General features: G+C 44.4%; 44 protein-coding genes and 1 pseudogene. 23 read left to right on the top strand and 22 right to left on the bottom strand.

Annotated elements, in window-relative coordinates; genetic code table 11:
• The first annotated feature begins 247 nt into the window (after positions 1-247).
• From rpmI to RTP55_RS01635, 5 genes are all read left to right on the top strand, one after another.
• Positions 248-442: a 50S ribosomal protein L35 gene (gene rpmI, locus RTP55_RS01615; protein ID WP_036604595.1), complete on the top strand. Its 195-nt coding sequence runs from the start codon at positions 248-250 to the stop codon at positions 440-442.
• 65 nt (positions 443-507) lie between these two features.
• On the top strand, positions 508-867 hold the full coding sequence (gene rplT, locus RTP55_RS01620; protein WP_101963999.1) for a 50S ribosomal protein L20: 360 nt from the start codon (positions 508-510) through the stop codon (positions 865-867).
• Between the two features lie 114 nt (positions 868-981).
• Positions 982-2,052: a phenylalanine--tRNA ligase subunit alpha gene (pheS, locus tag RTP55_RS01625; protein WP_312114591.1), complete on the top strand. Its 1,071-nt coding sequence runs from the start codon at positions 982-984 to the stop codon at positions 2,050-2,052.
• Between the two features lie 9 nt (positions 2,053-2,061).
• Complete coding sequence (gene pheT, locus RTP55_RS01630) at positions 2,062-4,476, top strand: phenylalanine--tRNA ligase subunit beta (RefSeq protein WP_312383716.1); 2,415 nt, start codon at positions 2,062-2,064, stop codon at positions 4,474-4,476.
• A 123-nt stretch (positions 4,477-4,599) separates the two neighbouring features.
• A complete protein-coding gene (locus RTP55_RS01635) occupies positions 4,600-4,917 on the top strand; it encodes an integration host factor subunit alpha (protein WP_007117206.1) in 318 nt (105 codons plus the stop codon).
• 147 nt (positions 4,918-5,064) lie between these two features.
• Here the strand turns inward: RTP55_RS01635 and RTP55_RS01640 are convergent, their stop codons facing one another.
• From RTP55_RS01640 to RTP55_RS01670, 7 genes are all read right to left on the bottom strand, one after another.
• On the bottom strand, positions 5,065-6,042 hold the full coding sequence (locus RTP55_RS01640) for a MetQ/NlpA family ABC transporter substrate-binding protein (RefSeq protein WP_065262707.1): 978 nt from the start codon (positions 6,040-6,042) through the stop codon (positions 5,065-5,067).
• A gap of 162 nt (positions 6,043-6,204) precedes the next feature.
• Positions 6,205-6,894, bottom strand: coding sequence for a methionine ABC transporter permease (locus RTP55_RS01645; RefSeq protein ID WP_007115396.1), 690 nt, complete (start codon positions 6,892-6,894; stop codon positions 6,205-6,207).
• A 67-nt stretch (positions 6,895-6,961) separates the two neighbouring features.
• Complete coding sequence (locus RTP55_RS01650; protein WP_312383720.1) at positions 6,962-7,699, bottom strand: methionine ABC transporter ATP-binding protein; 738 nt, start codon at positions 7,697-7,699, stop codon at positions 6,962-6,964.
• 169 nt (positions 7,700-7,868) lie between these two features.
• Complete coding sequence (locus tag RTP55_RS01655; RefSeq protein ID WP_312383722.1) at positions 7,869-9,503, bottom strand: sensor histidine kinase; 1,635 nt, start codon at positions 9,501-9,503, stop codon at positions 7,869-7,871.
• 169 nt (positions 9,504-9,672) lie between these two features.
• On the bottom strand, positions 9,673-10,410 hold the full coding sequence (locus RTP55_RS01660; protein ID WP_062332572.1) for a response regulator transcription factor: 738 nt from the start codon (positions 10,408-10,410) through the stop codon (positions 9,673-9,675).
• Between the two features lie 273 nt (positions 10,411-10,683).
• Complete coding sequence (locus RTP55_RS01665; protein ID WP_312383724.1) at positions 10,684-13,866, bottom strand: efflux RND transporter permease subunit; 3,183 nt, start codon at positions 13,864-13,866, stop codon at positions 10,684-10,686.
• Positions 13,867-13,945: 79 nt separating this feature from the next.
• Positions 13,946-15,181 (bottom strand): efflux RND transporter periplasmic adaptor subunit, encoded by a 1,236-nt coding sequence (locus tag RTP55_RS01670; RefSeq protein WP_312383727.1) that lies wholly within the window; start codon positions 15,179-15,181, stop codon positions 13,946-13,948.
• A 489-nt stretch (positions 15,182-15,670) separates the two neighbouring features.
• Between RTP55_RS01670 and pilG the strand changes: the two genes are divergently transcribed.
• The 9 genes and pseudogenes from pilG (at position 15,671) to RTP55_RS01715 (ending at position 28,916) form a co-directional block, all read left to right on the top strand.
• A complete protein-coding gene (gene pilG, locus RTP55_RS01675) occupies positions 15,671-16,057 on the top strand; it encodes a twitching motility response regulator PilG (RefSeq protein ID WP_050324978.1) in 387 nt (128 codons plus the stop codon).
• Positions 16,058-16,303: 246 nt separating this feature from the next.
• Positions 16,304-16,666, top strand: coding sequence for a response regulator (locus RTP55_RS01680; RefSeq protein WP_312383730.1), 363 nt, complete (start codon positions 16,304-16,306; stop codon positions 16,664-16,666).
• Positions 16,667-16,671: 5 nt separating this feature from the next.
• On the top strand, positions 16,672-17,208 hold the full coding sequence (locus RTP55_RS01685) for a chemotaxis protein CheW (RefSeq protein ID WP_309592892.1): 537 nt from the start codon (positions 16,672-16,674) through the stop codon (positions 17,206-17,208).
• 419 nt (positions 17,209-17,627) lie between these two features.
• Positions 17,628-18,662: pseudogene (locus tag RTP55_RS01690) on the top strand (methyl-accepting chemotaxis protein); the annotation flags it as partial.
• A 243-nt stretch (positions 18,663-18,905) separates the two neighbouring features.
• The gene (locus RTP55_RS01695; protein WP_312383731.1) at positions 18,906-19,769 is read left to right on the top strand and encodes a CheR family methyltransferase; all 864 of its coding nucleotides are present in this window, start codon (positions 18,906-18,908) and stop codon (positions 19,767-19,769) included.
• 171 nt (positions 19,770-19,940) lie between these two features.
• Positions 19,941-26,651, top strand: coding sequence for an Hpt domain-containing protein (locus RTP55_RS01700; protein WP_312383734.1), 6,711 nt, complete (start codon positions 19,941-19,943; stop codon positions 26,649-26,651).
• 28 nt (positions 26,652-26,679) lie between these two features.
• Complete coding sequence (locus tag RTP55_RS01705) at positions 26,680-27,633, top strand: chemotaxis protein CheB (RefSeq protein WP_312114615.1); 954 nt, start codon at positions 26,680-26,682, stop codon at positions 27,631-27,633.
• Between the two features lie 57 nt (positions 27,634-27,690).
• Complete coding sequence (locus RTP55_RS01710) at positions 27,691-28,254, top strand: hypothetical protein (protein ID WP_312383736.1); 564 nt, start codon at positions 27,691-27,693, stop codon at positions 28,252-28,254.
• A gap of 104 nt (positions 28,255-28,358) precedes the next feature.
• Positions 28,359-28,916, top strand: coding sequence for a cytochrome b (locus tag RTP55_RS01715; protein WP_101964012.1), 558 nt, complete (start codon positions 28,359-28,361; stop codon positions 28,914-28,916).
• 103 nt (positions 28,917-29,019) lie between these two features.
• On the opposite strand, the gene minE is transcribed toward RTP55_RS01715, so the two are convergent.
• The 5 genes from minE to RTP55_RS01740 form a co-directional block, all read right to left on the bottom strand.
• Positions 29,020-29,295 (bottom strand): cell division topological specificity factor MinE, encoded by a 276-nt coding sequence (gene minE / locus RTP55_RS01720; protein ID WP_007115412.1) that lies wholly within the window; start codon positions 29,293-29,295, stop codon positions 29,020-29,022.
• Between the two features lie 3 nt (positions 29,296-29,298).
• Positions 29,299-30,111, bottom strand: coding sequence for a septum site-determining protein MinD (minD, locus tag RTP55_RS01725; protein ID WP_062332529.1), 813 nt, complete (start codon positions 30,109-30,111; stop codon positions 29,299-29,301).
• Positions 30,112-30,366: 255 nt separating this feature from the next.
• On the bottom strand, positions 30,367-31,371 hold the full coding sequence (minC, locus tag RTP55_RS01730; protein WP_312383739.1) for a septum site-determining protein MinC: 1,005 nt from the start codon (positions 31,369-31,371) through the stop codon (positions 30,367-30,369).
• A gap of 179 nt (positions 31,372-31,550) precedes the next feature.
• Positions 31,551-32,612 (bottom strand): hypothetical protein, encoded by a 1,062-nt coding sequence (locus RTP55_RS01735; protein WP_312383741.1) that lies wholly within the window; start codon positions 32,610-32,612, stop codon positions 31,551-31,553.
• Between the two features lie 148 nt (positions 32,613-32,760).
• A complete protein-coding gene (locus tag RTP55_RS01740; protein WP_007115416.1) occupies positions 32,761-33,729 on the bottom strand; it encodes an acyltransferase in 969 nt (322 codons plus the stop codon).
• A gap of 554 nt (positions 33,730-34,283) precedes the next feature.
• Here RTP55_RS01740 and RTP55_RS01745 point away from each other — a divergent pair.
• On the top strand, positions 34,284-34,934 hold the full coding sequence (locus tag RTP55_RS01745) for an OmpA family protein (protein WP_007115417.1): 651 nt from the start codon (positions 34,284-34,286) through the stop codon (positions 34,932-34,934).
• Positions 34,935-35,043: 109 nt separating this feature from the next.
• On the opposite strand, the gene RTP55_RS01750 is transcribed toward RTP55_RS01745, so the two are convergent.
• From RTP55_RS01750 to RTP55_RS01760, 3 genes are all read right to left on the bottom strand, one after another.
• Complete coding sequence (locus RTP55_RS01750) at positions 35,044-35,544, bottom strand: YfbM family protein (RefSeq protein WP_312383743.1); 501 nt, start codon at positions 35,542-35,544, stop codon at positions 35,044-35,046.
• Between the two features lie 194 nt (positions 35,545-35,738).
• Entirely contained in the window at positions 35,739-36,446 is a 708-nt protein-coding gene (locus RTP55_RS01755) for a DUF1345 domain-containing protein (protein WP_312383744.1), read from the bottom strand.
• Positions 36,447-36,498: 52 nt separating this feature from the next.
• Positions 36,499-37,203 (bottom strand): pseudouridine synthase, encoded by a 705-nt coding sequence (locus RTP55_RS01760; RefSeq protein ID WP_312383746.1) that lies wholly within the window; start codon positions 37,201-37,203, stop codon positions 36,499-36,501.
• A gap of 263 nt (positions 37,204-37,466) precedes the next feature.
• Between RTP55_RS01760 and RTP55_RS01765 the strand changes: the two genes are divergently transcribed.
• The 3 genes from RTP55_RS01765 to glyA all read left to right on the top strand — a co-directional run bounded on the left by RTP55_RS01765 (position 37,467) and on the right by glyA (position 40,820).
• Positions 37,467-38,705, top strand: coding sequence for a GNAT family N-acetyltransferase (locus RTP55_RS01765; protein WP_312383748.1), 1,239 nt, complete (start codon positions 37,467-37,469; stop codon positions 38,703-38,705).
• Positions 38,705-39,310, top strand: a complete 606-nt coding sequence (locus RTP55_RS01770) for a chorismate--pyruvate lyase family protein (RefSeq protein ID WP_312383750.1) — start codon at positions 38,705-38,707, stop codon at positions 39,308-39,310. The genes RTP55_RS01765 and RTP55_RS01770 overlap by 1 nt, the downstream gene beginning before the upstream one ends.
• 250 nt (positions 39,311-39,560) lie before the next feature.
• Positions 39,561-40,820, top strand: coding sequence for a serine hydroxymethyltransferase (glyA, locus tag RTP55_RS01775; RefSeq protein WP_312383751.1), 1,260 nt, complete (start codon positions 39,561-39,563; stop codon positions 40,818-40,820).
• 136 nt (positions 40,821-40,956) lie between these two features.
• On the opposite strand, the gene RTP55_RS01780 is transcribed toward glyA, so the two are convergent.
• From RTP55_RS01780 to RTP55_RS01795, 4 genes are all read right to left on the bottom strand, one after another.
• Positions 40,957-41,886 carry a response regulator gene (locus tag RTP55_RS01780; RefSeq protein WP_312383753.1) on the bottom strand — a complete coding sequence of 310 codons (930 nt, stop codon included), beginning with the start codon at positions 41,884-41,886 and terminating at the stop codon, positions 40,957-40,959.
• A 142-nt stretch (positions 41,887-42,028) separates the two neighbouring features.
• Positions 42,029-44,434: a sensor histidine kinase gene (locus RTP55_RS01785; RefSeq protein WP_312383755.1), complete on the bottom strand. Its 2,406-nt coding sequence runs from the start codon at positions 44,432-44,434 to the stop codon at positions 42,029-42,031.
• Positions 44,435-45,186: 752 nt separating this feature from the next.
• Positions 45,187-45,777: a hypothetical protein gene (locus RTP55_RS01790; protein WP_312383757.1), complete on the bottom strand. Its 591-nt coding sequence runs from the start codon at positions 45,775-45,777 to the stop codon at positions 45,187-45,189.
• A 353-nt stretch (positions 45,778-46,130) separates the two neighbouring features.
• A complete protein-coding gene (locus tag RTP55_RS01795; RefSeq protein WP_312383759.1) occupies positions 46,131-46,835 on the bottom strand; it encodes a DUF4230 domain-containing protein in 705 nt (234 codons plus the stop codon).
• 344 nt (positions 46,836-47,179) lie between these two features.
• On the opposite strand from RTP55_RS01795, the gene RTP55_RS01800 reads away from it, so the two are divergent.
• Complete coding sequence (locus RTP55_RS01800; RefSeq protein WP_312383761.1) at positions 47,180-48,952, top strand: proline--tRNA ligase; 1,773 nt, start codon at positions 47,180-47,182, stop codon at positions 48,950-48,952.
• A gap of 151 nt (positions 48,953-49,103) precedes the next feature.
• The gene (locus RTP55_RS01805; RefSeq protein ID WP_312383763.1) at positions 49,104-51,287 is read left to right on the top strand and encodes a carboxy terminal-processing peptidase; all 2,184 of its coding nucleotides are present in this window, start codon (positions 49,104-49,106) and stop codon (positions 51,285-51,287) included.
• 329 nt (positions 51,288-51,616) lie between these two features.
• Here RTP55_RS01805 and RTP55_RS01810 read toward each other — a convergent pair whose 3' ends face one another.
• Complete coding sequence (locus tag RTP55_RS01810) at positions 51,617-51,826, bottom strand: CsbD family protein (RefSeq protein WP_060995603.1); 210 nt, start codon at positions 51,824-51,826, stop codon at positions 51,617-51,619.
• 308 nt (positions 51,827-52,134) lie between these two features.
• Positions 52,135-52,623: an FKBP-type peptidyl-prolyl cis-trans isomerase gene (locus RTP55_RS01815; RefSeq protein WP_065254139.1), complete on the bottom strand. Its 489-nt coding sequence runs from the start codon at positions 52,621-52,623 to the stop codon at positions 52,135-52,137.
• Between the two features lie 427 nt (positions 52,624-53,050).
• Between RTP55_RS01815 and RTP55_RS01820 the strand changes: the two genes are divergently transcribed.
• Positions 53,051-54,154: an RNA-guided endonuclease InsQ/TnpB family protein gene (locus RTP55_RS01820; protein WP_312114646.1), complete on the top strand. Its 1,104-nt coding sequence runs from the start codon at positions 53,051-53,053 to the stop codon at positions 54,152-54,154.
• Positions 54,155-54,167: 13 nt separating this feature from the next.
• Here RTP55_RS01820 and RTP55_RS01825 read toward each other — a convergent pair whose 3' ends face one another.
• The gene (locus RTP55_RS01825; RefSeq protein ID WP_172823606.1) at positions 54,168-55,316 is read right to left on the bottom strand and encodes an AI-2E family transporter; all 1,149 of its coding nucleotides are present in this window, start codon (positions 55,314-55,316) and stop codon (positions 54,168-54,170) included.
• A gap of 230 nt (positions 55,317-55,546) precedes the next feature.
• Between RTP55_RS01825 and RTP55_RS01830 the strand changes: the two genes are divergently transcribed.
• Together RTP55_RS01830 and RTP55_RS01835 are read left to right on the top strand one after the other, a co-directional pair.
• A complete protein-coding gene (locus tag RTP55_RS01830; RefSeq protein ID WP_050325426.1) occupies positions 55,547-57,127 on the top strand; it encodes a peptide chain release factor 3 in 1,581 nt (526 codons plus the stop codon).
• Positions 57,128-57,360: 233 nt separating this feature from the next.
• A complete protein-coding gene (locus tag RTP55_RS01835; RefSeq protein ID WP_312383766.1) occupies positions 57,361-57,624 on the top strand; it encodes a hypothetical protein in 264 nt (87 codons plus the stop codon).
• Positions 57,625-57,671 lie beyond the last annotated feature (47 nt).

A 57,671-nucleotide genomic window follows, 5' to 3' on the forward strand; every position in this document is an offset into this window, starting at 1 on the left:
TTAAAATTTTATAAAAACTGGCTGAATAAAAATTTATTATAGTAAAGAAATGTTAAAGTAGCATAAATAAAATGGATGTCAAAGAAAAAATTAGTTTTAACAATTGCGTGCATTCACCAATGATTTTTGATAAAATACCGCCTCCCACCTCAAGGCAAAAAATCCAGTGTAATAAGGATTTTTTGACAAACAGGTTAACTTCACTTGATAAAGATGTTTAATCCTTGTCAAAAACGAACAAGAGGCTATCATGAAATTAAAAACTCGCCGTGGTGCTGCCAAGCGTTTTAAAAAAACTGGTAACGGTATCAAACGCAAGCAAGCATTCAAACGCCACATTTTGACCAAAAAATCTCCTAAGCGTATCCGTCAATTGCGTGGATGCAAATTGGTACACGTGTCTGATGAGAAACGTGTTTACCGTATGTGTCCTTACCTATAATTTATGATAAACATAAGTTCACAGGTATTCAATCAACTGATATTACAAAACTTTAGGAGTAAATTATGGCTCGTGTAAAACGTGGTGTACAGGCAAATCGCCGTCATAAAAAAGTATTGGCTCGTGCAAAAGGTTATTACGGCGCGCGTTCTCGTGTGTTCCGTGTTGCTGTACAAGCAGTTACCAAAGCTGGTCAATATGCGTATCGTGACCGTCGTAACAAAAAACGTTCATTCCGTCGTTTATGGATTGCACGTATCAACGCGGGTGCGCGCTTAAATGGCTTAAGCTACAGCCGTATGATCAACGGTCTGAAAAAAGCCAGCATCGAAATCGACCGCCGTGTATTAGCAGACATCGCTATGCATGACGCGCAAAGTTTTACGGCGTTGGCAGAAAAAGCAAAACAAGCACTGGCTGCTTAATTTGTTTTAAAGCGATTTTTCAAAAAGCCATTAAGTGCAAGCTTAATGGCTTTTTTTATCGCCATATTTTAGTTAAAATGCCTATCACTATTGATAACCAAGATTGCAACGCTCATGACAGAAATAACGACTGACAAACTTACCCAATATTCTGAAAATTTAACCGATATCACCCAAGACCAATTTTCCCAATTTGTTCAAGATGCCAAAGCCTTAATTAGCACCGCACAAAACCCCCAAGACCTACAAAACATCCGCGTGACTTTAACCGGCAAAAAAAGCCATTTGACCACCTGGTCGAAACAGCTAGGCGGACTCGATGCGGACGGTAAAAAGACCATCGGTGGCATGCTGCATCAAGTACGTACCCAAATCAATGACAGCCTACAACAAGCGCAAAGCGATTTAGAAGCCAAAGCCTTGGCTGCCAAACTTGCCAGTGAATCCATTGACATCACCCTGCCAGCACGTGGACAACAAGCGGGTAATTTGCACCCTGTCACCATGACCGCTGAGCGTATGCAAGGGTTTTTCCGTCAAGCAGGCTTTGAAGTCGCAACAGGCCCTGAAGTTGAGAGCGACTACTATAACTTTGAAGCGCTAAATATTCCAAGCCATCACCCAGCGCGCGCCATGCACGATACCTTTTATTTTGAAAAACAGCATTTTAATGCCAATTATGTGCTACGTACCCATACCAGTTCGGTGCAAATTCGCACCATGGAAAAAGGCAACCTGCCGATTCGTATCATCTGTCCAGGACGCGTGTATCGCAACGACAGCGACCAAACCCACTCGCCTATGTTCCACCAGCTTGAAGGTTTATATGTCAGCGAATCGACCAATTTTGCTGAGCTAAAAGGCTTGATTCATGAGTTTTTGCAGGCGTTTTTTGGTCGCAAGCTCACGGTGCGTTTTCGCCCATCGTATTTTCCATTTACTGAGCCGTCTGCAGAAGTGGATATCCTTGCCGATACTTATGCAGGTGGGGGCAAATGGCTAGAAGTGATGGGCTGCGGTATGGTGCATCCAAAGGTATTGTCCGATAGCGGTATTGACCCGACCAAATACCAAGGTTTTGCATTTGGGATGGGGATTGAGCGCTTTGCCATGTTGTATTATGGGGTAAATGATTTGCGCTTGTTCTATCAAAATGATGTCAGATTTTTAAAGCAGTTTGCTTAGGGGAAAACAATGAAAATTAGCGAAAACTGGTTACGCCAATGGGCAAACCCAAACTTAAGCGCTGAGCAAATTGGCGAACAACTGACGATGGCAGGCTTAGAGCTTGATAGCTTGGATAAAGTTGCCAAAGACTTTAGTGGTGTGGTGGTCGGTGAAGTGATTGACGTCACCCAACACCCCGATGCTGATAAACTGCGCGTTGCCAAAGTGAATGTCGGTGAGCATAGCGAAGCACCCCTACAAATCGTTTGCGGTGCACCCAATGTCGCCGCTGGCGTGCGTGTACCTGTGGCACTGGTGGGCGCCAAACTGCCGCCCGCACAAGGGGATGAACCCTTTAACATTAAAAAAGGCAAACTGCGCGGCGTAGAATCGCACGGTATGCTGTGTGGTGGTAGTGAGATTGACTGTGATGATGGTGTTGATGGCTTGTTAATTTTGCCACAAGACGCCCCGATTGGCATGGATATCCGAGCGTATCTTGGCTTAGACAATCATGTGCTAGATATTTCAATTACCCCAAACCGGGGGGATTGTTTTAGTGTGCGCGGTATCGCGCGTGAGCTTGCCGTGCTCAATGATTTAACATTTCAGCTACCCTTTGACAATATCACCGCAGCTGTGACCGACAACGACAGCCAAGCGGTTAGGGTAGAGACCACCGACTGCCCACGTTATTACGCGCAACTGGTCAGTGGGCTGACAGGCACGACGCCATCACCTAATTGGATGAAACAAGCCCTGAATGCCTCAGGTGTTAAACCACGTAATTTACTGGTGGATGTTACTAATTATGTATTACTTGAGCTCGGTCAGCCGCTGCATGCGTTTGATGCCGATAAGTTGGTGGGCGCAATTACCGTGCGCCATGCCCAACAAGGCGAAACCCTTGAGCTTTTAAATGAGCAAACCATTACCTTACAAGGCGATGAACTGGTGATTGCCGATGAACAAGGTGTCATTGCGTTAGCGGGGATTATGGGTGGGCTTCGCACCGCAGTGACCGATAGCACGACCCGAGTGGTAATCGAGAGCGCATTTTTCAAACAGTTGGCGATTGCAGGTAAAGCACGCCGTTTTGGCTTGCATACCGATGCGTCACAGCGTTTTGAGCGGGGTGTTGATTTTGAATTGCCAAAATTGGCACTCGACCGCGCGGTCAATCTATTGGCGACATTTGGCAATAGCTCAAGTGAGGTTAGGGTCGGTCAAATCACGTTGGTTGAAAACACCGCTGAACTGCCAAAACGTACGCCAGTGACGCTGCCGATTGTCAGTATCAATAAATTGTTAGGCGCGGATATCGCCACCGACAAAGCCATTGAGATTTTAAATAGTCTACAAATCAGCACCGAGTTACAAGGCGAAAATCTGGTTGCCACGCCGCCGAGCCATCGTTTTGATATCAGCTTGCCCGAAGATTTGATTGAAGAAATCGCCCGTATTTATGGCTATAACAATATTGCCAACAAACTGCCGGCGTTTACCAGTAACTTGTTTGATAATAAACGCCAAAATGATCTGCATAACTTAAAAATGAGCTTGGTCAATCAAGGTTATTTTGAAGCGGTGAGTTTTAGTTTTAGTGATGCCAAAGTCGAAGCGTTGTTTGATGGGGCGCATTTTGCTGCACCACTCGCGCTTGCCAATCCAATCTCAAGTGACTTAGCGGTCATGCGTCGTACCCTGCTGTCTAGTTTATTGCCTTGTGTGCAATATAACTTAAACCGTCAACAAAACCGCGTGCGTCTGTTTGAGACGGGTCTGCGTTTTGATGGCAGTGATATCGCAAGCTTAAACCAAGTGGACACTTTGGCGATGGTGGCAGTGGGCAGCACTCATCCAGAACAGCATCATGACAGCCGTGTGATGGATTTTTACGACCTAAAAAATGACGTCGAATCGGTTTTCCCACGGTTTTCCCAGTCGGCTATCAGTTATCAACGTAGCCAGCAGCCGTTTTTACACCCCGGTCAAAGTGCCGATGTACACTATCAAGGTAAGGTGATTGGCTGGTTGGGTCAGTTGCACCCACAGATTGCCAAAGCCTTGGATTTGCCGACCAGTTGGGTGGCGCAGCTGAATTTACAGGCGGTGATTGACATGCACCAGCAGGCATTGACCATCATGACGCCAAGTAAATTCCCACAAGTACGCCGTGATATCGCCGTGGTGGTAGACAAGTCGATTGCTATGCAATCAATGAAGGATACTATCAAACAAGTCGGGGGCGAGCTATTAAAAGATGTGTGGTTGTTTGATGTTTATGCCGGTAGTAATGTGCCTGAAAGCCAACAATCGCTTGCTTTTGCACTGGTTTGGCAAGACATCGAAGCCACGCTTTCTGACGAGCGTATCAATGCGCAAATGGAAGCTGTCATCGCTGCGCTACATGAGCAGTATCACGCAACGCTACGTATGTAATCTTGGACTAGCAAATTATGCCAGTCGATACAATGTTTTTCTTTGATTTTAAAGTAAAAATAACTATCGACTGTATTTGCTAGAATCGCTAGAATAGGAACATTTAGTAGGGTGGGTATGATAATGAATATGCAAGTTGAAGGCAAAACCTTAACCAAATTAGAAATGATCAATCATTTGATGGAAAATTTGGGCATGACGCGTCAAGACAGCCGCGCATTTGTGGAGAATTTTTTTTCAGAGTTGTCGGAGACGTTGACCAAAGGTCACCAAGTCAAGCTATCGGGGTTTGGTAACTTTGAAATCAAGGATAAAAGCCAACGTCCAGGTCGCAACCCAAAGACTGGCGAGATGGTTCATGTCACAGCGCGCCGCGTTGTTACCTTTAAAGCGGGGCAAAAAATGCGTCGCAGTATTGAAGATAAACTATTCACAGAATAACGCGCTTTATTATTTTTTAGATTATTTCCAGTTAATTTAGGCGTTTTAAAATCAATTAACGCATTTTGACCATAAAACATTCTGTCTATAAATTTTAACCATAAAAAAAAGAAGCTTAATGCTTCTTTTTTTATGCCAATCATGCCACTATTTGGCAGCAGAGGCGGTTGCACTGGCAGCTGCTGGTGTCGCAGGGTTTTCACCCCAGATAGCTGGGTATTTGTAACCTGGGAAAGTTTTGTGGGCGTATTGTTTAAATTCTTCTGAATTATACGCATTGGTCACGTCTTTTACCCATTGTGTGTCTTTGTCTTTGGTGCGAATCGCTGACCAGTTGACATACGCATAGCTAGGTTCTTGGAACAGCGCTTCAGTCAATTTGATACCTGAGCTGGTCGCATAGTTACCGTTGATGACTGCAAAGTCAACGTCTGAGCGCGCACGTGGTAATTGTGCCGCTTCTAGCTCTACCAATTTGATATTTTTTGGGTTTTCTGCGATATCATTTTTTGATGCGGTCAGTGGGTTGATATTGGCTTTAAGTTTTACCCAGCCTAGTTCGTTGAGCATTACCAGCGCGCGTGCAAAGTTGCTTGGATCGTTCGGTGCAGCCACGGTGGTACCGTCTTTGACTTGTTTTAGGTCATTTAATTTACCTGGGTAGATGCCAAGCGGTGCGGTAGGCACTTGGAAGGCTTCAACGATATCTAAGTTGTTGTCTTTTTTGAAAGTATCAAGATAAGGTTTGTGTTGGAACACGTTGATATCAATATCGCCATCGGCTAAGGCTTTATTTGGGCGCACATAGTCAGAGAATTCAACCAATCTGACTTTATAGCCTTGTTTTTCTAACTGCGGTTTTACAGAGTTTTTGACCATGTCACCAAAGTCGCCCACAGTAGTACCAATCACAATTTCAGATTTATTCGGGTCGATACCTGTGCTTGCCGCTGCCGTGGTCGTGGTTGAGCTTGCGGTGGTCGTGGTTGTAGTTGTGGTGGTGCTGGCTTGTGCTGTGGTTTCGGTTTTGCTTTCTGGTTTGCTACAACCGACTAGGGCAATCCCTGCCACCCCTACAGTTGCTAATAGCTGCGCGATATGGCTTGATAAATGCGTTAATTTCATACATAACTCCAAAAAAGAAAAAATAAACGGATAAAATAATCAGCTTACCTTAACATACCTATAAAAAAAATGTTATTGAGAGTTAACCTATGGATATGAAATTTTTTCATAATTCCTAGAAAAACCATCAATAACAATTTTTTAAACAGCCATCAGCTAAAATTAACGTTTATCCAGACGGTGCGCCAAAATATTACCAACCGATTGGATAATAATCACCATCACCACCAATAGAATCACCATAAAAATCATTACATCATTTTGATAGCGGTTATAACCATAACGAATCGCCAAATCACCGAGTCCGCCACCCCCAATCATACCCGCTGCCGCACTGTAAGAGAGTAAACTAATCATCAAGGTAGTAATACTTAAAATCAAACTTGAGCGTGACTCGACCAATAGCACGTTACGAATAATTGTCCCTGTACTTGCACCCATCGATAACGCCGCTTCGATGATACCTTTTGGCACATCACGCAGATTTTGCTCAACGAGCCTAGCAAAGTAGAAGATACCGGCGACACTCAAAGCAAGCGATGCCGCGATTGGGCCAATGGTGGTACCGACAATGAGGCGAGTGACAGGAATAATCACAATCATCAAAATCACAAACGGAAAAGCACGCATAATGTTGGTAAAGTTGCCAAGTCCTGCATACAGCGATTTGTTGTCGGCGAGCTGATTTTTACTGGTCAAAAAGAGCGCAACGCCGAGCAATGTACCAAAGATGACTGACGCAACCGTTGAGATACCCACCATAATCAGCGTCTCCCAAAACGCTTGCCAAATTTCTGCCTTCATCCCCAAAAGATTATCAACCGCGCTTTGCCAAGTTAATGTGTTTGCCATGAAATTACCCAACGATTCAATTTAAAACTTAAAAAATTATCCAGCCATCGACGATGTTTGTGCGCCATTAATCATCACTAATCAGCAGCTGCCCAATCGGCGTGGTGGCATGAATTTGCCCCGAATGTACGTCAGCAACTTCCAACAATTTGCCTTTATCAAGCAGAGCGACGCGGTTACACAGCTTGCGAATCACAGACATTTCATGGGTCACAATCACGATAGTGACGTTAAACTTGTCATTAATATCCTTGAGACAGGCTAACACCGATTTTGTTGTCGCAGGGTCGAGCGCCGAGGTGGGCTCATCGGCGAGCATTACATGAGGCTTGGGTGCTAACGCCCGTGCGATACCTGCCCGCTGTTTTTGACCGCCAGAGAGCTGGGCGGGATAGTGGTTGGCGCGATTGACCAAATCGACAATTTCAAGGCATTCCATCACCCGCGGCATGATGGCTGCTTTTTCCCAACCGGCAATTTCTAGGGCAAAGGCAATATTTTGTGCCACCGTGCGATTTGCCATCAGATTAAACTGCTGAAAAATCATCCCGATGTTTTGACGGGCATGGCGCAAATCGTGGGTGGATAGCGAAGTCAGCTCCTTGCCATCGATGGTGACCGTGCCGCTATCTGGGCGTTCAAGTAAATTAATCAAGCGTAGCAAGGTGGATTTGCCCGCGCCCGAATAACCCATCAAGCCAAAAATCTCGCCTTGTTGGATTGTGAGCGATGTCGGCTCTACCGCGGTAAACCAGTTGCCATCTTGGGTTTGGAAGCGTTTGGTAACTTTATCAATGGTAATCATGATAATAAAAAATTTTGCAGTGGCTAAAAGAAGGTAATTTTAGCACAGCTCGTCGTCAGCGTTTAGTCGCTTTAACGAATAAATAAATGCCGAATGGTGGGTTTAATTAAATAATAAAGGAGAAAAGCAAAAAAAATTGTGACAAAACTATAGGCAGAGTTAAAAGCGGTTACGATTGGGTGATAGGTAATGTGACCAAAAAGCGGGTATGACCATGCACTGTGTCGGTGATGATACTACCGCCATGGGCTTTGACAATCTGCGCGACCAAAGATAGCCCGAGCCCTGAGCCTTTTTTCTCTTGTTGTAGCCGTACAAATGGACTGAAAATATCGGTGCGTTTGTCTTCAGGAATGCCTGTACCTTGGTCGATAACCGCAATACACACCTGATGAAATTCTGGCAGGTGCACAATGTCAGATTTTTTACGGGAAAAAATAGAGGATTTATTTTTTGGTTTGTTAGCCAGTTTGTTCGAAGTTGCTTCGCTATCTGCTGTGTCCGTTGCTGTGTTTGTTGCTAGAGGTATAGTGGTCGCGGATATCGTAGTATCAAAGGTGATGTCATTGCCGTTTTTAAGGGCACTGGTGGTATCTTTTATAGGGGCGGGCAACGCTATTTTATCTTTTTGAGCATCGATATGTTTTTGAGTATCGGTATCTTTGGTACTCTCTTGGATGGTAGGTAGAGCATCAATTGCCAGTTGATTACCCGCATCATCAATGGCGTACAGCTGTACGCTCACAGGTGGGACGCCATGGAGATGGGCATTGTCGAGCAAATTACGCACCAGGTGGGTGAGAAGTTTGGCTTGTCCTTGGATGATAATATGACCACCCGTAAAGCTAGCTTGGGGGTAGTGCTGAATCTCGTTTTTAATTAACTCATATAAATCGACGTCTTCTACTTTTTCTATCGCATGACCGGCATCCATACGACTGACGAGCAAAATACTTTCCACCAAATCATTAAGACCCGTTAAATCACGGTTGATGGCATCGGCACGTTTTTGTACTTTATCTTGTATTGTTTTGTCAAAATGACTTGCCAGCATGGTCATCATTTCAACTTGTAGACGAATACGGGTAATCGGTGTGCGAATCTCATGAGAAGCATGCGCTAACAGCAGTTTATTGGCATTCATCAAGGTTTCGATACGCTCGGCGGTTTGGTTAAAACCGCGTGCCAAAATGGTAATTTCATCGTTGCCCACGGGCGTGACACGGGCAGAGAAATCGCCATCACCCAGTTGGGTGATTTGCCGACTTAGCTGATTGATACGCCATGTCATGGTACGTGCAATCATCCATAACATGCCCGACATAATGAGCAGCAGTAGCAAGGTGCCTGTCAGTAAATTAATCGCGGGCGAAATCGCACGGCGGTTACTAAGTTTTGATTGGTATAACAGCACATAACCCGATTGGCTATTGACTTGAATTTCGGTCGGGTGTTTTGGATCATCTCTAGGAAACAAAGAGGAAAAAAATGGCGGGTTTGGGGGTAAAGTGGCAGGCAGCCCACGCATGATCATAATCGCTTCGCCACTTTTGCCATCGTATAGACCAAATTTGGCGTTGAGTGAATCGCTATAGATATTAAAACTACGACGTACGAGGGCAAGTAAATAACGGGTTTCGAGGTTTTTTTGTTGGTCTTGAGCGGTACGTAGCTCCACTAGTAGCGGGTCTAGCTGCTGGGTGACTTGGCTGGCAATGACTTGGTGGCGGGTGTTGGCCGAAGTATCGTGTACCAAATGGCTTAAAACTACCATTGCCCCAGCAAAAATGACCAATGCCAGCATAACGCTGGCAAATAACTTGCTAAATACACTGTTAAATTTTATGCCGCTTAATCGCACACAGAATCCAGAAATCGTGGGTCATCATTGGCTATTATAATAGCTTTGCTAGCATAAATAACCAAGGATGATGACCTTTTGCGTGTTAAATTTGTCAAGCTATCTTACACTCTTACACTTGGTCAGTGGCAAACTGATAGCCGACACCACGCACTGTGATAATGCGTTTTGGCTGGCGAGGATTGTCTTCAATCAGCGCGCGCAGACGTGAAATATGCACATCAATGGCACGGTCGATGTTATCACTGCTGTCATCGTTTGGCATCGCATGCCAGAGCTGTTCACGGCTCAGTACTTTACCTGAGTGGGTAGCAAAGTAATGCAATAACTGAAACTGGTGGGTGGTCAAACGCACCGGCTCATCATCAATCGTCACTTCATGGCTGTCCGGATAAACCTTTAAGCGACCAAATACTAAGTTATCTTCTTTTTGCTGATGAAGCGGCAGGTCATGACGGCGCATGACCGCACGGATACGCGCCAATAGTTCACGCGGTTCAAATGGTTTTGAGACATAATCATCCGCGCCCATTTCAAGACCCAACACACGGTCAGTGGTGTCACCTTTGGCGGTGAGCATGATAATCGCCGTTTGCGCCAGACGACTATCTTTGTGCTGACGAATACGTTGACACACTTGCATGCCATCCATATCCGGCAACATCAAATCTAAAATTACCAAGTCAATGGATTTGGCAGGGTTAAATAGCGTCTCTAGACCTTCTGTTGCGGTTGGGGCATGCTGAACCTCATAGTAGTTCATGCCCAAATATTCGCTAATCAACTCGGCTAAATCTGGATCATCCTCAATCAATAGTACGGTTTTAGTACCACTATTATTTTCTTCCATCACCAACTCCAAAAATTCTCTAAAATAAATCAGTTGTTATTATTGCTTTTGCTCATCAAAGCCAGGCTTCTATCATCAATCAAGAGCCTATTATCATATAGCAATAGACTGCCAATATGATAGTGTCTTACACAGATTTATAAAACTTCTTAGCTGCCAATCATACAGCTATCAATCACACAGCCCAATTAATGCATAGCCCAATTTAAAATTGTACTGGGCTACTCATTCTTAAGTTTCTTTACACTGTATAAAATTGTAATGAATTATTGCTTAAAGTGAGTCGTGGCGCTCTATTGCAAGGGTTTTTGCTTCCTTTTTAGCAAATAACCGAAAAAACCGCTGTTTGCCATCATCTAAATAGGTATAAATCACCGGCACCACAATCAAGGTCAATAAAGTTGAAGTAATCACCCCGCCAATAATAGCGTGTGCCATCGGTGCTTGCTGCTCCGACCCTTCACCGATGCCCAGTGCCAGCGGTATCATCCCCATCACCATGGCAGCGGTAGTCATCAAAATGGGGCGCAGGCGCGTTTGACCCGCGAGCATAATAGCTTCATTACGACTCAAACCGTTTGACAAAGATTCTTTAATAAAATCAATGAGCAAAATCGCATTCTTACACACCAATCCCATCAGCATGATAATGCCGATGATAGAAAACATATTAAGACTAGAGCCAAATAAAAATAACGCAAAGAACACCCCAATCAGCGATAACGGCAGCGATGCCATAATCGCCACAGGGTATAAAAAGCTATTAAACTGTGACCCTAACAACATATAGATAAATACAATTGCCAGTCCAAGCGCGGTTGTTGCGTAGCCGATGGATTCTGCCATGTCCTTGTTAGAGCCTTGTACCGCAAAGCTGTAACCGGGCGGCAGTTTCATCTCGTTTTGGATTTTTGTGATATCCGCGCCGATATCACCTGCCGGTCTGCCGTCCGTGTTGGCTTGGACTACCACCTCACGAAACAGCGAACGCCGGTTGATTTGCGGTGCACCTAAGGTTTCACTAAAATTCGCCACTTGCGATAGCGGCACTAGCACTGGTTGACCATTTTGATCCGTACGGCTTGATGACAAGTACATGGATTGTAGTTGCGAGATGGTCTGGCGGTTGTCGTCATTTAAGCGCACGTTGACATCGATATTGTTGCCGTTGTCATCTTTAAAGGTGCTCACATTGTCACCGGCCAGCAGCGGGCGTAATGCTTGTCCGATTTGCCCAATCGAAAGACCGGCGTCATTTGCTGCTTCTCGGTTAATGGTGACATTGACCATTGATTTGGGCTGTTTAAGCGTGCTTTCCAAATCTACCAAGCCATTGACGTTTGAGAGTTTTTGCATAAACTCATTGGATAAACGTTGCAGCTCATTTAAATCATTGCCTTTGATGGATATCATAATCGGCTTAAGACCACCGCTGACCGCCATGGCAGCGGCTGCCACAGAGGTGACTTTAATGCCGCCTACCTGCTGCAATTGCTCACGCATGGCACGGTTTAAGGCATCTAGTCCGCGCGTGCGCTCATCTTTGGGTACTAACGATACATTCACTTGTACCCGATTGTTACCGCTATAGGACATCGCATTAACCGTGGCATAAGTATTGGTAACCTCAGGAAAACTTTGTAATACCGCATTGACTTGTGCTGCTTTTTGCTGGGTGTAGTCAAGATTGGCATTAACAGGTGTTTCAAATTTGACTTTGATTTCATTCATATCCGCTTGCGGGACAAACTCTTTGCCCACCAACCCCACGGCAAAAAATGCGGCAACCAGTGAGCCAATTGCAATAAGCACCGTTATCAAACGATGGCGTAGACTCCACGCAAGAATATGGCTATATAGATTGGTCAACCGATCTAACAGGCGCTGAAAACCCGCTAATAGCCAAGCAATCGGTCGCTTGCGAAACGATACCCGCCCATTGAGTCGGTCATGTTGGTGCGCGGCATCTGGGTCTGGCCAAATCGAAGACAACATCGGGTCAAGTGTGAAACTAACAAATAACGACAGCAACACAGCGGTGGAAACGGTCACGCCAAACTGATAAAAAAAGCGTCCGATAATCCCGCCCATAAAAGCCACGGGTAAAAATACCGCCACAATCACCAGCGTCGTCGCTAGCACGGCAAGCCCGATTTCTTGGGTGCCATCAAGCGCCGCTTGGCGGTGATGTTTGCCCATACCCACATGGCGCACAATATTTTCCCGCACCACAATCGCATCATCAATCAGCAGTCCGATACATAATGCCAGCGCCAGTAGGGTCATCATGTTGATGGAAAAACCAAACGTCCAAATCGCCGCTAAAGTACCGAGCAGCGAAATGGGTAGCGTCAATCCTGTGATAATGGTCGAACGCCACGACCCTAAGAACAACCAAACAATAAACACCGCCAATATCGCCCCTTCAATCAAGGTGCGTACCACATTATTTAACGAGCCGCGAATACTTTTGGAGCTATCAGCCACCACCGTCATAGTGACACCTGAGGGTAGGGTCGCTTGGATTTCTGCCAGACGCTGCTGGGTTTTATCAACCACATCAATCACATTGGCATCCGACATTTTGATAATATCCATTGCCACCGCAGGTTGACCATTTTGTAGCGACGCTGACTCAGCCTCGGCTTGCCCATCAATGACTTCGGCAACTTGCGATAAGTACACAGGCACGATAGCACCCGTACTTGAGCGATTTTGGGCGACAATGATTTGGTTAAACTCATTGGGTGTTTTGACCAACCCGTTGACTTGAATCACCATTTCTTGGTTTTGATTGTTGATGGTACCGACAGGTAATTCGACGTTCTCTGAGCGTAGTGCATTGCTAATTTGATTGACTGAGACTTTATAGGCATTCATTTGGGTGGGATTGAGCAGCACACGGATTTGACGCTGCCGACCCCCCAATATATCAACACGACCCACACCTGTGACTGTTTGTAGCTGTTTTTTGACCGTGTTGTCTAAGTAAGTGGATAACTCCCGAAGCGACATTTTGTCAGAGCGAAACGTGACGGACACCACAGGCGCATCGGCAGGATTGTACTGCGCAACGATAGGCGTGGTGACTTCATCCCGAAAGGTGGGGGTCACCAGTGCCAATTTATCACGCACGTTTTGCGCGGCAACATCGGACGGGATATTTAAATCAAACTGCACGATGACTTGTGACAGGCCTTGTTGGGTGACGGAGGTCACTTCTTTGACACCGGCGATGGTATTGACTTGGTCTTCAATTTTTTTGGTAATGTCGGTTTCGATGACTTCAGGCGAAGCACCACTATAAACGGTATTGACCACCACAAAAGGGAATTCAATATTAGGAAATTCCTCAACTTTCATGCGAAATGTTGCCAGCAATCCAATGACCATCAGCGCGAGCATGATCATGGCAGCAAACACAGGATTGTTGATACTGACGCGGGTGAGCCACATAGCAAATTCCTAATACCAAAATTTTTAACAGTGAAATTTTTAACAATATTGAATGATTGAATGAAACACTATCAGTAGGTTATTTGAGCACGACTTTTTTACCCACATCATTGGCATTGAGATTTGCCACAATCACCGTGGTGTTAGCCTCGATGCCAGTAATTAAATACTGACTGGTATCGTCAAGGTGTTTGAGTACCTTGATAGGCTGTTTGGTAATCACATTGTCTTTACTGACTACCAAAATCGTGCCAGCTTCTAAGGTTGGATTTGTGGCGGATTGGTCGGTGGGTTTATTGGCTGCGCCTTTTGCTCCAGATTCGAGGGCTTTTGACTCAAGCACCACCGCTGACATAGGCACCAATACCCCAACTTGTGCAACCCCATAATTAAGCTTGCCTGTGGCATACATGCCCGGTCGAAGTCCACGATTACGCTGAGAAGGCTTAACCGCTATATAAATCGTCAGTTGGCGAGTGGCGGCATCGACTTGGGGAGAAATGCGGCTAATTTGTCCAATATACTGATTGGTTTGATTACTAATAGTAAAAGGCACTTGTTGACCAAGTTGTAGCTGTGTTTGTGCTTCGCTAGGCACATTGGCGGCAAACTCAAGTTTATTGGGGTCAATGATTTCCATCAAGGCTTGGTTTTGCGTGACTACCTGTCCGACATTGACGCTGCGGCTGCTGACAATCCCAGTGGTAGGGGCATAAATCGTGGTATCACCAAACATTTTTTGTGCACTACTTAATTGGGCTTGTTTGGCTTTGATGGATTCACGCTGCGCAATGCTGTCTGCCACACTACGCTCATACTCTATTTGTGAGACAAAGCCTTGCTCGAGCAAAATTTTGTTGCGCTCAGCAAGTTTATTGGCGACGATGGCCTGTGCTTGGGCGGCAGCAACATCGGCTTGCGCTTGAGCGAGTTGGTTTTTACTATCACTGATATCAAGTCGCACCAGTGGCTCACCTTTTGCCACGGTTTTACCCACATCAGCGAGCACTTGCTGCACTTGCGCATTCACGGTTGATTGCACCACTGTGTGGTCTGAAGGCTGCAGCGTCCCTGTCACGGTGACACTCGGTTCAAATCGGTCTGCTTTGGCGGTGATGACATCGGCCGCTAATAGCTGAATCTCGTTATTGGCGATTTGCGTGGTGGCTGACGCGGTGGTGATTTGGGTCTTTTGGGTTGACAACGGGCTTTTGCTATCGTTTTGCTGTTTTTGGCAACCGCTCAAACTAATAACAGCGCTAGCCACGGCTAGGCTTAATGGTAGAACTTTGGTGATAAACTTCGGTGTTATCATGAATGAGACGTCCTCAGCGCAAACAATCAACTTAAAAAAATATCAAACGATGTAGAAATAGCCAGTGCAATAAACTTTTCTAAGCTTATCTCAAGATGTGTCACTAGCATCATGGAATCCGTGCATATTAACATGGGTGTATGGGCAATCTACAAAGCAGTCAATAGATCAGACCTGAATCATCATAGGATGTTAAAAATGAACGGTAAGTGCATCGATTTAAGCATACTTTGCAGCAAAAAAGTATGGTAGTATTTTAAAAATATCACCATACAGTTGGTTTGTAACTATACTGTATGAAATATTTGTTATATCTTATAAAAATTATTTAGAATAGCTTTGTTTAATTGTCAAAAATTGTACCAGTTGCTTTTGAGGGTTGAGGCATCATTTGATAGTTGCCCCAACGCCTATAACTTAAAGTTTTGAGCAATCGCTATAGGACAATGGGTAGCAAAATCGTAGCGAAACAACCATTAGGAAAATATTATGGATGCAAATTTTGAAGGCCTAAAAGTCATGATTATTGACGATTCAAAAACCATTCGTCGTACCGCAGAGACGTTACTTGCCAAAGCAGGCTGTGAGGTGACTACTGCCGTTGATGGCTTTGATGCGTTGGCAAAAATTGCGGATACCAACCCAGATTTGATTTTTGTCGATATCATGATGCCACGCCTCGACGGTTATCAGACTTGTTCACTAATCAAAAACAACGCAGATTTTGCTGCCACGCCCGTGATTATGCTGTCATCAAAAGATGGCTTGTTTGATAAAGCGCGCGGTCGTATCGTCGGCTCAGATGAGTACTTGACCAAACCATTTAGTAAAGAAGAGCTATTTGATACCATTGAGCGTCATCGTCCTGCGTCTTAATGCGCTGTGCTTCTTCATGCGCTAGGTTGAAGCTAAACAGCATGCCATTGCTTGCAACTGTTGTTAACCCCTAAAGTCTGCAATCACTCGATATGACTGAAATATAAGCCCAGATTGCAACCTAGCTAGACGTAGATTTGGGATGCGTGTTTAGTTTAACCGTTGTGCTGTTGGGTTTTTATTCCCACCGACATACAAAACAGTAAAATATTAATGCAATCAATAATTAGGTAAAAGGGTAAGTGTATGGCCAAAATCTTAGTAGTTGATGATTCACCATCAGAAATGGCAAAATTTCGAGATATTTTGACTCGTCATCAGCACGAAGTCATTGAAGCGCATACAGGCGAGGATGGGATTCAAAAAGCCAATGAGTTTTTCCCAGATGTGATTTTGATGGATGTGGTCATGCCAGAGATGAACGGCTTTCAAGCGACCCGCAAACTTACCCGTGACCCAAAAACCAGTCATATCCCTGTTGTTATCATCAGTACTAAAAATCAAGAAACTGACCGTGTATGGGGCAAGCGCCAAGGTGCCCGGGATTATCTAAGTAAGCCGATTACAGAAGAAGCATTAATCACTGTAATCTGCGCCGTGATGGAGTAGGTTTCGTGTCCTCAAACGGCTTTATCGAGCTTTTAAGACTCGCTAACCGCGGTATCAAACGACAAAAAGGTACTCACTTTGACCAAAGAAATCAGTGGCTAGGGGTCGCGTTTTCGCTAGGTGGCCACCACTTGGTAGCCCCACTCGGTGATGTGGCTGAGGTACTATCTCTGCCTGCCTATACCTCGGTGCCTTTGTCAAAACCTTGGCTACTAGGGATTGCCAATGTTCGGGGACGGTTATTACCGATTACCAATTTGTCGAACTTCTTAGGTTTACATCCATCAGGCTTAAACTATCAATCAGGCAATCAAAAGATTTTGTTGATTGATCAACCAAAGCTCTTTAGTGGCTTACAAGTTGATGAGGTATTGGGTATCCAAACCTTTAGTCGTGGGCAATATCAGCCTATCGAGATGCCGAACGATTCGCCGCTCGCGCAGTATACGCATGGTCGTTTTAGACAAAACGAGCAGATTTGGTATGTGTTTATGCCAAGCTTATTGGCGCAAGACACGCGTTATTTAGAAGCAGCGTTATAACCTAATTTTCTAACTCATTAAAACAATTGAGGGTTTACCATATCATGGATACTAAAACTTCGACCCTAAGTACCAATACCAACTCCCCTGTCGCGGTCGGGCCTGGCAAGAGTAATTATCGTTTGAATAGAGGGGGCTCAACCAACTGGATTATTTGGGCAAGTATCTGTGGTGGTGTTGCTAGTTTGGCATTTATTTATCGACTCTACCAATTGCTGATTTTGGTACGTCAACAGAATAGTGTTGCCCATAATTTTTTGACGATTTGGTTGCCCTCTATTTTGATTGTATTAGGCGTCATTGGGGCGATTTACTTTTTGACCCGCCAGATTAGTGCCAAAACCCATCGCGAAATGGTAGAAGGTGAGCGTGAAACGCTGCGTCAGCGTCATGAGATGGAGGTTGAATCTGAACGTGCCCGCAGAATCCAAGAAGAAAACGAACGTAACCAAATGGCGATTTTGCGTTTGCTTGATGAGTTAGGTGACTTGGCGGAAGGTGACTTGACCGTGAACGCAACGGTATCAGAAGACTTTACAGGTGCGATTGCAGACTCGGTCAACTTTGCAATTGACCAATTGCGTCAACTGGTTTCTGCGATTAACGTCACCGCAGAGCGAGTCGCTCGCGCCTCTGACCAAACCCAGGCAACGGCAGTTGAACTAGCCCAAGCCTCTGAAAGCCAAGCGCAAGAGATTGCGGGAGCCTCTGCAGCGATTAATGAGATGGCGGTGTCTATTGACCAAGTATCTTCAAATGCCGCCGAATCTGCTGCGGTTGCGGACCGTTCGGTTGCGATTGCCTATAACGGGGCAGAAGTGGTACAACGTACCATCGATGGTATGAATACCATTCGTGACCAGATTCAAGAAACCTCAAAACGTATTAAGCGCCTCGGTGAATCATCGCAAGAGATTGGCGATATCGTTGGACTGATTAATGACATTGCTGACCAAACCAACATCCTGGCGTTGAATGCAGCAATTCAGGCATCGATGGCGGGTGAAGCAGGTCGTGGTTTTGCGGTTGTTGCTGACGAGGTACAGCGCCTAGCAGAACGTTCAGCCACAGCGACCAAACAGATTGAAACACTGGTTAAAACCATTCAGGCAGATACGAACGAAGCGGTGATGTCGATGGAATCAACCACCGCAGAAGTTGTACGCGGTGCAAAACTTGCAAAAGACGCGGGTGAGGCGCTTGAAGAAGTACAAACTGTATCTAACAACTTGGCATCATTGATTCAGAGTATCTCGAATGCTGCGCGTCAGCAGGCAGCCTCGGCGGGTCATATTTCAAATACGATGAACGTCATTCAAGATATTACCTCGCAAACCACCTCAGGTACCATGGCAGCCGCTCGTTCAATCGGTCAGCTTAATGAAATGGCGGCGGCGCTTCAAGAATCAGTATCGGGCTTTAAATTGCCAGATGATGCTTTAGCAAGCGCTTAATGGCTAATGCTTAATTAGGCTTAGTAATCAACAGTTAGCTAAAAGTAAAGGGTGGTTTTTACCACCTTTCTTTTTATGACTGTTAGATGAATTATAAGTAGTAAACAAGGGTATGGGTGTTAGATGAGGAGTTGGACGCGGTTGTTTTAATCACTAATTGAGATTTTTTAATGCCAAGTCACGTACCGATAATAAGTTATTCACCGATAACAACTAGGCTAGAGGTAAGACTAAATAACTTTTATGCAACAATACCATCTATCTGAGCAAGCATTGTCACTGTGGCTCAACTATGTTGAACACCAAGTGGGTTTTATCCTACCAAAGTCTCAGAACAACTGGGTAAAAGGTATCATTGAGCGGCATATGCGGCGCAATGCGCTTGACAGTACGGCGTTATTACAGACAATTGTGCAGAATACTACTATCTATCATCAGCTAATCGATGATATATTGATTCCTAGAACCCAGTTTTTTCGGCATTTACCTACTTTTGCATTTGCTGAAGCAGTTGCCAACGCATGGCATTTGCAGCCACAAAACCAACAACATAGTTTTACAGCGTGGAGTGTGGGGTGTTCGACAGGGCAGGAGGCAGTCACGATTACACTATGTCTAGAAAATGCCTTGGATGGGATGCAAGTTTATCAGGTGTTTGGCTCAGATTTTCACCAGCAATCATTGATTGATGCAACGCTTGGCAACTATGACAACGCGCAAAAACCGTTTATTCCTGCTCTGTATCATCACTATCTTAAAGACGTTGGTAGGGATAAATTTACGCTAATCCCTACAATAAAATCGCAATTGAAGTTTTTTAGCAAAAATTTAGTCGATGCTCAGCAATCGATTCCTCTAGAGGCAGGTCAATGCCAAATGATTGTCTGCAACAATGTGTTAATTTATTTTCGGCAATTTGAGCAGCGTGACATCGTGCGTTATTTAGCCCGTTATTTGGCGGATGATGGTGTTTTGTTATTAGGCGCAGGTGAAAGTCTGGTGTTTAGTGATCCAGATTTACAGCAAATTGCCGTACCGACAATCAATGGCTATTGCAAAACGGTTGCCCCAGATTGGCTCAAAGCAGTGGCAAATATTGAGCGCTAATCAGTGAAGTCAATATTGAAGGTTATAAAAGCTATCAACCTGAGTTGACGCCAGACAGCGGGTAAGTTATTTTAAGTGATATAAGAAATTAATAAACGACTGCGTTACAGCTAACTTAACATCGAGAAAAATCGTCATCGTTTTTGACAGTCGTTGTACTAGGAATATGGTATGAGTAAACAACGTAATTTGATCGCCTTAGACTGGTTGATGCCGGTTTTAAAAGACGTATTTGGTGAACTTAACCAGTTGCTACAACGACAGGACACGCAGCCAGCGTGGCAGTTAATCGGTCAACATTTGCACCAAATCACCGGTGCACTCGCGCTTGCCAACCAGCCAGCCTTATCAAAACTGGCAAAAACGCTTGATAAAACCACTATCGCCATTCAGCAAGAAACTTTATCCCCGCAGTATTTTAGTCAAATCAGCCATGCGGTGAGGTTGCTGCAATTTGATATTGAACAAGTACAAGCTAAACAGCAGATTCATACCGACTGGGTCAATGACCGAATCGCTTATTTTGAGCAATTGCTTGGCATAGCATCATCTTATGAGCCCATCCAAGCTGCCACAGACAATACTTTATTATTTTTAAGCCAATTACCCACGCCAGACATCAAACACCCATGGGATAGTGCCCAAGCCGATGAGTTACTCAAAGTCTGGCGTTATACCAGTTTGCAACTACTACAAAACGCGACCAACGACAGTAAACATTTAGATGCGCTGACCAAGGTTGCTGGCTATTTATCCCAGGCTTCTATCAATCCTGCTTGGCGTCAATTTTGGCAGTTGGTCGCAGTGTGGTGCAATAACCTAACCCTCAATGAGCAGCCTGCACCAACCGCTTATGCTTCGCTATTAAACAGTCTGTCATTGATGCTGACGCATGATTTGACTCTCACCCCTGATATTACCGTGTCTCGTCTGGCAGTTGATGTGTTATTAGCGCTCAATGCGTTAACCCATAAATCGCATGACGCTAAAGCCCTGCTATCAAGCTTAGATATCAATAGTAGTGACACGCTTGATAATCTATTTAGTCAAGTATTAGAAAAACTTGAAAAAATTATTTATCAAGTGCATGAACCGCTCACCATTTTGCCGATGCTTGAATCGGTCAAAAATAGTTTAGCAAATCGCGGTTGGGTGTTTTATGAAAACCAAGTGGCGCAAATTATCGACGACGTGCGCTTGATGACGCAAGATACCTTTATGGCGTCATCACTCAGTTGGCAGGTAGAACGCCAGCTGCAAGATTTTTATAGCCAGTTGTTGTCAACGGTTGAAACCCTTGATAGCCAAATTGGCTTACAGCATTTTGCCTATGCCAGCAATCCGCAAAATGAAGCGGTGCGGCAAACGCGCGTGCATGTTGAAAATATCAAGCGCTCGTTTAATCAATATATCCAAACCCGTGATTTAAATAAGTTAACAGTCAATGACGAATTGATTGACACCATTCAAGTTTTTGGGGCATTAGGCTTAACACGTCCCAAAGAATTGGTCGAACAGATTCGCTTATTATTTAGCCGTATCCATAAAAATTCGGTAGATGTATTAAGCTGGGAAGCGAGTGATGCCATCGCCGACATGATTGCCCGCTTTGAGCTATTTTTGGATTATTTATCCAATCAGTCTGTCAATGAAGAATTTTTGGATCAAACCCAAACACAGCTTAACCGCGCTAATTTATTGCTTAATCGTTTAATCGAAACGCCATTAACCGCCGCTGAAGTGGTAGCACCCACCAAGCACTTTGGCAGAGATACGGTGATTTACGATGATGAAGGCGAACGTATTGCCAGTGATATTAAATCACTATCACAAGGGGTAGCTACTGCTGGAGAAGCGTCTATCACGCAAATACCTGCCACGCAAACGGCTGCCACGCAAACGCCTATGATGCAAATGCCTGGCGTGCAAGAATCGCAAGCGCTGGCGGTTGCAAGGCAAGCCCTCAAAGATGATGACTATAGTATGGATGAAGATATCCGAGACATTTTCATTGAAGAGGCGCAAGAAGTCCTCGCTGAGTTGGGTGAGCAAATTCCCGTATGGGAAGTGGATACCCGTGAATTAGTCGCGCTCAAAGATATCCGCCGAGGTTTTCATACCTTAAAAGGCTCAGGTCGTATGGTCGGCGCTCATCAAATTGGTGAGATGTGTTGGGCGGTAGAAAACATGCTCAACCGTGTGCTAGATGGCACTTTAGCGGTTAGTGATGCGTTAGTGGGCTTTATCAAAGATACCCATCGCAAACTGCCGACACTGGTTGAAGATTTTCAGCAGCAGCGGGCGCCAAGTATTGACCCTGCGGTTACGGTATTGCAAGCGACTAATCTATTACAGCAGCAGCCGATTAATACAGGTCTGTCAGAAACCAATGGCTTAAATAGCCTTGTACCAGTCAGTGCTAGTGTGGCTAAAGACAGTGATAATGTGGCTCAAGGCAATGAAGCTGCGAGCGACACTGCGCCATCAACCACAGGGGATATTTATGCCTTACCTGAAGTGGTGGCTCGCGAATATGAGCAGCTAACGACGATTACAGATGCAGTCAGCGATCCCGATATTCAAGAAATCTACATCGAAGAAGCCAATGAAGTGATTGAGACAATTGCACCGCTTAACCAAGCTTGGCAAGCTAAGCCCAATGATTTTGATACCTTAAAAGAAATCCGCCGAGGTTTTCATACCTTAAAAGGCTCAGGTCGCATGGTTGGCGCCAATCAGCTAGGCGAGCTTGCCTGGTCGATTGAGAACATGCTCAATCGCGTGCTTGACCATACCATAACAGTAGACGAGGGGGTTTTACGTCTAGTTGGTGATGTCATTGAGGCATTTGGCGGGCTCATCACGATTTTTGCCCAAAATCGTACAGATTATCCCGCAGTGATTCAATTATGGCAAGCCGTCGCTAATAGCTATGCCAAAAAACATGGCGACAGCTTTAGCTATCATCAAGCCTTATCCGCTTTCGCGGGACAGGCAGCAGCTTCGCCAAGTGCGTCACACTCAAGTGCGCCACACACTGATGCGGCGCTTTCGTCTACTAACGCCACCGCCCAAACTCAAGCGCCACAGAATGTCAGTGGCATTAGTGACATCAGTAGTGAAATGGATGTCGCTGATGACGTATTTATTGAAGAAGCAGACGAGTTATTGGTCGATATTGATAACTTTATCACCCACCATTTGGGTGAACCTGCAACGCATGTGCCTGATGCCATATTACGTGCATTCCATACCTTGCGTGGTGGCGCAGCGCTGATTGAACTCAACAATGTTTATCGCTTAAGCGCGGCGGTAGAAGAAGCACTGGGCGACTTATTACATAATGAAATGCCGCTTACTGCTAGCCAGTTATTGACCTTGCAAGAGGCCAAAGATCTACTGCAAACCTACATTGATGAGCATAAAATCCATCATGATGTGACGGTGGTGGAAGATAACACTGACATTGTTGCCGACTTGATTGAACGGCTAACAGATGCCAATACTGAATCTTATGAAAGCACAAAACTGACGGTCAAAGACTTGATGGCGCTTGGGATTGATGACTTACTAGATGCCGATCAGCAAGCACAGGCTAAGTTTGCTGGTGAGAGTGAACAAGTTATTGCTTATGCCGAGCAGCTTGAACAACAAGCCTCAAGGCTTGCGCAAGCGACTGAAGGTTTGAGTTATTTTATCATTCCAAGCACCTTACAGTTTGCCTATAAAAAACTCGCTGATTATCCGCAATTTGCCAAAAATGAAGACATTTATGATGCCTTAGTGGGCGTACACAATCAGCTCATCAATATGTTTGACGCCATTGCAGCAGGACTGCGCGTCAATATCAATGAAGAGGCGATTGAAAGCTTAAGAAAATTATTGGCAAAAAGTCAGTACCAAGCTGAGATGGATGCTATCGAGTACCAGACAATCGCTACCGACGATGAACTGTTGCAGATTTTCTTGGATGAAGTGCAAACCATTCAGCCCGATATGCAAAATTACTACAACCAATGGCTCAATAACCTTAGCAATTTAGCGGTGGTCAAAGAACTAGCTAATTATATGCACATTTTAAAAGGGGGTGCAGAGCTAATCGGGGTATCGAGTATTGTCGAGATGGCGCTACGTGGTGAGCAAGTGTATGACGCCATTGACAAAGGTATTTTACCTAGTGATACCGATACCGCTTCATTGCTACAAAAACTGCATGAAACCATTGCCTCACAGCTCAAGCAAGTTCGACAATTTAGTCGCTCTTTTGAAGCCACAGATTTTGCCCGCCAAATCGATGAGGTCATCGCCGGCACAGTACAAAGTCGGGACTTGGTATTTGCGGTGCCACTGATTGTTGAAGCCAATCCTGAAGAGTCGATAGAGCAAAAACAACCTGCCAAAGAGGGTGATAGCGCACTTGCGAAAAATGATCCACTCTACATCGAAGAAATTATTAACAACTTTGAAGAGCGTCGTTTAGAGACTTGGAAAGGTCAAGAGCCTGACGAAGATATCTTAAAAGTGTATCTTGAAGAAGCCAAAGAGCTGATTGATAGCAGCAGCCTGCATTTACAAGAGTTCCGTAGTAATAACAGTGATCTTGCAGCATTACAAGCCTTGCAACGTGAATTGCACACCATCAAAGGTGGCGCAAGAATGGTCGGTGCAGAAGGGATTGCTACATTAGCGCACGAAATGGAAACCATCTACGAAGAGCTAGGCAGCCGCCGCAAACCTGCCACTCGGATGATTGGTAACCTATTGGCGGTGTGTCATGACTGGTTAGCAAGTGCGATTTATGTATTAGAAAATAAATTTAACCCACAAACGCCGGTGGCGTTGGTTGCAGCGCTGCAACAATTCTCGCGAAAGCCTGATAGCTTAAAAGAAATCCCCAATGTTAACCTCACCAGCCAAATTGAACAAATTGATATCTATCGCAGTAGTCTCGGGCAAGACACGTTAGAAGTCAAACAGCGCGACCTAAGCGTCATGCCGCTGATGACGGGTAACTTTGAATCTGAGCAAGATCAATCGAGCCTTAATGCTGAGACGCTTAGGATTTCTGCAAGTACCATGGAGCGTATGATTAACCTATCAGGTGAGTCCGCGATCAACCGCTCACGAATTGAGATGGGTATATCGAGTCTATCAAACAATATCGAAGAGATGGGCGCAACCGTACAGCGTCTAGCAGATCAGCTACGCCGTATGGAAACTGAGCTTGAGATTCAAATTTTGTCACAAATTGGTGATGAACATGCGTTAGAAAATGACTTTGACCCGTTAGAGATGGACCAATATTCAGCGCTCAACCAACTGTCAAAATCGCTCTCGGAATCGGCATCGGACTTGTTAGACATCAAAACGACCATGCTCGATAAAACCCGTGAAACCGAAAACTTGCTACTGCAATTATCACGCACCCAGTCCGATTTGCAAGAAGGGTTGATGGATTCACGTACTGTGCCATTCTCGCGTATCACGCCACGTCTGCAACGGGTCGTCCGTCAAACAGCCACCGAGCTTGGCAAGTCTGTTGAACTACGAATCCTAAACGATGAAGGTGAAATTGACCGTAATATCCTTGAGCGTATTACCTCACCGCTTGAGCATATGCTACGTAACGCCGTTGACCATGGTATCGAAAAATCGCAAGAACGTATTGAGAGTGGTAAATCAAGAACAGGCTTAATCACGCTTGAAGTGCTGCGTGAAGGTGGTGAAATTGTTATTAACTTAATCGATGATGGGCGCGGTATTAATGTGAATGCGGTACGCGAAAAAGCGATTGAGCAAGGCTTGATTTCTGCCAAAGATAGCAGTCTAAAAACACTTGATATCATGCAATATATCTTTAACGCAGGTCTGTCCACCGCCAAATCTGTATCACAAATCTCAGGCCGTGGTGTGGGTATGGATGTGGTACAAAGTGAGGTCAAACAGCTGGGTGGTGTAGTCACCGTCGATTCTGAAAGTGGTAGAGGCTCACGCTTTACCATGCGTTTACCATTGACAGTTGCGGTGTCTGATGCCTTGATGGTTAGGGCAGGGGATAAATACTTTGCTGTACCATTGGTGCAAATTGAACGTGTGATGCGGGTCAATATCGATGCGATTGCTAATTTTTATACCACCAATGCCGATAGTATCAATATCGATGAACAAGCCTATCGTCTGCGCTATCTCAATCAGATTTTATACGGTAGCGACCCGGTGGATGCACTAGCGCACCAGTCAAGCAGCGTACCCGTGATTATTATTCGTACTGACTTAGGTCAGCGCATGGCGCTGCAAGTGGATATGATTGCAGGCTCTCGTATTGAAGTGGTCGTCAAACCACTCGGTCGTCAGCTCTCACATATCGATGGAATTTCGGCTGCTACCATCATGGGGGATGGTTCGGTCATGCTCATTCTTGACTTGGTGGCATTGATGCGTAATGTCAGCAATATCGCCAAAGTCGAGCAGCAAAAAGCCAATAAGTCGGTCAAACAAGCGCACAAACCCGTGGTACTAATTGTGGATGACTCAGTAACCGTACGTAAAGTCACCTCGCGCCTACTGGAGCGTAACGGCTATGATGCCCAAGTGGCAACGGATGGTATTGATGCGCTAGAAAAACTGCAAGAAATGCTACCGGAAGTCATTGTATTGGATATTGAGATGCCACGTATGGACGGCTTTGAAGTCGCCAACCATATTCGCCATAACCCACGACTCCAGCATATCCCTATCGTCATGATTACATCGCGTACCGGTGAAAAACACCGTGAACGGGCGTTTGGTATCGGGGTAAATGAATACATGGGTAAACCATTCCAAGAACAAATGCTGTTAGACACGTTAGCGCGCTTTACCCAACAAGCAAAAACTGACTAAGCCGACCATGTAAAGGATACAATCATTCATGCTGTCAAAGCACTCACCGCCGCTGCGATTTTTTATCGTTGCTGAGGAAAATCAGCAACGGCTTGCCTTTAGCGATACTATTCGTTCATGGGGATTTGAAATCGTGGAATGCTTGGTAGCGTCACAGCTGACCGAAAAACATTTTCAGCAAAAAGTGGATGTATGGCTAGTCGATACCCAAGATGATTACGCAGTCATTCAAAATGTTGAAAAACAGCTGAATGTCAATTTGACTAAGATTGTATTACTGGGCTTTGTCACGGCACCTTATATCAATGAAAGTCTGTTATATGCCAAATGGCAACGCCAACTCAAGCGAAAAATCGCTATAATGCTAGAACGTAGCGATTTGCTAGCGCACTATGAGGCTGCCAAGCGTGAAATCAAACCGTGGAAATATGTGGTATTGCTCGCAGCATCAATGGGCGGACCGCTCGCCATTAAGGAATTTTTAGATAATTTGCCCGAAGATTTGCCAGTATCCCTGTTACTAGCGCAGCACTTCAACCAAAATATGCTCAACACCTTGCCAAGAATTTTAAATCGTCACAACGAGTGGCGCTGTGACATAGTGACCAATACCCAAAAATTATTGTCAGGGCGTTGTTTGATTTTACCGATTGACCACAGCGTGGTGTGTGATTCCAATGGACGGGTAATTTTGCAGCGCAAACCTTGGCAAGGCAGTTACAAACCCCCAATCAGTGAGGTCATGCGTAATTGCAGCGAAGCGTTTGGCAACAACTTAATCACTATCGTGTTCTCCGGTATGGGCAATGATGGTAGTGATGCGGCAGCGACGGTCAAAAAAAATGGCAGTATTATTTGGGCACAAACCCCTGATAGCAGCACCTGCGCCAGTCAGCCACAAAGCATGATTGAAAGCAATCAAGTTACTTTTGTTGGCACCCCTAAGCAGTTAGCTGAGCAGCTAATCGCCTTGTGTGGCTAATGCTATAGGCTGGTAGCGACCGCTAAATTTCTTATTAATCACTAAAATGAGCAAGCCATGGCAAACGAGTTAAACCGTTACTTTAAGCAAGATGAAGATGTAGGCGTCCTAAGTATCACCACAGGTCAATTAACCATTGCTCGAATTCCTTCTAGCAGTTCGCCTGACTGGATTGTGCCGCAAGCCTTGATTTTGAGCATTGATAACTATGATGAGCGCATTTGGAATTATATTTGGCGCGGTCAAGAAGTGTCAGTGTATCACTTGTTGCCAAAAGATGAGCAGCCCACCCACTTAGTGGTGTTAGAAAGCGTCACCGATATTCATCGTCTTGCCTTGCAAATTCACGGCGAAGTGACTTTCCATTCTGTGCGTATTGCTGATCTCAAAGACGCTGATGACGCCACTTACCAAGCTGAATTAGCGACTAACTATCCTGACTTATTAACCGCCTTAAACGCGCCAGATGATGAGGTCGTTGAGAGTTCACGTGCACCGAATTTGGCAGACTACAGCCTACAGCACGCCTATATTTTTCAGCCAGTCATGTTGGCAGGTGAGCTATGTGTAGTGCCAGATTTGGACAAGCTCTCGCATTTCTTGGTGGATTTAGATAGTTAGACCCAGTCCGCTTTTGTGCTATTTTGCCAACAGTCTGTTACTTTTATTTTGCCCAAACATTGCTAGAATAACCCAAAACAAATCATGATAAGGTAAAATTCATTATGGCATTATTTCCTGCAAATGAAGCGCCACAGCCGATTGCCCCACACGGTATCAACAAATGGTCGCTATCGTCACGTATTTTCCATTGGATTAGCGTGGTATTGTTGATTGCAACTTGGGCAATGATTGAGCTGAATGAAGATGCAACTGACTTTACCTATTTTGATTTGCATAAAGCGTTTGGACTCAGTGTGTTATTTTGGACAGTAGGGCGTATTATCAACCGTTTTGTTACCAAAGCACCTGCCGATGTGCCGATGCCAAAATGGCAAAATAAACTATCGCATTTAACCCATTTAGCACTGTACTTGATTTTACTTGCCATGCCTTTAGCGGGCTGGTTGTCTGTCATGTTTGATGGGGAAGGGGTGAGTATGTTTGGGCTATTTGATATCCCAGCCTTTGTCAGTGAAAACAGTGATTTGTCAGGCACGTTGGAAAAAATTCATAAAAATCTGTTGTGGACGTTGCTGCTGGTGTTCACGGCTTTGCATATCATCGGCGCGCTGTATCACCAATTTATCCAAAAAGACCATTTGATTCGCCGTATGCGCTAAGTTAGCTGATAGTATAAAAAAGCCCATGTATGATGGGCTTTTTAGTAACAATTTTTTAAAAGCAAGCTAGATTAAAAACAATCTAGATTAAGCGCAATATGAATTATTGGCGTGTACTATCAGGCAAGCTGATATTCATCTCCAATACTTCCATGTTCGCTTCATTGTGATGTTGAATATTGACGTCATCAATGTTGACACCTGACACGTAGGTATTGACCACGGCCAAAATCTCACGTTTCATTTTTTCGATACGCTCTGGGGTTAACCGATTGTGCAAGCGGTTTTCGCTGGCAACGATGACCTTTAGGCGCTCTGCGGCAGTATTGGCACTGTTTGACTTTTGCTCACCGCCAAATAAATTACTCCAAAATCCCATAGCCTAACCTCCAAACCAGCGTTGTAGGAAGCTTTTCTTCTTCACCTCGATATGGCGATAGGGACGTTCTTCCCCCAAGAAACGAGCGACCATGTCATCATAAGTTTGACCGGCTTTTGAATTTTGATCTAGCACCACAGGGACACCTTGGTTTGATGCCTCAAGTACGCTATTGCTTTCAGGAATCACGCCAAGTAGTGGCACTTTTAGGATGTCATTAGAGATGCTATTAATATCCATCATTTCACCGCGCTCAGCACGCTCAGCGTTGTAGCGGTTGATGACCAAGTGCTCGCGTACCACGCCTGTACCTTCTTCAACTTTTTTGGTACGGCTTTGCAAAATACCAATGATACGGTCTGAGTCACGCACCGATGAGATTTCTGGGTTGGTCACGATGATGGCTTCATCGGCATGGTACATAGCGAGCTGGGCACCGCGCTCGATACCAGCGGGCGAGTCACACACGATATAGTCAAATTGTTTGGCTAACTCATTAATGACTTCGGCGACTCCTTCATCTGTCAAGGCGTCTTTGTCGCGCGTTTGGCTGGCAGGTAAGATAAACAAGTTATTGAGTTGTTTGTCTTTTACCAACGCTTGTGACAGGCGCGCGTTCCCTGAGATAACATCAACAAAGTCATACACGATGCGGTTTTCACAGCCCATAATGAGGTCAAGGTTTCTAAGACCCACGTCAAAGTCAATCACCACAGTTTTAAAGCCGCGAACGGCGAGACCCGTAGCGAAAGAGGCACTGGTGGTGGTTTTACCTACCCCGCCTTTTCCTGAAGTTACAACAACGATTTTTGCCACTTTGGCATACTCCTATTCATAGCACGGTGTCAGTGAGGCAGTATTGAATCATTCAAGCCATACACACATTCACGCTAAACTGGTTTGAAAAATACGGATATAAATTAACGTAAATCGTTAAAAATTAAGACTTAAATTTTAGTTAGCCTAAATTTGGTTAATTGGACTAGTTTAGCATAAAAAACTTTTCGAAGTTAATCGACAGATTGACGATTTTTGCCTAGATTGTGGTATAAGTGGTTGTTTAGGTGATTGTTATTCCATCAACTCAAACACCAAACCTTGTCCATCCAAGTAGCTGACTTGTACCGCTTTATCCAAATACTCAGTGGGAATATTTTCTTTTAGGCAATAAGTCCCTGCAACTGATACCAGTGACGGGTTAAAACGCAAACAGAATATTTTGGCATTGGTGTCACCCGTCGCTCCTGCGACCAATCGCCCTTCGGCTTTGCCATACACGTGTAGGCTATAATCGGTAATCGCTTCCGCGCCGGCATTAATGCCTTTGGTCAAAATCACGTCGCCACCAACGTGGTTGATACTTTGACCTGAGCGCAACATTTGATTATGCACCAAATCGCCTTCAAGCTGCGATTGGTGATGCGGTGAGGCGACAAATTTTTCAGGTGCAGCTCCAGTATCATTACTTGTGGTCTCATTGCTTGCGGTTTTATTGGTTACGATATCACTGGCGGTTTGGCTTTGTCGCTGAGTCGCTTGACTGTCGGATGCGGGTGATTGGTTAGGGGACTGCGCAACGTGCTGAGAGGATGGAGTATTGGCTGTGCTGTTTGATTTTTGCTCACTACCCGTCGCCAAATTTTTTGGTGCTTTGCCGTCAATACGCTGCCCATCCGTTGGAAAAATGGCAATGCGAAGCTCATTGGCTTGGGTATCATTGGCGCCTGTGACCAACCCAATCGGCTGTAACCCTAGCACCCATAAGCCGCCCCAAAGCTGCGCTAAATTTAATGGCTGTTGACAACTGACAATCACCGGTAAGTTAGACTGACGTTGACGGCCTAGCTTTTGTGCAATCTTTGTCAAAATTACTTTGATATCATTGCCTTCAATATGTAGGCGGGTAAAGTTCAGTAGTCTGCCCGTAAGTTTCACGCTAGTGGCTACAGGGTCGGTGGGTAATGGGTTGGCTAGCTGCTGACTTTGCGGTGAATCCTGCTCTGATAGGTTAGATACGCTTTGTAAGTTTTGTGAGGAACTATCTTGGGTCAAGTCAAGGGCAGCGGGCTGTGTCATGAAAAACCTTTTTATAATAACTTTTTATACATCAAAATCGATTCATACCGCATATTAGCAAGTATTATTTAAAACAACAACCATTCACCGCGCTATTTATTGTTTGGCAACCAAAGCCATAATAGGGCGATAAAAAAAGCGTTGAATAGCGGTTATCGGCGCCAGATCGGTGGATTCAATCAGCGTATTTGGTGCTTCCATTGTTGAATACGAACTTGGTTGGCAAGTGACGTCAAACTATCATCAATAATATCGCTAATTAATTTTTCTAGCGCAGGGCTAGTGACGTCAATTTGTACTAAGCTTTTGGCGATTTCTTCATACATCAGCGTGAGCGTTTGCGGTTTGGTAAGGTTAGTGGTCAAGCTTAATGTCAGATTTTCCCCAATGTGTTGCCCGATGCTGTGCATTTGGTTTTCTATTAGACTACCTGCAATCGGTATCAATCGTAATATGCGGTGCAGCTCGGGCGTATCGGTCAGCGCTTGCTGAATGGCAATGCCCACTTGTTCTGCCAAAGGTTTGGCAAAGATGGCAGGATTGGCGGGCGTGGATTGTAATAACGGTGTGGCCTCTTGCTGCAGCACTTCGACAATGACCTTTTGGATGTCATCCCGATGCTTGTCGATGATGTTTTTGACCAAATGCCCATCGGTGTTGCTTATTTCGGTGCGGATATTGTCAATCGCAGTTAAAATCACCCGATCAGAAATCTCTTCCATAATCATTTGGTAATAAAATTTGATTGTCGCAAGCCAACTGGCGGGCAAAACTTTGTAGCCAAGTTCGTGCAGCCGATAGCCAATCACGCCAACGCGCAGCAGTCGCAATGCGCGCAGCTGCGGTGCACAGCCCAACACTTCATACCAATGCACGAATGGAAAGAAAAACCAGCGGTAATGGCGTTTTTGGACGATGGCAATCAACCAGCGAACCACAAGCTCTGCTACCAAAAAGATGGTAAACAGACCCCCTGCCACTTTGAGCGGCTCGTGCCATCCTTGCTGATAACTGACGATACTGTCAACAAACCCCATCCAATTTGCTATTTTTGCCATAAAGCTACTTAGCATCAAAGTGTCAAACCCCATGAGCAGCAAGTCCAACACGATGGCAACCATCATGATGGTATCGTAGGCTAACTGCCAACGACTGGGTTTGGCAGGGTGAGCAGCGAGCGGTTGGCTAATATTCGAGCTTGGCGTTGGGCTGGATTTTGGGTCTAAATTAGCAGTTGGCATAAAAAAGTGCTCAAAATGGGGTCAATACCGCAAAAAATGTGAATGAGGACAAGGCAGGCAAGTCATACCTTGCATGACTCACCTGAGATTTTAACTAGCAGTGTCACTAGTGATATGTCATTAGTCATGTGTCGCTAATAATGTGTTGCTAGGGATGACGGGTAAAATCATCGAGCATGGCTTGGATACGTTGATCTTTTTGCTGCCAAACATCATCAAGCCAACGGTACATATCTATTTTGGTTTGTTCATCCTGTTGGTATTTTCCATCCATGAGCCGCTGCAGCAAGTCATCTGGCAATGCAATTTTTTGAATATCCACCCCGATGCGTTTGATATTACCTTGCCACAAATCCTGATAGGTAGGAATACCATCAGGATACACAATCGTCATGTCAAGCACCGCGTCTAAATCGTCACCTAACGCACCCAATGCAAGCGCAATGCCGCCCGCTTTGGGTTTTAGCAAATGTTGATACGGTGATTGTTGCAAGTCATGTTTTTTTTGGGTAAACCGCGTGCCTTCGATAAAGTTAAGTAAGGTAAAAGGCTTGTCGAGTAAGTTTTGACAAGCGCGTTTGGCTTCGATGATATCGCGGTCTTCTAGCGCTGGATTTTTAGCAATCGCTGCCTTCGAGTAGCGTTTCATCATCGGAAAGTCTAAAAAATAAAACGCTTGTCCCACAATTGGGATATACAGTAGCTCGTATTTGGCAAAAAATCGCGTTAATGGCAGTCGGTTTTCACTGATATATTGAATGACAGTGGTATCGACCCAAGATTGGTGATTACTCAGCAAAATATATTTGCCATCGACCGATAAGTCATCAGGCAGGTTGACGCGAAAATCAATATCGGGCAGGATGTTGTCAATCAAACGATTGTTGGTATTGATCCAGTGATTGGCTATTTTTAACACGGATTTATCTGCCAATGTATGACCCGTTAATGTTTTTACCGCGCCCATCGCCCAAAGCGGTAGACTAAACAGCACTGAATTGCCGGTAATGGTGCCTGCCGCCACCGCTAAGCTGGCGTTTTGCGCCAAAGGTAATGATGTTTTACGCAGTTTGTTGAACGTGTTTTTGAGCAATGATGGTTTATTGTTATTTGTCATATTTGGCTCCCACAAAGCTTATTCAAAAAAGCTTATTTGAATGAGACATAAGAAAAAATACTTGGCTTCATTAATTTGGCTTCGTTAATTGTAAAAATAAGTGTTAGTTTAGCAAACGTCAAAAATGTTCACTAATAAATTTTTATACACTGGCAAGCACAAATCTTTCGAGTTTAACGATGCTACGCTATAAATCCCAGTAAAGTTAATTGTCAAAAATTTTTATTAAAAATTAACAAGTTATTGAATAATCTGTAGATGATAGGTTGACTATGCAGCATAGTTTTCAACAAAATCACAAAGCATTTAATATATAAGAATAAATAATATAAATAATGAATACTTGAAAATATTTTGTAACAAATTATGCCATCCTACAACATCCTTAAGACAAATCATTACATATAAAGGAAAAGTTTATTGCATAATGAGCTCAATCACAAAGCAACTGAGTGTTGTCAGGTTTATCTGGCAAATGAGATAAAAACAACAAGTTGGTGCGTGGCAATTATAACTAAGCCATTATAACTAGAGGAATTCAAAGGAGATTACTCATGCGTACTAAATTATTAGCAGCTACTTTAGCATCAGGTGTTATCTTAACAGGTTGTGCAACAACGCCAACTGGTACGACAACAACAGGCATTACCGACAATAAAGCGCTTATTGGTGGTCTATTAGGGGCAGCCGCAGGTGCGGGTGTCTCAAAGGCAACGGGCGGTGAAAAAACCGGTCGTGATGCGGCAATCGGTGGTGTACTAGGTGCTGGTGTTGGTTACTACATGCAGCAACAAGAAGCTAAACTTCGTGCAGAAACCGCAGGTTCTGGCGTGACGGTAACACGTGACCCAGTGACTAATAACATTAACTTGTCTATCCCAGAAGCGATAACTTTCCGCGTTGGTGATTCTACTATTCTACCTAACTTCTATAATACGTTAGACAAAGTAGCTACCACACTACGTGACTATAACCAAACTAACATTCAAGTAAATGGTTACGCCTCAGTGGAAGGTGATGCAAATAGAAACCAAGCGTTATCACAACGCCGTGCATCAGCAGTCGCTAATTACTTAGTCAATCGTGGCATCTCTGGTAACCGTATCAGCGCTATTGGTCGCGGTGCGACAACACAATTTGGCTCAAGCTATGAACCAAACCGCCGTGTAGAGATGATTATCCTTGCACCACAATCGGTTAACTAATGAAGTTCAAGTCAAGCTAGATGATATTTTCATCAGCGAATTGATAAAAAAAGCACCTTTTATAAGGTGCTTTTTTGGTTCAAAAAATGAAAAAAGGACTATATCGGCGTTATAAAATACTCACCACAATATTATCGCCATTGTCTAAGGCGTCATTATAAAACGCCAATAACTCATTATATGAAGCCAGTAATTCTTTATCCAAGTTTTCCTTTTTGTCTTGCCAAATATTGGGTGGGAAAATAGCTTGCTCACGTAGTGACTTCATTGAGACTTTTTCTAAGCGTTTTTTAAAGTTAATTTGTTCTAGTACATCAACGATTTCGACAATATGTGCCCACGGGGTAAAAGCAATAAAATCGGCATCTTCATTGTCGCTAAAAGTTTCCACACCCACCACAAACTCGCTGACAGGCTCATCGGGTACAGGTTGGGTGGCGCTGTGTTTGGTTAACACAAAATGGATGATGTCCCACAGTTTGCCCAAATCTACCAATTGTGCTTGAGGCTGCTCACTCATGCTTTCAAGTAACGCCGTTCGCGCTGTATCAGTGGCATTTTGCAGTTGCTCGAGCAGGGCGTTATCGACCATCAAATATTGTGCGATCATACAATTTCCTAGTTATAAAGTAGCGAGATATTAGCGTAGTGGGATATGACAGTCCTATCACTTTATGTTAAGACGAGGACCACAAGCGAGGATAGTATACCTCATACAGCAAGCGATTTTGACGATGTATTCACTTGAATTGACCGACTCATTTAGCTGTATTGGGCTGACTCATTTAGCTGACTTATTTAACTTTAACCGATTAGACCCGCTGACATATTGATTAATGAGGCTAAAATTGCGGTATTAAAGAAAAATGATAACACACAATGAATGGTACCGATGATTCGACTTTGCTGGGTGTTGAAGGCGACATCCGCTGTTTGACCAGATGTGCCAATGATGTAGGAAAAATATAAAAAATCCCAGTAGGCGGGATCATCATCGTTAGGAAAATCTAGCATTTCTGTGTTTTTTTCTTCTTTAAGCAAGAAATACTCGTGGGTGTAATGAATAGCAAACATGGTATGAATAAACAGCCAGGCCGTCAAAATCGTCATGGCGGTGAGCGCGATATGAAACAGCATCAAAGCGCCTTTGGCGTCCTTGCTCGTGCCCAACTCTACGACAATCGCTAGCATACTGACAATCGCTGTGACAAAAACCAAAATCAGCATTAACACCGTGCCTTCGTCTTCAGCATGGGCTTTATCCAAAATTGCATGTTGATCGGCTTTATACATCATCCGAAAAATAGCCAGTAAATAAACCCAAATTCCGATATTCCAAGCCAGCAAAAATTGCGTCACAAACTTCAATTTATCGTAGGCTACCGCCAACGTCCAATCTTTGGGCAATAGACCAACCAGCGTCGATAACCCAAAATACACCACCACCATGGTGGCAAACCCTAACAGTAGACGAGGGCGGCTTTGAAAAAAACGATAGATGTAACCGATCATGGCTGTTTTCTCATAGCGGTTTCCTTATATCTGTCTACTCACGGCTGCCTGCTCATGGCTGCCTACGTCGGCTTGTTGGGTGCTTTGATTGTAGCGATTTAGGCGTTAACAGGCGAGGTTTTTTGCGCGATTGTGGCGTTGTCGTTGCTGTGGATAAAGGTTGGACACCCAGTCGCTTTAAATCGGCAGGTGATAGCGGTATTTGTGTGGATGCGCCAACCTCTAAATTTCCCAAGCTAAAGCCACTTGATGCCATGCGAATCAGCCGCAAACAGGGCAGTCCCACATGGGCCGCCATGCGACGTACTTGACGATTTTTACCTTCAAAAATAGTAATGGCGAGCCATGTGGTGACTTTGCGTTTAGCAATCTTGTCAGACGCTTGCCAAATATGCTCGGCAATTTGTGCTTCGCTCAGCCTTACAACTTCGGCAGGTAAGGTGATACCGTCTTTGAGTGGCACCCCTGTTTGTAGTTGTTGTAACTGGGCATCGCTTGCATCGCCTTCTACCTGTATCCAGTAGGTTTTGCCTTGTTTTTTGCCTGCATTGGCTTTGGGTGGATGGGTCAAGGCTTTATTAACCTGCCCATCAGCGGTTAGCAGTAGCAATCCTTCGGAAGTGGCATCTAATCGCCCTGCTACGCGTAAGCTTTTATCGCTAAAATAATCGCTGAGCGTCGCAAAGTTGTTATTATCATCGCTGCGAAATTGGCTAAGTACGCCATAAGGTTTGTTAAATAAAATCAGTGTTGGCATGGTAGAGGATGACAAGTGAGTGAAAAAAAGCTTAAAGCGCATCAAGCAGTTGGCTGCTAAGTTGTTCAGTGTAAACGCTAATCTTGGCTATTGCAATTTGGTTATTGCAACAAAGTCACCGTTATAAACCACACCGCCCAACGCCATACAAATTTTGCAAAATTGTGCCAAATTGTGCCAAATTGCGCAAAAGGATAAGCCCGTATTTTTGGCTAAAAACAAGGTATAATAATCCGTTCATAAAACTACAATAATACTAACATATGTCCTATCACTATCAATTTACCACTGAGTTTGACTGGCGCTCACAGACACAGTGGCAAACGCCTGATACACCCTTTATGTCCTTTGATTTTTGGCAAGCGCTGATAGATGCAAAGCTGATTGGCGGGCGCAGCGATTGGTGGGTGCAGTATGTGCAGATTGTCGATGATGGCGCGCAACTGATTGCCGTAATGCCTGTGTTTATCAAAAAGCATCACCAAGGCGAATATGTGTTCGATTTTAGCTGGGCAGAAGCCTTTGAGCGCTATGGTAGAAATTATTATCCAAGATTGGTGACAAGCGTGCCCTTTATCCCCGTCACCGGCGAGCGGATTTGGGTGGCACAAGGCAAGTCATTAACCGCGCCACTGTATGAGACCTTACTACAAGCGATTGATGACTTGGCGAGCCGCTATCAAGCATCCACTTGGCACGGACTGTTTTTCTCCCCGAAAAACGTCCAAGCGTTGCAAAATGTGCCCAATCTTTGTGAGCGGCTAAGCTGTCAGTTTTTATGGCAAAATCGCAATCTAGAGGATAAAAAATGCGCCAATTTTGATGAGTTTTTGGCAACATTAACTGCCAAAAAACGCAAGTCAATTAAGGTGGAACGCCAGAAGGTGCTCAAACAAAATCTAAGCTGTCAGATTAAACTTGGTGAAGATATCACCGAGGCGGATTGGGCGGTGTTTTATCAATGCTATGCCATGACCTATCTAGTCAGAGGACGGCAGCCGTATTTGAATTTAGCATTTTTTAAGCAGCTTGGGCAGACGATGGCAGACAAGCTGATGCTCGCTCAAGCGCATAACGCACACGGTGATATCGTGGCTTGTAGTTTGTTTTTTTTCGATGACGATGCCGCTATCAGTACGTTATATGGTCGCTATTGGGGCTGCCTAGAAGAATATGATTGTTTACATTTTGAGCTGTGTTATTACCAAGGCATTGAATTTGCTATCAAGCATGGCCTTCGCTACTTTGACCCTGGTACCCAAGGGGAGCACAAGTTGATTCGCGGCTTTTATCCGGTGTTGACTCATTCGCTACACCGTGTCTATGACAAGGTGTTTGCCCCTGCCATTGCCCAGTTTTGCCAAGACGAACAGCACGCTATATTGGCGTACCAAGCCGATGCGATGACCGCGTTACCTTTTAATGACACCTATAAAAGCCAATTTTTTGGTGATGTTGCCGCGCGCGGCACAATACCTGATAATGAGTTTTTGAAAAAATAATGATAAATATTGGTTTAAACCTAAACCTGGCTTTCGCGCATTTGAGCGCAGCACACAAACAGCAGATACCGCCGAAACTCATCCCTTGGCTGACGTCAACAGGGTCGCTCACCGCCAAATTTGAAGCCTTATCTCAGCATAAACTTATCGTACAGCCGATGTTTGAAGGACGGCAAACCTTGTCCCTGAGCGAAAAGCGCCAACTGCAGTTACCGCTTGGGGTGAACCAATCGGCATGGGTGCGCGAAGCCTTATTATTTGGCAAGCCTAATCAAGAGGCGTGGGTGGTGGCGCGGTCAGTATTTCCGTTTGCTAGCCTTATTGGTAATGCGCGAAAACTGGCGAATTTGGGCACAACACCGATTGGCTATATACTGTTTCGTCGGCATGGCGCCACAATGACCAATCGCTGGATTGATGTGACAGCGCAAGGCTGGCGACGCACCACCCTTTACCAGTGGCAGGGCAGGCATTTTTTGATTAGTGAGACTTTTTTACCGGCATTTGAACATAGCCTTATGGGTGAAGAAGAAAGCGGTATGATTTATGTCAGTAGTGATAAAGGCGAAGGCTGGGTACAAAAACCATTGGTTGCTGTGCGCTAGTATTTAAATAGTTAGCCAAAAAAAGACAGTTAGGATAACTGTCTTTTTTTATGAAAATTTTTTGGATGGCGCGTTGTATTAATGAGTTTTTCAAATCAATATCAGTCAGGTCAGTAGCCGACGACAAGTAATACGACAAATTCAGCCAAATGGCTGGATTATTCACTAAAAAAAACCAAACCATGCTAAACTAAGCTATATTTTTCGGTTTTATCCGCCCATTTTTTGACTCACTTAAAAGGAAATTGCCATGTTTAAAAATGTCACTATTCACCAGTTTGACGCTGAACTTGCCCAAGCGATGGACAATGAAGCCAAACGTCAAGAAGACCATATTGAACTGATTGCTTCAGAAAACTACTGTTCACCAGCGGTGATGGAAGCGCAAGGTAGCCAATTGACCAATAAATACGCCGAAGGCTATCCAGGCAAACGTTATTACGGTGGCTGTGAATATGTTGACGTGGTTGAGCAATTAGCGATTGACCGTGCCAAAGAATTGTTTGGCGCAGACTATGCCAACGTACAGCCACACGCGGGTAGCCAAGCCAACAGCGCGGTATTTTTAGCCTTATTAAAAGCGGGTGACACGGTACTTGGCATGAGCCTTGCCGATGGCGGTCACTTGACGCATGGCGCGCATGTGAACTTTTCTGGTATCAACTATAAAGCCGTACAATATGGCTTAAACAAAGAAACGGGCATCATCGACTATGATGAAGTCGAACGCCTAGCCAAAGAGCACCAACCCAAAATGATTATCGCGGGTTTTTCTGCTTATAGCCAAGTGGTTGATTGGCAAAAATTCCGTGACATCGCAGACAGCGTTGGCGCATACTTGATGGTCGATATGGCACACGTAGCCGGCCTGGTTGCCGCAGGTGTTTATCCAAGCCCTGTGCAAATCGCTGACGTTACTACTACCACTACCCACAAAACCCTACGCGGTCCACGTTCAGGCTTAATCCTGGCAAAAGCCAACCCAGAGATTGAGAAAAAACTCAACTCTGCTGTGTTCCCTGGCAACCAAGGTGGTCCATTAATGCACGCGATTGCGGGTAAAGCTGTGTGTTTTAAAGAAGCGTTAAGTGATGATTTCAAAACTTACCAACAACAAGTGGTTAAAAACGCTAAAGCCATGGCGGACGTCATCATGTCACGTGGTTATGACATCGTCTCGGGTGGCACGGAAAACCACTTAATGCTGATTAGCTTAATCAAACAAGAAATCACCGGTAAAGAAGCGGATAAATGGTTGGGCGATGCCCACATCACTGTCAACAAAAACGCGGTACCAAATGACCCTAAATCACCGTTTGTGACGTCAGGGGTGCGTATTGGTACGCCCGCAGTCACTACCCGTGGATTTGGTGAAGCGGAAGTAAGAGAATTGGCTGGCTGGATTTGTGATGTGCTCGATAGCCGCGGTGATGAAAAAGTTATCGGCGAAGTGCGTGAAAAAGTCCAAGCAATTTGCGCCAAACACCCAGTGTACGAGCAAACAGCTTAATCATCGGCTACTAAAAATCGCTCAAAAAACCGCCTAAGTAGTGACTCTAGGCGGTTTTTTTATGGCTAACATTCATTGATTGAAACGGCTCAAATGCCACGCTTTGCCCCTCATATATTATGCACTAGATTTTAAGCTAGGCAAATCGCGATTTACCAATACCAAAGCGTGATAAGAATTTTTTGACTTTATTACCAAAACTACGCGTTTCAACTTCAGTGACGGCATCAACGACATGTCGCGCTTGTAATTTTGGTTGATTGACTAACGTTTGGTGATAATCATAAGCGCGCTGAATACTAATTTCTAATAAGGATAAATTACTGGGACGCGGCAGGTAGCGATACACTTGCCCTTTATTGATCAAGTCAATTAAGGTGTGGCTGTCGTTGAGTGAGGTGAGTACCAATACCGCTAAATCAGGGAAGCTTTGTTTTAACGCATAGATCACGGGTGAAATATTCTCGCCACCCAAGGACACATCGGTGATTGCCACGCCAAAACGGTCATTTTCAAGTAGCTCAATCGCTTTTTCTAACGAATTTGCCCAGTGAGTTTCAAACTGGGTGAATTTTTGCTGCATCTGTAAATATACCATCTCACTGTCATCGATCACCAACACTTTGCGTTTGGCGATGGTTGGCTGAGTGACCTGCAGATTTTCTTTGAATACATCTTTGGTTTGCAGCGCGATTTGGGTGGCTTGATTGACGATACTTTTAAGTTCATCCGTCTGCCAAGGTTTGGTGATATAGCGAAAAATCTCCCCTTCGTTGATGGAATCAATTACCGCAGTTAAGTCTGCATAGCCGGTCAACAAGATGCGGATGGTATGGGGTGATACGTTTTTGACCTCTTTTAGTACTTCGACACCCAGTTTTTTTGGCATGCGTTGGTCGCTAATCACCACTTGGACCTCGTTATTTTGTACATAGCTTAGTAGCTCATCGGGCTCTGTGGTGGTAAACACATCATGGGTGGCGCGAAAATGCATTTTTAGGCTGCGTAGAATGCGGTCTTCATCATCGATAAAGGCGATTTTGGGTTTGGTTACAGTCGTTATCATGGTCATGTCACTTAGGTATGTTGACTAAAATCAAGGTTGACTACAATTAAAATTGGCTACAATTAAAATTGACCACAATCAAGTGTGGCTCGTGTATGGCTGAGCAGATTGCCTGTCAGCTATCGGTTATCTAACATCAGCATTAGCTTTCTTCTGCGATTAAAAGCTTGGGTGATTGCTCGCTGCTAATCGCTGTTTTGGGCAATCTAATGGTAAATGTCGTGCCTTCGCCAAGTTGTGATTGCACATGAATATCGCCGTTATGCTGCTGCATGATTTGGGTCGAAATAGCAAGACCCAGTCCCGTACCTTCGCCTGCCGCTTTGGTGGTAAAGAATGGTTCAAAAATCTTGGCTTGGGTTTCAGCGCTCATCCCAGTACCGTTGTCCGCCACGCTGATATACACATTGGCGCCGTCTTCTGTGCTAGTAATGTGTAATGTAGGGTGCTGAGTTTGCCCCATCGCTTGTGCTGCGTTATTAAATAGGTTTAGCAGCACTTGGTTAATCTGGGATGGGTTACAACTAACCGGTTCGATAGCATTTAACTCAGTTATCACCTCTAACTGCTTGATATTGTTACGGGCAATGACTAGGGAGTTTTTGATACAGTCGTTGATATCGACGGCTTTGATTTTGGCTTGGTCGATACGAGAAAAATCACGTAAATTGACGACCAATTCTGAGATTTGGCTAACCCCAAATTTGGCATCATCCACCAATCCATGCAAATCGTCACTCACCGCATCAGCGACCAATTCATCACTGCAAGCAATGGTTTGTTCAATCGTTTGATTGATGGTTGCTGTATCAGCCGGCGAATCTTGCATCAGTTGTTTAAGCTGCTGAGCATGGTCAATCAATTCGTCATAACGTACGATATTTTCATCAATCAACTCTAAGTTACTACCCACATAGCCCAATGGCGTGTTCACTTCATGGGCAACACCTGCGACCATTTGACCGATGGTTGCCATTTTCTCTGATTGTACTAACTGCACTTGAGAGGCTTTTAAATCTTTTAATGCTTGGTGTAAGTTTTCGGTACGCTCTGCCACTTGCTGCTCTAAGCGTTCATTGACTTTTGCTAATGCGCCTTCGTTCTCGACCACCCGATCAACCAGCTGGTTCATCGAGTCAGTAATCACGCCAATTTCTTGAATGTTTGCCGGTGGCAGTTTGTGCTCACGCAGTGACAGATATTTTTTTTGTGCAATCAACTGACCGATTTCACGGACGTTACGAGCGACTTGGTGCAGTGGTACCGCCAAAATACGGTGGAAAACATAACCACTTAATAGCAGTACCGGTAAGAAACCCAATAGCATATGCCATTGCAGCTGTTTACCTAGCTGATTGGCAAATAACATCAGCTCTTGATTGGGTTTGACGATGACCATTTTCCAATTGGTCATCGGCATGGCAAAAATAAACGCTGTGGAAGGGGTTTTGAGTAATAAATCGTTGTCTAAGCTGACTTTTTCGACAAAATGGGTAGCGTTGAGATTTTCATTTTGCCCGCTTTGGGTCATTAGCATGGCTGAAATGATGCGTGCCTCTGAGGGAGAGATTTTTTGTAGGTTGGTACTACTTACTAGCGTATTGGCGGTAAAATCAAATTTACCACCGTCTATTTTTTGCGCTTGTTTGATGAGGTTGTCATTGATGTTGTCTAAGCTTTTGGCAATGGGGGCAAAATCAGGGTTTTTCTTGGCAAAACTATTGACGTCCATCATTTCGCCTTGCGGGTTAGTAGCAGTCACTTGTTTGACTTGGGCTTCATTGGGGAAAGTCAAAAAGTTGTTGTTCATGTCGACCAAAAACACGTAACCGCCTGTTTTGCGCTGCCATTCTTTGACCATCGACTGCATACGACCGAGCAGCACATCAAAACTCACCACCCCTTCAAAGCCATTGTTTTGCGCATTAAAAATCGCCTTGGCACAGGTCATAACGGGCTGTTTGGTCGCCGGGTGAATATAAGCACGGCTCCACACACAGTGGTCATGATTGGCATACACGGCAGGCACATACCACCAGTCACGGTAATAGGGCATGGCAAGCTGTGGTTGGGTTTTTTGGTCGGCTACCCGATTTGCGGTAAGTTTGCTTGGTGCTTGATAGCCAGGATTGATGGTTTGATATTGACTGGCAGACCGCATGACACCTTGCATGTCCCGTTGCCAAACAAACGCGGCTTCATCGACGTTAGGTTTGTACATCAAAGGGTCGTACCACACACCGCCACCGACAATGCCTTTATCCATATTTGCCATTAAATTGCCAACACTAGTGTTGATGATATCGGCATTCTTGGGCAAACTGCCGGTCATACGGCTCGCTGTCACTGCCATGCCATCAATTTGACTCACACGCGACAAAATACCATTCACCGCCTCATTGCCAGTTTCAATGATAGTCTGAGAGGTCAGTTTGGCGACGTTAGGCTTGGCTTGCTGGTCAATAATCCAATACACCATCGCCAAAAACACCAAAAAAACCAGCAATAATACGCATAGCAAACGTGTGGTAAGGTTGGAAAAATTCATCATTGTCACTTATCTGTTGGCAAATTTATTGGCTAATTAAATGACCTATTGCATCGCTTAGCCCCAAGTAAAAAAGCTTACAAACTCTAACAGCAGCCGTTAACGCAAAATAAAAACGATGGTTCATCTCAATTTCCCAAATTGCGTCATCCTATTGAGAAAATCGATAAACCATCGTCCGTCGGTGACGGTAGTGTAGTCAGGTTATATGACAAAATGATGAATTATACCGATGAAAGGTAATGGGGCAATCCATAGCAATTTTTAAAGCACATTTGGCTAAATTATTAAACTTAAGTTGCATAAAAAGTCGGATGAAATGCAGAAAATGTTACGAATTCATTGTGTGATAGGATGGTGTGATAGGATGGACATGAAAAAAGCCCTGAATGCTGTTGAGCGCTTTTCCATGGCTAATAGTTAATGGTGAATGGTTACCATGTAAACTAACGCTACATTAATGAGATGCTTTATCGTGCTCTGTCAAACGATTAGCTGCTTTATTTATAGCCATTTATTGTATGGATTAATTCGTGCAATTCTTCATTAGATAGCACAATAAATGGCTCACTGGGCTTAATACGGCTGTCCATTTGAAACAACTAATCATTCATATTTGTATCCAAATATTTACTAGCGTAACGGTTTTAAAAATACCCATCGCTTTGCGATAGTATCGGCCAAATAAAGCTAAAGCGTTCCTGCCCAGGTATGCCATATAGCCGATATTAATGCCGCCCTCTAGCGCCAATTCACCGACTGACTAGTTTTGGTAAGAGGGTTAGGGGCATTCGGGTATCACTGATGGTAACAGCTAAAACTTGCGCAGACTGCGCAACACCAGATAATGGATTGGCAACTTGAGCAGGCGGATTTGAAGCTACGCGTTGGTTGGCTGTAGTGTCTGTCGCTGATTGATAAGCGTGAGCGACATCAGCGGTGATTTTAGCGGCAGTGGATACCTTATTGCTGACAGGCATACCAGACAAGAACGGCAATTGTGAAAACAACCACTCGCTCAATGGCGCTAAATCTTTGATGGGTAACACCAATAAATCTTGCGATAAATAGCCGTTTTCCGTCTCACTACGAGCAGTATAAATAGTGGCGGTATTGGGTTTGTTACTAATTAAGTTTTGAACACTTTCAGCATGACGCAAATCATGATTGACCATAAATAAATCAATTTGCTGATTGTTCGCTGATACCCATTCAAGGTCTGCTTCGAGTCTAAGCAAGATGCGTAGATACCCTTTTAGCATCACTTGGTCGCCAGGCTTGATGCCAACCAAAGCAATCCGCATCACTTTTTTTAGACGATCTGAGGCAGATGTGACATTCATTGAGTAAACTCTCCAACAGCTAGCGAATTGATCTTTTACACAACTAAAACGCCATCAAGCATCCTTGCAATAAATTAACGTAACCCTTGGTGAAATGGATACGTTAAGTAGCTATTATTATTGCAATTTTTGATGAGAGTAGCAAATAAATGTCGTCTAAAACTAGCGGGTTATCTAGTGGACTAGCTAGCGGGTTATAAAGTTGAGATTTTAGCAACATTCCTATTATTAAGGTAGGTTACATATCCATTATTTATGCCTTTCATACCAATTCTGATAGGGCACAAAAATAACATAAAACAAAAAAACGCTTTTATCCTTGGATTGGTTTTATTGATAGGCAAACAATCGGTTTAACGGCAATTGTTAGTGGGCGCGGTAACTTTCACAGTGACTTGTACATTTGCCAGTGCAAATAACGATTGCACTTGCTTTTGGGCATTATCATTGGCAGTTTGTAGAATGCCCGAGCGGCAAGCCGATGTCAGCACTTGGTTTTTGCCAGCCACTTGGGCTTGGTTAAATATTTGCGGGTCGGCTTGCACCATGCCAAATACCCCTGTTTGAATATCATACACTTCAATGTTATCTAAATAACTATCCAAAATCTGCGCAGCGGGCAAGGTAATACTGACATGGCTACCATCTGGGGTCACTTGTACATCAGTGGGTTTTAGTTGATTTAAGTCAATGCCCGCGGTCACCCGCCCATGAGCGACAAACAGCCCCTTTTGTTGATCTTGCCACAGGGCGTACCAATTGCCTTCTTTTTGGCTGGTGATAACGGTATCGACATTATAGGCCACGGTTTGTAGTCGATTGAGGCTTTGAATCTTAGTGACCACGCCTTCACGGGTTAATACCTCAACTTTTTTAGGCGTATTTGCTTGTTGCCACTGCAAAAATAGCCAACCCGCCACCGCAATCACCGCCAGTAAAAATAAACTCACCCAAAAAGAAACCGGCTTTTTGTTGCCCGGTGCAGGTGGATCTGGCAAGTTTGTAGTCGGTTTTGCCTCAGCTGATGGCGTGGAAGACGAAGTGGGGAGTTGGGTCATGTATCCATTCCTAACAGTTTAATAGTGGATACTATTTTGTATGGTTATGACTTGCCATAATTTCAATGTAGTTAGTTTAAATAGCCAATGGGTACGACCAAATTGTCATAATTTATAAAAATGCTAAAACCAAAAATGCTAAAACCAAAAATGCTAAGTCCAAAAATGCTAAAACCAAAAATGCTAAGTCCAAAAATGCTAAGTCCAAAAATACGGCATCGACTTGGTAAAAATTAAAAAAACTATTGCACCACCCAGTGGCATAAAATAAGATAATCGGTTTACCAAATAGTCTATCCATTCTCGTTTTTTTCTTATTTCAAGCCGTACAAACAAGGTGTGCCATGCGAGCCAGTCAATTTACTTTTGCAACGTTAAAAGAAACCCCAAGTGATGCCGATATCATATCCAGCCAATTAATGCTCCGTGCAGGGATGATTCGTAAATCTGCGTCGGGTCTCTACACGTGGCTACCGATGGGTCTAAAAACCTTACAAAAAGTTAAAAAAATCATCCGTGAAGAGATGGATGCCATCAACTGCCAAGAGCTGCTAATGCCTGTGGTGCAATCGGCCGAGCTTTGGCAAGAATCAGGTCGCTGGGAAGCCTATGGTCCTGAGCTGCTGCGGTTTAAAGACCGTCACCAACGTGACTTTGTGTTAGGTCCAACGCATGAAGAAGTGATTACCGATATCGCGCGTAACTTGCTAAAAAGCTATAAACAACTCCCTGTGAGTTACTACCAAGTACAAACCAAATTTCGTGACGAAATTCGCCCACGCTTTGGGGTGATGCGTTCACGTGAATTTATCATGAAAGATGCCTATTCGTTTCATATCGACCAACCGTCATTACAGCGCACCTATGATGATATGTATCGCGCCTATCATAATATCTTTACCCGTCTTGGGTTAGATTTTCGTGCGGTGCAAGCCGATACCGGCTCGATTGGTGGCTTTGCGTCGCATGAGTTTCAAGTCCTAGCCGGCAGTGGTGAAGACGATATCGTATTTTCAGATAGCTCAGATTATGCGGCCAATATTGAGCTTGCTGAAGCGGTAGCGGTCGGTGAACGTGCTGCCCCAACGCAGGACAAAGCCGATGTCAGCACGCCCAATATGCCAACCTGTGAGCAAGTGGCTGAGCATTTAGGCTTGCCATTGTCACAGACGGTCAAAACTTTAATCGTCGAAGGTGAACCTACCGCAGAAGGTAAAAGCACCTTAGTCGCGTTAGTGTTACGGGGCGATCATACCCTAAATGAAATCAAAGCCGAAAAATTGGCGCAAGTCAAAGCCCCACTCACCATGGCGAGCGAAGAGGCGATGCAAGCGGCGGGCCTGCACAAAGGTTATATCGGGGTGTTTGATTTGAACATGCCAGTGATTGTAGATCGTGCGGCTGCGGTGTTATCAGATTTTGTTAGCGGTGCTAACAAGCCAGATTTTCATACCACGGGCGTCAACTGGGAGCGTGATGCGTCCATCACCGAAATTGCCGATATTCGCAACGTGGTAGCAGGCGACCCAAGCCCAGATGGACAAGGTACTTTACAAATCCGCCGCGGTATCGAAGTCGGTCATATTTTCCAGTTGGGTGACAAATACGCCAAAGCGTTAAACTGTGCGGTGATGGGCGAGCAGGGCAAACCTGTCATTACTATGATGGGCTGTTATGGTATCGGCGTGACCCGTATCGTCGCCGCCGCAATTGAACAAAACCACGATGACAATGGTATCATTTGGAAAACCAGTAGCACAGGTGAGAGCCTTGCGCCATTCACTGTGGCGATTGTACCGATGATTAAAGGCAAAATGAAAGATGCTCTAGACCCAGCGAAAGGGGACAAAGCAATGCAACTTGCCGAAGCGCTTTACACTGAGCTAAAAGCCCAAGGTGTTGATGTGCTACTTGATGACCGAGACGAGCGTGCGGGGGTAAAATTCGCCGATTTAGAGCTCGTTGGCATTCCCCATCGTATCGTTATCTCAGAGAAAAATATCAGCGAAACAGGCGAAGTGAACTACGAATATGTCAATCGCCAAGACGGTGAAAAACAATTGCTCACTGCCGCGCAATTAAACCAACTGTTTAAAGACAGTCAATTGATTGGCTAACACAACAACTTACCGCTACAAACGATTAGGTTTGATAGAGGATTTGAGTCGAACATTTACACGTTTTGTATGGTGTGGAAAAACTGACAGTGCTAAGATGGGCTGTCAGTTTTTTCTGTTTATCGCTTCATTAAATAGAGTAAGGAAAGTCATGCAATACAAACAACTTACCGCCAGTGTATTTGCCCTGTTGATGGGTGGGGCGATACTGGGACAAAGTTACCAAACCGCCATTGCAGCATCGACGAGCGTCGGACAGATCAATAACGAGCAGCGGCAGGTGACTCGGCAAGTCGCAGCGTTGTTGGATCGTAGTCATTATCTAAATAAAAGAATGGATGCTGCAACGGGCAAGCAAATTTTAGGCGACTATTTTGATGCGCTTGACCCCAACCATAGCATGTTTTTGCAGTCCGATATTGATGAATTTACCCAAAAATATGGCAATAGTTTTGCCGATTATCTCAAACGCGGTGATTTAAAACCAGGTTTTGACATCTATCAGCGCTTTATTGAGCGCTCAAAAGCGTATTACAGCTTTGCCGATAGCTTGTTAAAATCCCCTGTGAACTTACAGAGTAACGAAACGGTCATTATGAACCGTGAAAAATTGCCACGTTTTAAAACCGTTGCCGAGCAACGCGATTTTTGGCGCAAACAGCTGACCTACCAGTTGATTGGCATGACCATCAATCAAGATGAAGACAAAAACAAAGACAAATTTTTGCAAGAAAATGCCGATAAATACAACGCCAGTGATTTAGTCAAAAACGAAACGCGCTCACCAAGCCAAGTGCTAGACCAGCGTTTAAAGCGCCAATATGCGCAGCTACAGCGTATTGATAGCGACCAAATCGTTGAAACCCTGTTAAATGCAGCGATGGCAGCCTATGACCCGCACAGTAATTATTTTGCCCCCGTGCAAGCTAATGAGATGCAAATCCAATCGACCCTTGAATTGGTCGGTATCGGTGTCTCGATTCAGCCCGATCGCAAGAATCCTGACTACACCCGTATCATCAGCCTAGTTGATGGCGGGCCTGCCGCTCGTTCGGGGCAAATCAAACCCAATGACTTAATCATCGGCGTATCGACTGAAGATAAAGGCATGGTCGATACCGTCGGTTATTCGACACGGGAAGTGGTGAACCTCATTCGCGGTAAAAAAGGTTCACCCGTCACCGTGCGCGTCAAAGCGCCTAATACCCCAGACAGTAGCGCGCGTAATGTCACCCTCATACGTGACGTGATTAAGCAAGAAGAGTCGGGCGTCAATCATCGGGTAATTAGTGTCAAAGATAAAAACGGGCAAGCCAAAAAAATCGGTGTGCTAGAAATCCCAAGCTTTTATCTCAACTATAAAGCCCGCCGTGCGGGAGAAGACTATCGTAGCGTCAGCATTGATACGGAAAAGGCGTTAAAAGCCTTGAACCAGCAAAATATCGATGGCTTAGTGGTAGACCTGCGTGATGACCCCGGTGGCTCACTCGATGAAGTTGCCAAAATGATTGGCCTGTTCATCAAGTCAGGTCCGCTGGTACAGATTCGTGATAACCGCGGCAATATCCAAGTGTATGAAGACGAAGACAAAGGTAAGCAGCTGTATACAGGCCCGATGACCGTACTCGTTAATCAAGGCTCGGCATCAGCCAGCGAGATTTTTGCGGCAGCGATTCAAGATTATGGTCGCGGTCTGATTGTCGGTAGCACGACCACAGGTAAAGGCTCAGCACAAATTCAGCTTGATAATCTTGCCTTAGGGTCAGCAACCTTAACCCAGCGCAAGTTTTACCGTATCACTGGCGGCAGTACCCAAAATAAAGGCGTGGTACCCGATGTGCGCTTGGTCAATATCTATGAAGGCATGGAGTTTGGTGAACGCAGCATGAAAAACCCACTGGCGTGGGATACCATTCGTGCCGCGCCGTACCAACCTGCGGGCAACTATTCCCGTGAGACCTTGCAATCGCTCAATGCCTTGTCACAGCAGCGTCAAGCAGCCAATGCCCAGTTCGCTTATCTAAGCCAACTCAACAGAATCCGTAATGAGGAAGATGATAAGAAACCTGTCAAATTAGACATCAATGACCGCCGTACTTTCCGCAAAAACATTGAGGCAAAAATGTTGGCGGCAGAAAATGCGAGACGCCAAGCCAATGGGGAAAGCCCCTATAGCACGTGGACAGCGTACCAAGCTGCGCAAGATGCAGAGTTAGAAGTCCGTAGCCGTCTAAAACAAGCCGAACGTCCAAAGCTGCCTGAAAGTGAAGCTTTTGTGATTGAAGCGGCTAATGTGATGCTTGATGCACAGACAGCCAATAACCAACGCCCCTAATGGCAAAAATGTGTGTAAGCAAAAGCTTACATGCATTGACGTTTGTACGACTGTTACCGAATGGTAAATTTTGTAATAATACATTCAACGGCACAGGGATGGTTCTCAAGGATTGAGATAGGGACAGAATTGCCAATAAAGGAATGGTTTATCGTAGTATTAAGGAATGATGCTTGATAAACACGTGGAGTGAGACTTAGGATGAGTCAAGAAATTCACTACCAGTTAGTAAGGACCTTAAGGATGAGGTCAGTGATGCTAGGATAGCAGGTAAAAAAGCCATATCATCTGATATGGCTTTTTTACTTTGGAGGAGGAGTTAATCTATTCTAGAAACGATAGTCATGACGGGCTGACCAGTCGTCGATTTCTTTTTCTACCACATCTTCGGCGCGGCCATAACGCTCTTGGATTTTACCTGATAGCTTTTGGCGATTACCTTCCAATTGGGTAATTTCATCATCAGTTAAGTCACCCCAAGTTTCTTTTACAGCGCCTTTAACTTGTTCCCATTGACCTTTAATTGTATTCTCGTTCATGAGTAGTATCCTTTTTTGTAATTAATTTAATGCTATATAAATAATTAAAAATATATACCCAATCCTGCGTCTTTATTATTGCTTGGATTGTTTGTTGGGTATAAAACTATTATGCCTAAATCTAGCGCACAGTGTGTGGTAAAAACTGTAGTAAAGCATCAAAAAACGTAACTAAATCAATGATTTTGTAAATAATATCAAGCGTTTCTTACACCCCGTAAAAGTATTTCATAGGGTAAAATTTTGCACAAAAAAAGAAGGCTATAAATATAGCCTTCCATTTAATCTTTCTAAGCTTTAATGATAACTTAGTGGTGATGACCGCCTGCACCGTGTACGTGACCGTGTTGTAACTCTTCATCTGATGCATCACGAATGCTTGCCACTTCCACATCAAAATGAAGTTTTTTACCTGCTAGGGGATGGTTAGCATCAACAATCACTTTGTCCTCTTGTACATCTTTCACAGTGACTAACATCACATGACCGTCTTCAGTTTGCGATTGGAACTGCATACCTGGTTGGATATCTTCGACACCTTGGAAGTTTTCGCGTGGAACTTCTTGTACTGCAGCATCATCGAATTCGCCGTAAGCGTCTGCAGGTTCAATGCTTGCAGTAAATTTGTCGCCCACTGATTTGCCCGCCAATTGTGACTCAAGACCTGGAATAATGTTTTGGTAGCCATGTAAATACGCTAAAGGTTGACCTTCTGGTGATTGGTCAATGACGTTACCTTCGTCGTCTTTTAAGGTGTAATGAAAATGTACAACGTTGTTATTATTGATAGTAGACATCGCTAAAATTCCTTATGAATCAATGAATGGATTGGCAAATCGCTTTTTTGGCACAATAAATTAAAATTGCTAGGATTTTTCACTATCATTACCGTGAAAATCTTTGAACTTTTGGTTAAACCTCAAAATACGCCAAAAAGTGTTAATGTAAATTGTAACATCAATCATTAAAAATTTGGCAGTTATAGACTTTAAAACACATTTTTAATCATTCAACCATACAACACTGTAACAATAAAGTCGTGTTCTGTTATTAATGGCGATAAGATTTAAAAATTCAATTTATCGGGCAAATTATTTGTTAAAGAGTCCTGTAGCCAGTAGGTGATTTTATCAGCCGTTGCCGTAAAACCACCGCCTTTAGGCGGTGGATATAAGGCAACTTGTACACTATAACGCTTGCATAAATTTTGCTAAAATAATTTGCATGAAAACACTCAAGCTACGCATACGAGATAAACACACAGCAAAGCTTAACCGCCTAAGTGGTTCGGTCAATTTCGTATGGAACTACGTCAATGACTTGAGTTACAAGCATCTGCAAAAAACTGGGAAATTCTTTTGTGCCTATGATCTAAACGAATACACCAAAGGTAGCGGTGAACTGCTAGGCTTGCATAGTCAAACTATTCAAGCCATTAACGAAACCCACGCCAAATCGCGTCGCCAATTCAAAAAAGCCAAACTAAACTGGCGAACCAATAACCCAAGCTCTAAGCGTAAAAGCTTAGGTTGGCTACCGTTTAAACAATCTGCCATCAAACACATCGCCACACACCAAATTGGTAAAAAAGGCTTAAAATCCACCTTACAGCTTAGTTTAGCCAAAGGACAAAAACTAGTCATTGACCTATGGGACAGCTACAACCTTAGCCTATATCAAATCAACACTTGCGAGCTAGTCCAAGACAGCCGTAACCGTTGGTATGCCTGTATCACCGTCAAAGACTATCCCAAGACACAATGCGGAACGGGTAGCGTAGGCATTGACTTAGGGCTTAAAGACAGTGCCACTACCTCAAGCGGTGACAAACTCACCATCAAGCAAACGCTCAAATATGCCAAAGCATTAGCTACCGCTCAACGTGCCAAAAACAAACAGCGTGTCAAGGCAATCCATGCCAAAATTAAAAATACACGCCAAGACCTCATACACAAATTCACCACAGGGCTAGTTAAGAATAACGCCCTAATCGTGGTTGGTGATGTAAAAACCACCCAATTTAACAATAAAAAAGGCAAACTAGCCAAGTCGGTTTACGATGCAGGTTGGTTTGAATTGAAACGACAACTGACCTATAAGTGCGAGAACGCAGGTTGTCGTTTTGAAATCGTATCAGAGCGATACACTACCCAAACTTGCTCGTGCTGTGGCGATATGTCCAGTAGCTTGAGCGGTAGAGCAGGTTTGCGAATAAGAGAATGGACTTGTGCAAAGTGTGGCACATGGCATGATAGAGATATTAATGCCAGTCGGAACATTCTTGCGGTCGGGCTTGACCGTCTTGCAGAAGGAATCCCCTCACTTTAGGGAGGGGAGGAAGTCAAATAACCCAGCCCCTATCTGCCAAAATGCGTTTGATTTGGGCATAAATCACTGGCGCGCTGATCAGTCCCGCTAACCCAAACGTTGCTTCAAGCACCAAAATAAATAACAACAATTCCCAAGCAGACGCTCGGATTTTGTGACCAATGATTTGCGCATTTAAAAAGTATTCAAGTTTATGAATGCTCACCAACCACACAAGCGATAAAATGCTGATGCCAAGCCCGTGAGTGAGGCTGAGCAAAACGATAACAATGTTTGAGACCAAATTACCAACGACAGGGAATAGCCCTGCGCAAAAGGTGATAAGCACAACGGTCCAAGCCATCGGTAGCGGATGACCGAGTAGCGGTAATATGCCTAGCAAAAACACCGAGGTTAAGATGGTATTGATACTAGAGATTTTGACTTGTGCAAAAAACACATCATTAAACCCCATGATAAGTTCATCAAATTTTTGGCGCAAATGCTGGGTAAATGGGGTTTTATGCGCTGCACTATTCACAGGTACTTGCAATGCCACAATACAACCAATCACGACACCCGCTAGCACATAACCAAGCCCGCGTAACGTATGAATACCCACTAGCTGTAGTTGTGGCGCATGACTTTTGATAGTACTCATGAGCATAGCTTGAAATGAACTGACCGAAATGGGTAGATGCTGAGAGATACTTGCGGGTAGTAGGGTATGAAGCTGGTCAAATATGTCCAATATCTGTCGGATAAGCTTATTAAAGACATCAACACTGGCTTTATCAGCAATCCAATCGCCAAATACATACACAGTAAGTGAAATCAAAGTCGCCAAAATGGCAATAGCAAACCATTCTGCGACTTTACCCATACGCTGCTGACGCGAGGCGCTATGCACATAGGCAATGACATGCCGATGAATCCAACCAGCAATGCCGCGAATCAGTGCATAAGTAATTAAGGTGGCAAAAAGCACTAAAGTCAGGTGGAGCAATAGCACAGGCAGCCAGACAACAATCACACTGCTAATCGCTAACAAAAAACTTTTCATATCTGACCACTGTAACCGATCGTTGGTCAAAAAAGAATCGCTCAAATGAGCACTGGTCGAAACTTTGTTTTTATTTTCAAGTGCGGGTTCAGGATTGTTGCCAAGTGGTTCAGCGGTCATAAATAACATCTTAATAAGGTAAAAAAAGATGAGATAAAACTAACACAATTTTAGTGATTAAAGTATTAGATTTATGACAAAATTTTGTCAAAATCGCGCGCACAATGCGCAATAATCACCCATGAAAATCGCAATCAAACGTAAAATCGGCTACAATATGCCATATTTTTTATTCTTTCTTTTATCAGTTATCAAGCCTCGCTACTTTTAAGTCAAATAAGTCAAACACTATGTCACTACATTCTGAAATCGCTAAACGCCGCACTTTTGCTATTATCTCGCACCCCGATGCCGGTAAAACCACCATGACCGAAAAATTACTGCTGTGGGGGCAAGCAATTCAGCGCGCAGGTGAAGTCAAATCACGCAAAACCGACAAACACGCAACATCTGACTGGATGAGCATGGAGCAAGAGCGTGGTATCTCGATTACCACCTCTGTGATGCAGTTTCCCTATGCCGACAACATGGTCAATCTGCTAGATACCCCAGGTCACGCCGACTTTTCAGAAGATACCTATCGTACCTTAACTGCTGTGGACAGCGCACTGATGGTGATTGATGGGGCAAAAGGGGTCGAAGAACGAACTATCAAGCTGATGGAAGTATGTCGGATGCGTGACACGCCGATTATCTCATTTGTCAACAAGCTTGACCGCGAAATCCGTGACCCGTTATCACTGCTTGATGAAATTGAAAACGTCCTAAAAATCCAATGTGTGCCGATGACGTGGCCGATTGGTACAGGTCAGCACTTTGTTGGGGTGTACAACATCAGCGAGGATAAAACCTACTTTTATCAAAAAGGTCATGGTACTGAGATTGTCGAGATTGAGAGCCGTGACGGCTATGACTATCCAGACGTCCGCGAGAGAATCGGTGAAATTGCCTTCCGTGAATTTGAAGAAAGCCTAGAGCTTGCAAAAATGGCACATGAGGATTGGGATGTCGATGAATTTTTGACCGGTAAACAAACGCCTGTGCTGTTCGGTACTGCGTTGGGTAACTTTGGCATTAACATGGTGCTTGATGTACTGACCCAATACGCCCCAGCACCTAAAGACCATGACACAGTCGAACGCACTGTCAAAGCCGATGAAGAAAAATTCTCCGGCTTTGTCTTTAAAATTCAAGCCAACATGGACCCAAAACACCGTGACCGTATTGCCTTTATGCGGGTGTGTTCAGGCAAGTACGAAAAAGGCATGAAAATGAAACATGTGCGCTTGGGCAAAGAAGTACGCATTTCAGATGCCTTGACGTTTTTGGCAGGTGACCGCGAAGCGCTGGAAGAAGCGTATTCGGGTGATATCATCGGCTTACATAATCACGGCACCATCCAAATTGGCGATAGCTTTACCGAAGGTGAAACTTTAAACTTCACAGGCATTCCCCACTTTGCGCCAGAATTGTTTCGCCGTGTGGTACTTAAAGACCCGCTTAAGTCAAAACAACTGCAAAAAGGTCTACAGCAGCTATCAGAAGAAGGTGCCACCCAAGTATTTATGCCGCAAATCAACAATGATTTGATTTTGGGCGCGGTAGGGGTGCTACAGTTTGAAGTGGTCGCGCATCGCCTCCTTGAAGAATATAAAGTGCAATGTACCTTTGAGCCTGTGTCGATTGCGACGGTGCGCTGGGTGCATTGTGATGATAAAGTGGCGTTTGAGAAGTTTAAGAAAAAAGCCCACGACCAGTTATCGGTCGATGGTGGTGGGTATTTGACCTATCTTGCCCCAAGCCGGGTTAATCTTAAATTGATGCAAGAGCGTTATCCAGAAATCACCTTTAGCGCCACCCGTGAGCATTGATACATTCATGGTGATAACTGCAGAAAAGCTGACAAACCCTGTCAGCTTTTTTCAACCTTAAAAGGATTTTACCCAATTTACCAAACGATAACCCAATGAGTGCAAACAATAAATATTGGTAACCTAATTACTTTAGTAAAACGTTTAAATTTTGGCTACAATAAACCCATTAGCGATAACTACTAATTTAAATAATTTAAAATTTTAACAACTACAACAATAGTGAGGATACTATGCAATTTCCCAATGGTGTAAACAAATCAAACCTTATTAAACTTGGCGTACTTGGTGCCGCTTACTATATGTTAAAAGGTCGTAACAAAACCCAGCCGACCATTGAAAACAAGGCCGGAAACCAAGCAAATAATCCGGCACCGGTTGACAATGAGCCTGCTGACAATGCTGCGGTAAATTCAAATGGCACGAAATCTGCCAAGACTACCGCATTTACCATGGGTAAAGAGCTAGCTGCTAAAGTATTGGGTAAAAAATTCTAAAACTTATCAATTACTTATAAAATTACGTTATCATATAACAGCTATAT

The organism is Moraxella sp. CTOTU47579, from assembly GCF_032004885.1.
Lineage (GTDB): Bacteria > Pseudomonadota > Gammaproteobacteria > Pseudomonadales > Moraxellaceae > Faucicola > Faucicola tetraodonis.

What these genes read in the sequence shown, in the direction of transcription:
- rplT (WP_101963999.1), top strand. Translation starts at nt 508, where the DNA reads ATGGCTCGTGTAAAACGTGGTGTACAGGCAAATCGCCGTCATAAAAAA.
- pheS (WP_312114591.1), top strand. Translation starts at nt 982, where the DNA reads ATGACAGAAATAACGACTGACAAACTTACCCAATATTCTGAAAATTTA.
- pheT (WP_312383716.1), top strand. Translation starts at nt 2,062, where the DNA reads ATGAAAATTAGCGAAAACTGGTTACGCCAATGGGCAAACCCAAACTTA.
- RTP55_RS01635 (WP_007117206.1), top strand. Translation starts at nt 4,600, where the DNA reads ATGAATATGCAAGTTGAAGGCAAAACCTTAACCAAATTAGAAATGATC.
- RTP55_RS01640 (WP_065262707.1), bottom strand. Translation starts at nt 6,042, where the DNA reads ATGAAATTAACGCATTTATCAAGCCATATCGCGCAGCTATTAGCAACT.
- RTP55_RS01645 (WP_007115396.1), bottom strand. Translation starts at nt 6,894, where the DNA reads ATGGCAAACACATTAACTTGGCAAAGCGCGGTTGATAATCTTTTGGGG.
- RTP55_RS01650 (WP_312383720.1), bottom strand. Translation starts at nt 7,699, where the DNA reads ATGATTACCATTGATAAAGTTACCAAACGCTTCCAAACCCAAGATGGC.
- RTP55_RS01655 (WP_312383722.1), bottom strand. Translation starts at nt 9,503, where the DNA reads ATGCTGGCATTGGTCATTTTTGCTGGGGCAATGGTAGTTTTAAGCCAT.
- RTP55_RS01660 (WP_062332572.1), bottom strand. Translation starts at nt 10,410, where the DNA reads ATGGAAGAAAATAATAGTGGTACTAAAACCGTACTATTGATTGAGGAT.
- RTP55_RS01665 (WP_312383724.1), bottom strand. Translation starts at nt 13,866, where the DNA reads ATGTGGCTCACCCGCGTCAGTATCAACAATCCTGTGTTTGCTGCCATG.
- RTP55_RS01670 (WP_312383727.1), bottom strand. Translation starts at nt 15,181, where the DNA reads ATGATAACACCGAAGTTTATCACCAAAGTTCTACCATTAAGCCTAGCC.
- pilG (WP_050324978.1), top strand. Translation starts at nt 15,671, where the DNA reads ATGGATGCAAATTTTGAAGGCCTAAAAGTCATGATTATTGACGATTCA.
- RTP55_RS01680 (WP_312383730.1), top strand. Translation starts at nt 16,304, where the DNA reads ATGGCCAAAATCTTAGTAGTTGATGATTCACCATCAGAAATGGCAAAA.
- RTP55_RS01695 (WP_312383731.1), top strand. Translation starts at nt 18,906, where the DNA reads ATGCAACAATACCATCTATCTGAGCAAGCATTGTCACTGTGGCTCAAC.
- RTP55_RS01700 (WP_312383734.1), top strand. Translation starts at nt 19,941, where the DNA reads ATGAGTAAACAACGTAATTTGATCGCCTTAGACTGGTTGATGCCGGTT.
- RTP55_RS01705 (WP_312114615.1), top strand. Translation starts at nt 26,680, where the DNA reads ATGCTGTCAAAGCACTCACCGCCGCTGCGATTTTTTATCGTTGCTGAG.
- RTP55_RS01710 (WP_312383736.1), top strand. Translation starts at nt 27,691, where the DNA reads ATGGCAAACGAGTTAAACCGTTACTTTAAGCAAGATGAAGATGTAGGC.
- RTP55_RS01715 (WP_101964012.1), top strand. Translation starts at nt 28,359, where the DNA reads ATGGCATTATTTCCTGCAAATGAAGCGCCACAGCCGATTGCCCCACAC.
- minE (WP_007115412.1), bottom strand. Translation starts at nt 29,295, where the DNA reads ATGGGATTTTGGAGTAATTTATTTGGCGGTGAGCAAAAGTCAAACAGT.
- minC (WP_312383739.1), bottom strand. Translation starts at nt 31,371, where the DNA reads ATGACACAGCCCGCTGCCCTTGACTTGACCCAAGATAGTTCCTCACAA.
- RTP55_RS01735 (WP_312383741.1), bottom strand. Translation starts at nt 32,612, where the DNA reads ATGCCAACTGCTAATTTAGACCCAAAATCCAGCCCAACGCCAAGCTCG.
- RTP55_RS01740 (WP_007115416.1), bottom strand. Translation starts at nt 33,729, where the DNA reads ATGACAAATAACAATAAACCATCATTGCTCAAAAACACGTTCAACAAA.
- RTP55_RS01745 (WP_007115417.1), top strand. Translation starts at nt 34,284, where the DNA reads ATGCGTACTAAATTATTAGCAGCTACTTTAGCATCAGGTGTTATCTTA.
- RTP55_RS01750 (WP_312383743.1), bottom strand. Translation starts at nt 35,544, where the DNA reads ATGATCGCACAATATTTGATGGTCGATAACGCCCTGCTCGAGCAACTG.
- RTP55_RS01755 (WP_312383744.1), bottom strand. Translation starts at nt 36,446, where the DNA reads ATGATCGGTTACATCTATCGTTTTTTTCAAAGCCGCCCTCGTCTACTG.
- RTP55_RS01760 (WP_312383746.1), bottom strand. Translation starts at nt 37,203, where the DNA reads ATGCCAACACTGATTTTATTTAACAAACCTTATGGCGTACTTAGCCAA.
- RTP55_RS01765 (WP_312383748.1), top strand. Translation starts at nt 37,467, where the DNA reads ATGTCCTATCACTATCAATTTACCACTGAGTTTGACTGGCGCTCACAG.
- RTP55_RS01770 (WP_312383750.1), top strand. Translation starts at nt 38,705, where the DNA reads ATGATAAATATTGGTTTAAACCTAAACCTGGCTTTCGCGCATTTGAGC.
- glyA (WP_312383751.1), top strand. Translation starts at nt 39,561, where the DNA reads ATGTTTAAAAATGTCACTATTCACCAGTTTGACGCTGAACTTGCCCAA.
- RTP55_RS01780 (WP_312383753.1), bottom strand. Translation starts at nt 41,886, where the DNA reads ATGATAACGACTGTAACCAAACCCAAAATCGCCTTTATCGATGATGAA.
- RTP55_RS01785 (WP_312383755.1), bottom strand. Translation starts at nt 44,434, where the DNA reads ATGAATTTTTCCAACCTTACCACACGTTTGCTATGCGTATTATTGCTG.
- RTP55_RS01790 (WP_312383757.1), bottom strand. Translation starts at nt 45,777, where the DNA reads ATGAATGTCACATCTGCCTCAGATCGTCTAAAAAAAGTGATGCGGATT.
- RTP55_RS01795 (WP_312383759.1), bottom strand. Translation starts at nt 46,835, where the DNA reads ATGACCCAACTCCCCACTTCGTCTTCCACGCCATCAGCTGAGGCAAAA.
- RTP55_RS01800 (WP_312383761.1), top strand. Translation starts at nt 47,180, where the DNA reads ATGCGAGCCAGTCAATTTACTTTTGCAACGTTAAAAGAAACCCCAAGT.
- RTP55_RS01805 (WP_312383763.1), top strand. Translation starts at nt 49,104, where the DNA reads ATGCAATACAAACAACTTACCGCCAGTGTATTTGCCCTGTTGATGGGT.
- RTP55_RS01810 (WP_060995603.1), bottom strand. Translation starts at nt 51,826, where the DNA reads ATGAACGAGAATACAATTAAAGGTCAATGGGAACAAGTTAAAGGCGCT.
- RTP55_RS01815 (WP_065254139.1), bottom strand. Translation starts at nt 52,623, where the DNA reads ATGTCTACTATCAATAATAACAACGTTGTACATTTTCATTACACCTTA.
- RTP55_RS01820 (WP_312114646.1), top strand. Translation starts at nt 53,051, where the DNA reads ATGAAAACACTCAAGCTACGCATACGAGATAAACACACAGCAAAGCTT.
- RTP55_RS01825 (WP_172823606.1), bottom strand. Translation starts at nt 55,316, where the DNA reads ATGACCGCTGAACCACTTGGCAACAATCCTGAACCCGCACTTGAAAAT.
- RTP55_RS01830 (WP_050325426.1), top strand. Translation starts at nt 55,547, where the DNA reads ATGTCACTACATTCTGAAATCGCTAAACGCCGCACTTTTGCTATTATC.
- RTP55_RS01835 (WP_312383766.1), top strand. Translation starts at nt 57,361, where the DNA reads ATGCAATTTCCCAATGGTGTAAACAAATCAAACCTTATTAAACTTGGC.